Here is a 56264-nt window from a genome sequence, read left to right on the forward strand (position 1 = left end):
CGTCGGATTCTTCGGAACCGGTCTCATCGCCCGCTACATCCACACCTTCCTCACCGCAACCGGCTGGTCCTTCGACGACATCGGCGTGCATGACATCTCCGCCGACAGCGCAGCCGGTTTCCACAGCTACCTGGAAGGCACCCACGGCACCACCCGGATCACCGTGCACGACAGCGCCGAGGAGCTGATCCGCTCCAGCGACCTGCTCGTCTTCGCCACCGTCGCCGGCCGGCCGCACGTCACCGACCCGGCGTGGTTCGACCACAACCCCCTGGTCCTGCACGTGTCCCTGCGCGACCTCGCCCCCGAGATCCTGCTCACCTCGACCAACATCGTCGACGACATCGAGCACTGCCTCAAGGCGGACACCTCACCCCACCTGGCCGAACAGCTCACCGGAAGCCGCGACTTCCTCACCGGCACCCTGTACGACGTCACGACCGGCCGCGCAGAAGTGCCGCAGGACCGGCCGGTGGTGTTCTCACCCTTCGGCCTGGGAGTACTCGACCTCGCCGTCGGCAAGCACGTCTACGACGAAGCCGTCCGCACCGGACAACTCCACGTCATCGACGGCTTCTTCCACGAACTGCAGCGCTACGGATGAGCGGCTCGGTGGCGCACCACCCGGGAGGCGGAAGCGCTGGAACCCGGCGGGGTGGGCCCGCAGGGGAAGCAGCAGAGCCGCGCGTGCCGATATCCGGTTCGTGCGCTGGGGGAGAGTGGCCTACCGTGGCGTGGTGACGACCCAGGTGATCATTCTCAACGGTGGTTCCAGCTCCGGGAAGTCCGGGATCGTGCGGTGTCTGCAAGCCGTACTGCCGGATGCGTGGCTGGCGTTCGGGTGCGACTCGTTCGTCGACGCCATGCCCGCGAAGATGCAGTCGTCGGACGGGGGAATCGTGTTCGCCGCGGATGGCGGAGTGAGCGTGGGGGCGGATTTCCGGGTACTGGAGGCGGCCTGGATGGAAGGCATCGCGGCGATGGCCCGCGCAGGCGCCAGGGTCATCATCGATGACGTCTTCCTCGGCGGAGCGGCGTCCCAACAGCGCTGGCAGAAGGCTCTGGGCGAAGTGGCGGTGCTGTGGGTCGGCGTCAGGTGTGCCGGCGCGGTCGCCGCAGGCCGCGAGGTGGCACGAGGAGATCGCACACAGGGGATGGCCGCGGCGCAGGCGGACGTGGTTCACGAGGGAGTGTTCTACGACCTGGAGGTCGACACGGCGCGTACCGAGTCCCTGGCCTGTGCACGAACCATCGCCGCGCGCGTCAGCTGACTGCCCGGTCGGCTCCCGGCTGCCCAGCCCGCCGCCGCAGCCGTGCGTGCTGCTGCGGCCCCGCACGGCCCACCCCTCGAAGGGGCGTACCGCCTTTCAGCCTGCGGCAGCGCCTGGACCTGGGGCAGGCCGGCCCGTGGCTGCACGCACCCCTCGACGCCGAGCCGTCCCGCCCTGCTCCGCCTCGTGCGTGACGTAGGGTGATCGCCGTCGAGGTACCGCAGTACCGCAGTACCTCAGCACCGAACGGCGCACGGCGCCAGTGGACGGGAACCTCACGATGAAGCTCGGCGAAGCACTGGCGGAGCGCGCGGAAGCAGCTCGCCGCGTCGAACAGCTGCGCGCCCGCATCGTGGCCAACGCCCGCCACCAAGAGGGCGAAACCCCTGCTGAGGACCCAGGTGCTCTGCTCGTCGAGGTCACCGAGACCCTCGACGCCCTGGAGTCCCTGATCCGGCGCATCAACCGGACCAACGCCGCCGTCGACATGGGCGCCGACGGCACCCTCACCGACGCCCTCGCCCGCCGTGACACCCTGCGCCTGCGCCACTCCGTACTCACCTCGGCTGCCGACGCCGCCGCCGGCAGCGGGGATCGCGGCTACGGCCGCCAGCTGCGCTCCGAGCTGATGGTGCTGCCCGCGCTGCCCGTCGCCGAGCTGCGCGCCCGCGCCGATGACGCGGCCCGCGAGATCCGCGAGATCGACGTGCGCATCCAGCGCACGAACTGGGAGGCCGACCTCCTGGACTGAGACCCGCGATGGGGAGCAGGTAGTCGCTCCGGAGGCGTGCACAACCGAGGGCCGGCGGTTACCGGTCCGGCTGGTGCGTGGAGAGCAGCGCATCGGGTTCGACTCCCGAAACGACAGTGCAGCTCAGCAGCGTGACGAGTCATCGTGCATCGCGCACATTTCATCACCATGTGCAGATCCGGTCGCGACGAGGGCGGGTTCGGGGCATCCACATCGCAGGACGGCGCCCGGGCCGGGAGCGTGAGCTCCCGGCCCGGGCGCCGCGGCGTGCTCGGGCAACGGCATGCGACCCCGTGGCCCCGGACTGCTCCGCGAGCGGTTCGGTGCCGCCGCACCGAGCACCGCCTCAACGTCACCGACGGCCAGGGCAGGGTCCACCGGCTCTTCGCACTACCAGCGCGCCCTCCGGGAATCGGCGAGGGGGCGATGAATGGTAGAAATAGGGTATGTCAGGGCGTTCCGGTCGGCCCGCGGTCCCGTCGTCGTCCCACGCGTACCCGGGCGGTCCCGGGCGCTCGTTCCTCGGAGTGCGCAGTGTCGCCGGTCAGGTCCTGTTGCTGCAGCTGATCCTTGTGGTCCTGCTGGTCGTCGCCGCCGTCGGGACGCTGGTGCTGGAGGCGCGCAGCGAGAACACGCGTGAGGCCCGGGACCGGTCGATGGCCGTTGCCGAGACGTTCGCGCACGCTCCCGGGACGGCTGCGGCCATGACGGGCGCCGAACCCAGCAAGGTGCTGCAGCCGCGTGCCGAGTAGATCCGGAAGCAGACGGGCGTGGACCTCATCGTCGCGTACTCGCCGGAGGGGATCCGGTACACCCACCCCGACCCGGACCTCATCGGGGAGCGCGTCCTGGGCAGCGGTGAGGTACCGAAGCAGCCCCTGACCCAGATCGACGAAACCACCCAGGGGCTCTCCGTGCTCTCGCTGGTCCCCGTCACCACCGCCGACGGCTCGGCCGTTGGCACGGTCGGGGTCGGAATCACCGTCAAGAACGTCCGGACCGTGGTCAACCGACAGTTCCCGGCCCTGCTGGGAGGCGCGGCCGTCGTACTCGCGCTGGGCGCCGCCGGTTCGGCGCTGGTGGGCAGACGGTTGCGGCGGCAGACCCACAACCTGGACCCCGCGGAGATGGCGCGGATGTACGAGCACCATGACGCGGTCCTGCACCCGGCCCGTGAGGGGGTGCTCATCGTCGGGGAGGACGGACGGCTGCTGCTGGCCAACGACGAGACGCGGCGCCTGCTCGGGCTGCCGGCGGACGCGGAAGGGCGCAGCATCACCGAACTGGGCCTCGGCGAGGGCCTCGTCGCACTGCTGAATTCCGGCCGCAGCCCCACCGACGAGCTGCACGCGGCCGGGGAGCGGCTGCTGGCCGTCAGCGTGCGGCCGACCGCCCCGTACGGCGGCCTGGCCGGCAGCGTGGCGACGCTGCGGGACACCACCGAGCTGGAGGTGCTCGCCGTCCGGGCCGAAGCGGCGCGGAGACGGCTGAGACTGCTGTACGACGCCAGTGTGCGCATCGGCACCACCCTCGACGTGGTGCGCACCGCCGCGGAGCTGGCCGAGGCGGCCGTCCCCCGGTTCTCCGATTTCGCCAGCGTCGATCTGTTGGAGCCCGTCCTGCGCGGCGAAGAACCGGTGGGGCTGGACATGCGCCGGATCGCCCTCAGCGGCATCCGGGACGACCACCCCCTCCATCCCCTCGGGCGGCTCATCAGCCTCGCACCGAACACCCCGCAGGCATTCGGCTTCGCGAGCGGCCGGACGGTGCTCGAGGCGGAGCTGGCCGCGTTCTCGGGCTGGCAGGAGCAGGACCCGGCAGTGGCCGGAGTGATCGTCGGCTTCGGCATCCACTCCATGATCACCGTGCCCGTCCGGGCCCGGGGCGTCATCCTCGGCATGGCCTCCTTCTGGCGCTCGGAGAAGGCCGAGCCGTTCGACGAGGAGGACGTCGCCCTCGTGGAGGAGCTGGTCGCCCTCGCGGCGGTGAGCATCGACAACGCCCGCCGCTTCACCCGCGAACACACCACGGCCGTCACGTTGCAGCGCAGCCTGTTGCCCAGCGCTCTGCCCGAGCAGGACGCCCTGGAGGTCGCCCACCGCTATCTGCCCGCCAAGGCGGTGGGCGGCGACTGGTTCGATGTCATCCCCCTGCCAGGTGCCCGGGTCGCCCTGGTGGTCGGCGATGTGACCGGCCACGGTCTGCAGGCCGTGGCCACGATGGGCCGGCTCCGGACGGGCATCCACAATTTCGCCGCCCTGGACATGGCCCCCGACGAGCTGCTGGCCGGTCTGGACGACCTGGTCATCCGGACCGACGAGAACCGGCCTGCCGTCGGTGACAGCGCCCAGATCATCGGCGCCACCTGTCTGTACGCCGTCTACGACGCGGCCACCGGGCGCTGCACCGTGGCGCGGGCCGGTCACCCCGGGCCCGCCGTGATCCGCCCCGACGGCACGGTGGACTTCCCCGAGACCCCCGCCGGCCCCCCGCTGGGCCTGGGCGGCCTGCCCTTCGAAACCGCCGAGCTGCACCTGCCCGAGGGGAGCAGGCTGGTCCTGTTCACCGACGGTCTCGCACCGGTCCGGACCGGGACATCACCAAGGGTCTGGACCGGCTGCGCGGCGCACTGTCGGAGGTGGGCGCGCCGGCGAGCCCCGAGGTGATCTGCGAGGCGGTGGTCGCCGCCATGGTGCCCGCCGAACGCCGCGACGACATCGCGCTGCTGGTGGCCCGCACCCGGCTGCTCGAACCGGGCCGGGTCGCCCACTGGGAGGTGCCGAAGGATCCCGCGGAGGTCGGCCGGGTACGGGCCTCATGCGCCCGGCAGCTGGAGGACTGGGGGCGCGACGCGGTCGGGTTCACCACCGAGCTCATCCTCAGCGAGCTGATCACCAATGCCGTGCGGTACGGCTCCGAGCCCATCAGGGTGCGGCTTCTTCATGACGACCGCAGCCTGACCTGCGAGGTGTCCGACGGCAGCAGCACCTCACCGCATCTGCGACGGTCGGCCGTGACGGACGAAGGCGGCCGGGGCCTGTTCCTGATCGCCCAGATGGCGAAGCGGTGGGGGGACCCGGTACACGGCCAACGGAAAGATCATCTGGGCCGAACAGGTTCTTGTCCCGAGCTCGTCGGACGGCGCGGTCGGCGCGGAGGGCGCCGGCAGGCCCGGCCCGGAGGCCGGACCGCCGACCCTGTGGGACGACGTACCGCCCCTGTGAAGGGCCCCACGGCCGACATCGACCCGTGCCCCCAGCCGTACGAGGCGTGCGAAGGCGTCCCGTGCGAGGAAGGGGCCACGCCCACCCCCTTCCGGGCCGGCCTGGCCTCTCAAGCGAGCCGGTCGATGAGGATCATCGCCACGTCGTCCGCCAAGTGCCCGTCGGTGTGGTGGATCAATGCCCGGTGGATTTCGTCCAGGAACTCCTGCGGGGAAGTCCCGGCCGGAATCCGCTCCACGGTCTCCGGCAGCGGGAGGAAGACGTTGTCGCTGTTGCGCGCTTCTATCACGCCGTCGGTGTAGAGCAGCAGGCGGTCGCCGGGCAGGAAGGGGTAACTGTCGGGTGTTGCGGGAGGACCGGTGAAGAGGTCCTCGAGACCGAGGGGAGGCAGCGGCGAGGTGGGCATCAGGGCCTGCACCTTGCCCTGGCGCAGCACCAGCGGAGGGGGATGACCGCGGTTGACCAGTTGCACCACCTGGTCGTCCGACACCTGCGCGATGAGCGCGGTGGTGAACCCTTCCATCAGGACCTCGGGAAGGTCGGCCTGGGAGTAGGTACCCGGTACGGCGGCCTCCCGCCGCAGCGCGGCGGCGCAGTGGTCCATGACCTCCTGCAGTTCGTCCTCGTAATGCACGGCCTCCCGGAAGGCGCCCAACGCCACCGCGACCGCGCGGATGGCGGACAGCCCCTTCCCGCGGACGTCCCCCACGATCAGCCGGACGCCGTACCGCGTCTGCACGGCCTCGTACAGATCGCCGCCGATCTGTGCCCCGGTCCCCGCCGCGAGACACAGGCTGGCCGCCCGTACCGGGCCCAGTAGCTCGGGGACGGGCCGCAGGACGACCTCCTGGGCCGCCACTGCGATCCGGCGGACCTGATCGAGCTCGGTCTGCCGGCGCGTGCGCACCGCGTTGCTGAGGATGACACTGGCCACCGACACCACGATGATCCCCAGGAAGTTGCCGATGATCAGCTGGGTCTGGGTGCCCCACGACTGGTTGTAGGTCGCGGAGGTCGCGTTCACACACGCGGCGAGCACCGCTGCGGACAGCGTGCCCACCGGGCCCATCGTCAGCGCGGCGAGCGCCGGCGTCGTGGTGAGGACGGGACCGGTGACCAGATCGTGTGCGGGGGAGAGCTCGATGCCCAGCACGCCCAGCGCGATGGCGAAGGGCGCGCACTGGGCCAGGGTGAACAGGACCTCGTGGCGACCGCCCGCTCCCGGTCGGGAGGACGCTCCCGGCCAAACGGGTGAGCGAGGACGTGACCCCATGGGACCAGCCTGCCTCGCGCAACCCGCTACGGCCTCCCGGAGGCCCGTGACCAGCGCGGGCTGCGTCTTCCGACAGCCGCTGCCGCCCACCACGAGCAAGGCTGGACCGTCCCACCCCCGAGCAGCGGGGAGCACGTACGGTGACGCCCGGGTGCCCCCCCCGCGAGGCCTGGCAGGACCGGGGCGAGGACGTACGCGCCGGGGGCGGGGACGGTTCGGGCCGTACGGCGACAGCTGTGGCGGTCCGGGGATTGCGCGGCCGCTGGGCGGCGCACCGGCCGGCATCCGGCAGCGGATTGCCCGGCAGCTGCGCCGTGTTCACGACGGCGGGGCTGTAGATTTTTCCCGGAGTCGACGGGGCGGTCGAACGCCGTCCCGCGGACAAGTGAAAGGGATGTCGCATGGGTGTGAGTCTGTCCAAGGGTGGCAATGTTTCGCTGAGCAAGGAGGCTCCGGGTCTGACGGCCGTGCTGGTCGGCCTGGGCTGGGACGTCCGGACGACCACCGGGGTCGACTTCGACCTGGATGCCAGCGCGCTGCTGGTGAACGCGTCCGGCAAGGTCCCCTCCGACCAGCACTTCGTCTTCTACAACAACCTCAAGAGCCCCGAGGGTTCGGTCGAGCACACCGGCGACAACCTCACGGGTGAGGGCGAGGGGGACGACGAGGTCGTCAAGGTCGACCTCGCCGCCGTGCCCGCAGACGTCGAGAAGATCGTCTTCCCGGTCTCCATCCACGACGCCGAGGCCCGCGGTCAGAGCTTCGGCCAGGTGAGGGGTGCGTTCATCCGCGTCGTCAACCAGGCCGGCGGAGCGGAGATCGCCCGCTACGACCTCTCCGAGGACGCCTCCACCGAGACGGCGATGGTCTTCGGCGAGCTCTACCGCAGCGGCGCCGAGTGGAAGTTCCGCGCGGTCGGCCAGGGCTACGCGTCCGGGCTCGCGGGGATCGCTGCCGACTTCGGCGTCGGCGTCTGACGCATCGGAGCCCATGTGCGCCGTCCCTCGCGGGCCCTGGTCCGCGAGGGGCCAGGGTGCGCGGCCAGGCGGCTCTCGTGGCGACCGCCGGCTTCCTGGTCGCCACGGCAGGGGTTCCCGTCTAGAGCCTGCTGAGTGCCTGCATCGCATCGCGTTCGACGCGTGCGAGCTCGTGGAGGAGGGACCCGGCCTCCACGAGGTGCTTCGCTTCGCCGGTTTCGCCTGCTGTCGTGACGAGCACGGCCACCTGTGTCCAGAGGGTGGCGGCCTCGGCATACAGGCTGTGGCCGGTGCGCAGGCAGCTGCTGTCGGTCAGCTGGGCACACTCGGCGAGGAAGTCCCGGTAGAGATTGCGGAAAAGGGCGCCGCCGGTGCCGGCCTTCTCCATGAGGACGGCGGCGCGTGGCAGGTCCTCCCGCGGACTGTCGCTGCGCTGCAGCCACTTCGGCACTTGCCGGGCGGTCTTCTCGATGCCCCGGTGGCCCAGGTTCGCGATGGGAGGGTGCAGGAAGGCGTCGGCGCAGGCTTTGATCGCGGGGACGATCCGGTCCTGCGGTGACCTGATGCTGCTGGGCGCTGTGAGGGTGAAGGAGCGGTGCCTGGCGGTCATGGGGCCGCGCTCGGCCCTGGCCCTGGCCAGGGCGGCGAGGCCGGTCGTGACGGCTCCGCCCTGCGCGGCGGTGTCCACCAGGTAGGCGTCCTGTCCGTCGTAGCCGTACATGGCCACGATGTGCCCGCCGAAGTGCACCTTGCTGCTGAAGTGGTCCAGGTGGTAGCTGTCGAGCTGGAGACCGACCGGCCGACCGGCGGCGATGGGTGCCATCACGTTCTGCCATGCCTTGCGCGGAGAGGTGGTCTCCGCGACGTGCAGCTCCAGCCCGAGTGCGGCGGCCAGGTTCCTGGTGAGCTCGAACGGCTTGACCCGGCCTCCCAGGAAGGGAAAGCCCATGGCTTTGCTGTCCCAGTAGATGAAGGACAGTCCGGAGCCGAGCCCGAACAGCATCGGCTCGGACAAGTCGAGTCCCTCATGCCGCAACAGCACGCCCAGTGCCGTCGTCTCGCAGTGCTGCATACCGCGGGCCTCGATGTCCTTCACCCTGGTCAAGCTGCTCATCCAGACCCTCCCGGTCACGGTCACGCCGGCGCGGACCGTGAGCGCCGGCGTCACCGGTCGGCTTCCCCTCGCGTCCACTCGTCAGACACCGCGAGCGCCCGCGCGGGCACGGCGCATGCGGTAACCGACGTCCGGAGGACGAGTGTGACCACGCAGGCCGTGCTGAGGCAAGAACCGGCCCCGCTCACCGGTGCCCGGAGGACCGGCGACAGGACGCCGGGCGCCGTGCGGAGCGGCACGGCGGAGCCGGTTGCGACGCGGGCGAGCGCCCGTGCGGGGAGGCCGGGAACGCTTCTATACGCTGGGACGATGGCGCAAGCGGGTAGGCAAGGGTCCAGTGGGGGTGTCCCGGACGGGGACGGTGGAGCGAGCCTCCAGGAACTCGCCGTGCAGTTGCGACGCCTGAACGGGGAGGTCAACCGCCTCGTTCACGGATTCGCGCACGGTCAGGGGCTGCACCCCACGGACGTCCAGGCGCTGGCGGTCATCCTCGACAGCACCGAACCCCTCACGCCCGGCCGCCTTCGCGAGCACCTCGGGCTCACCTCGGGCGCCGTCACCGCCTGCCTGGACAGGCTGGAGCGCGCGGGGCACATCACGCGCTCCCGAGAGAGCGAGGACCGCCGCGTCGTGCACATCCGTTACGCGGAAGGGGGCAGGGCAGCGGCCCGCTCGTCCTTCAAGCCCCTCGCCGCAGCCACCGACAGCGCTCGGCAGCGGTTCAGTGCGCAGGAGCTCGCGGTCGCGCTCAGATTCCTGGCAGCTCTCAACGAGGAACTCGGCGACCTGCGGGCACCTGGGCGCTGAATTCCCGTTCGGGTGCATCCCGATCGGCCCCTCATGGAGAAGACCGGATGTGCGCACGCCCCCGCCGGGGCGCCGGCGGGGGCGCGTGGTGCACGTGATCTAATCTATTTCAATCATTGAGATTCTTCATCAGTGAGTTAGATCGGATCCCAGGAGCGTCATGTCCACAGGCTCATCACGGTTCACCCGCTGGCTGGTCCCCGTCGTCCTGGTCATCGTCTGGCTGCTGGCCGGAGGTGGCCTGGGCCCGTACGCCGGAAAGCTCGGCGAGGTCGCCACCAACGACCAGGCGGCATTCCTGCCCCGCAGCGCGGAGTCGACCCGGGTCGTCGAGGCACAGAAAGCCTTCCGGCAGGACGAGAGCCTGCCCGCGGTCATCGTGTGGACCGCGAAGAACGCGCCGGTCGAGCTCACGGTCCAGCAGCAGGAGCAGGCCACCAGGGCCCTGGCCGGCCTCAACGGCACCGACAGGGTGGCGGCGCCCTCCTCTCCCGCGGTGCTCTCCGCCGACGGCGAGGCCCTCCAGGGCGTCGTCCAGCTGAAACCCGACCTCGGCGAAGAACTGCCCGCAGCCCTGCAGGACATCACGGACGCCGCAGCTCAGGTGCCCGGTACGGTCGCCCAGGTAGCGGGCCCCGCCGCCAGCCAGGCCGATCTCACGGACGCCTTCGCCGGCATCGACGGACTGCTGCTCGCCGTGGCGCTGATCGCCGTCCTGCTGATCCTCCTCCTGGTCTACCGCAGCGTGCTGCTGCCCTTGGTGATCATCATCGGGGCCGTGTTCTCCTTGGGGCTCGCCTGCGCCATCGTCTACGCCCTCGCGGACAACGGCGTCGTACGCGTCGACGGACAGGTGCAAGGGATCCTGTCCATCCTCGTGATCGGCGCCGCCACCGACTACGCCCTGCTGCTCACCGCACGCTTCCGTGAGGAACTCTCACACCGCGACGACCGCTTCGCCGCGGTCCGCGCTGCCCTGCGCCGGTCGGCCGGCCCCATTACCGCGAGTGCCGCCACCGTCGCCCTCGGCCTGCTGGCCCTGCTCCTGAGCGACCTCACCAACAACCGCGCCCTCGGTCCCGTAGGAGCCATCGGGATCCTGTGCGCGGTCCTGAGCACCCTCACCTTCTTGCCGGCGGTCCTGGTCCTCCTCGGCCGCACCGCCTACTGGCCCGCCAGGATCCGCCCCGCGGGCCGGAAGGGCACGGGCCACGGCATCTGGGAAACCATCGCGGACCTCGTCGACCGGGCCCCCCGCAAGGTCTGGGCCGTCAGCCTCGCCGCACTCCTGGCGTGCGCGGCGTTCGCACCGACCCTCCATGCCAGGGGAGTGCCCCTCGACGAGATCTTCGTGAACGACGCCCCCTCCGTGGCCGCTCAGCAGACTCTGAGCCGGCACTTCCCCGGAGGGTCCGGAAACCCCGCGGTCGTCATCGCCGACGAGGCCCGACTCGCCCAGGTCAGGCAAGCCGCCGAGGGTACCGAGGGCGTCGCCACGGTCGTCCCGGCAACCGCCGCCGGGCCCGCCGGCGGAGCGCCGCTCGTCGCGGACGGACGCATCCGCCTCAACGCCACCCTCGAAGCCCCCGCGGACAGCAGCGCCGCCCAGCAGACGGTCGTCCGGCTGCGCCAGGCCGTCCACGCGGTGCCGGACGCCAACGCCCTCGTGGGCGGCTACACCGCCCAGCAGTACGACACCCAGCGCACCGCGGAGCACGACCGCACCCTCATCATCCCGGTCGTCCTCGTGATCATCCTGGCCATCCTCATCGCCCTGCTCCGCTCACTGGTGATGCCCCTGCTCCTGGTCGCCACCGTCGCCCTCAGCTTCGTCGCGACCCTGGGCGTTTCCGCCCTCGTGTTCCAGCAGCTCCTGGGATTCAGCGGAACCGACTCCTCCGTACCGCTGTACGGTTTCGTCTTCCTCGTCGCCCTGGGCGTCGACTACAACATCTTCCTGATGTCCCGCGTGCGCGAGGAATCACTCCTGCACGGCACCCGCCAGGGAGTGCTGCGCGGGCTGATCGCAACCGGCGGAGTGATCACCTCCGCGGGCGTCGTCCTGGCCGCCACCTTCGCGGCGCTCGGCGTCATCCCCCTGGCGTTCATGCTCCAGATCGCCTTCATCGTCGCCTTCGGCGTCCTCCTCGACACCCTCGTCGTCCGCTCACTCCTGGTCCCCGCCCTCGTCCGGGACATCGGTCCGGCCGCGTGGTGGCCCGGCAGGCTCAGCCGCACCGCTGACGAGGCTCACGCCCCGCGGTGACCCCGTACGCCCGGCCCCGCGGACCGGTATCAGGAACAGCTCGTCCACGCAGCACGGCCGCCCCGTCCTCCTCGACGGACGGGGCGGCGGACGAGGGCCTCCAGGCCATGCCGGTGGTCGTGCTCACCAGGGGAGCGGGGGAGGGGCCGCGGAGGGGGTCAGTGGCCCGGCGAGACGTCCGTGGGCATGGCCGACCCGTCCAGCGGGACGAGGACCTCTATGCGTTTGCCGCCCTGCTCGGTGGGCTTGATCGTCACGCTCCGCGCGAGCCGGTGTACCAGTGGCCAGCCGAAGCCGCCCACGTGGAGGGTTCCGGCCAGGCGGGGCCTGACGACCGGGGACTCGCCGCTGGCGTCGGTGACCTCGATCCGCAGGCAGTCCGCGGACACCGAGGCGCTGAAGTCGAGCAGTCCGCCGCCGTGTCGGATCGCATTGCTGACCAGTTCCGACGTCACGAGCAGGGCATCGGTCAACGCCGCGTGCGCGGGCGCAGACCCGAAACCGTCCGCGCCGCCGCGGGATGCCTCGATGAGCAGCCGCACACGGTCCCTGGCCTCCATGGCGGTCCGCGGGACGGGATCCACCACTTGCCCCTCCTCGTACGGCACAGTTCACCTCAATCGTCGAAGTCATCCCGCGGCCGGTCGGTGTCCGCCTGCCCCACTGGCGCCCCCACAATCGCAGAGGCAAATGTTCGCTTCGCCCCGCCCTCCGACCGGACGGGTCACCGCCCCCGCGGCGGGAGGTCGACGACCGTCGCCTCGGCCACATCGACGGCATGCGCGAAAGCCCGGTCCGCGCCGGTCATTTCGAGCAGTCGCGCCAGTCGGTGCGGGACCTCCCCCGCCAGCACCACGGGGCGGTCCAGGGCGGGCTGCAGCATGACGCTGAGGGCCGTCGAATCCACGAACGTCACCCCGGCGACATCCAGCACGAAGCGTGCGACACCGGGAACGCTCGGATCCATCGCCGTCCGGAGCTGCTCCACCGTGTCCATGTCGAACTCGCCGGCCATGACGACGATGCGCACGTTCCCCTCGGACCGCGTCTCGACGTAGTTGCGCCCGTCGGCATTGTGCGTGTCCATGTTCCCCACTCTCGATTCTTCGCTGATGTCAGACGGCCCGCGGCAGCTTCACCACGGTGACGAAGAAATCGTCGATCTGCTGGATGGCCCGGATGAACTGGTCGAGGTCCACCGGCTTCGTGACGTAGGCGTTCGCGTGCAGTTTGTAACTGCGCAGGATGTCCTCCTCGGCCGCGGAGGTGGTGAGCACGACCACGGGGATGTGGCTCAGCCCGGGATCCGACTTGATCTTCTCCAGGACCTGCCGGCCGTCGTACTTGGGAAGGTTCAGATCGAGGAGGATCAGATCGGGACGCGGCGCTGACGTGTGCTCCCCGCGGCGATAGAGGAAGTCCAGTGCCTCCAGGCCGTCCCGCACCACGTGCAGGATGTTGCCGATCTTGTTGTCCTCGAACGCCTCCCGGGTCATGAGTTCGTCGCCCGGGTCGTCCTCGACGAGCAGGATCTCCGCGGGAGCCGTCTGTGGCCGGGAAGTGGGTGTGGTCATCGGTTGCTTCCTTCGGGGGCAGCGGGGCCGGGGGCCGTGGGGAGGGGCGCGGCGGAGGGCGACGGGGAATCCGGTACGGCTCCCTCGCCCTCCCGGGGGAGCATCGGCAGGGTGAACACCAGCCGGGCGCCTTCGGTGTACGAGGAGTCGATCCGGATCTGCCCGCCCGAATGCTCGACGATCTTCTTGCAGAGCGAGAGACCGATCCCCGTGCCGCCGTAGGCCTCCCTCCCGTGGAGCCGCTGGAAGATGACGAACACCTTCTCCGCGAACTCGGCCGGAATGCCGATCCCGTTGTCCGTGACGGTGAAGACGTGGAACCCCGGAGCCGACTCGTCCTCGCTCACCGCCAGTTCGACGCGCGGCGTGCGGTCGGGAGCACGGAACTTGACCGCGTTGGCGACCAGGTTCTGCCAGAGCATCGTGAGGAGCGTCGGATCGCCCAGGACATCGGGCAGCCGGTCCGGCCGGATCACCACCGCGCCGCTCTCCTCCACGGCGGTGGACAGGTTGCGCAGCGCCCGGTCGAGCGTCCCGTCGAGGGCCACCGTCTCCCGGGCGTCCTGCACGCGGCCCACCCGGGAGAACATCAGCAGGTCGTTGATCAGAACCTGCATCCGCTTCGCGCCGTCGACCGCGAAGCCGATGTACTGGGCGCCCCGCTCGTCGAGCTGGTCCCCGTAGCGCTTCTCCAGCAGCTGGCAGAACGAAGCCACCTTGCGCAGCGGCTCCTGCAGGTCGTGCGAGGCGACGTACGCGAACTGTTCCAAGTCGCCGTTGGACCGCCGCAGTTCCGCCGCCTGCGCATCAAGATCCGCCGCCGTGCGCTGCAGCTCCTCGGCGCTGCGCCGCGAAGCCGTCAGCTCGGCGACGGTTCGCCTGCGCATGGACTCCACCGCCTCGGCGAGCGAGCGCAGGTCGGACGGACCGTGCTGGGGGATCTCCTCCTCGAAAGCCCCTTCCGCGACCCTGCGGGAGGCGGCCCGCACCGAGGACAGCGGCCGCAGTACACCGACGTTCAGCAGCACGGCGACACCGGCGCCCGCCACCAGGAAGAGCGCCACGATCACCAGGAGGACATGGTCCCGCTCGGAGCGGGCCTCACCGAAGGTCGTACGCGCCTGGCTCTGCAGCCGGTCGAGGCGCGACTGCTGCGCCTCCACCCTTCGGCGCACCTCGTCGAAACGCTCCTTGCCGGACAGGACGGAGGGTGCTGCGCCCTCCCCGCGGGCCGCGGCGACGGCGGGCGTGGCGAACTCGTCCTGCCAGACCCGCGCGGCTTCCCGCACGGCCGCGATGTCGGCCCGTACGCCGGCGTCGCCGTCGAGGACCGTCGTGAGCCTCTCGACGGCACGCTGCTCGTTCTGCCGGCCGCGCTCGTACGGCTCGAGGAGGGCCGGATCGCCGGCCAGGAGGTACCCGCGGATCCCGGTCTCCTGGTCCAGCAGGGCCGCCTCGAGCCGCAGCGCTTCCCGTTGCGCCGGGAGGATGCCGTCGACGAGCTGGTTGCCCGCCGCGGTCGTGTTCGACAGGAGGGCGGCTCCCACCGCGGCCGTGCCGATGACCATCAGCGCGAGGAGGGTGAGGGCCGTCGTGAACCACGTGCGCAGGCTCGGCCCCCTGTGGGCTCGGGGGCGGAATTCGGCTTGTTCCGGGACGCTCACGAGGGACTGTTCCATTCGAGGTGAAGTACGGCGACGTCGTCGGCCAGGCCTCCCCAGTCCGCGGCCAGCTCATGCGCCGCGCCGATCAGGGTGTCGACGAAGGTCTCGGCGGGCAGCTCCGAGTGCTGGCGGGCGAGGTCGAGGAGCCCCGTCTCGTCGAGGCGTTCCGGGCCCGGACCGACGCGGCCCTCGATCAGGCCGTCGGTGAACAGCATCACGGCATCGGCCGGATCCATCTCGACCTCGTGGACGGGCCAGCCCGAACCCCAGCCCGGCATGATGCCGAGAGCAGGGCCGCCGGGCACCTCCAGCAGGCGGACGCCGCCCGGGGAGCGGACCAGGAAGCCCGGGTGTCCGGCCCGCTGTGCGGCGATGGTCCGACCGCCGGGGGCGCGGGTGACCGCGATCAGCGTCGCGAAGATCTCCGGCCCGGACCGCTCGGCGAGCAGGATCTCCTCCAGGAGGTCGAGCAGGTCCTTGCCCCGCGCACCGGCCATCACGAAGGCGCGCCACGCCACCCGCAGGCACACCCCGAGAGCGGCCTCGGCGGGGCCGTGCCCGGAGACGTCGCCCACGACCGCGTGCGTGGCCCCGTCCGGGGTCTGTACGACGTCGTAGAAATCCCCGCCGAGCAGGGCCTGGGCCCGGCCCGGCCGGTACCGGGCGCACACCGTGACGGTGTCGTCCAGCAGCAGCGGGGTCGGCAGCAGCCCGCGCTCGAGGCGGGCGTTCTCCTCGGCCCGCAGCCGACCCGCCTGCAGTGCGACGGCCGCCAGCTCCGTCTGCTTGCGCTGTATCGCGTAGCGGATGGCACGCATGAAGACGTCGGCCTCCAGGCGGCCCTTGACGAGGTAGTCCTGGGCTCCGGCCGCGACGGCCGCCAGCCCGGCCTGCTCCTCCGACAGCCCGGTGAGGACGACCACGGCTGCCTCGGCGGACGCGGCCAGTACCCGGTTGAGGGCGTCCAGGCCTTGGGCATCGGGGAGGTGCAGGTCGAGCAGGACGCACTGGGGCGGCTCGGACTTCAGGACGTCCAGGGCCTGCGCGAGGGAGCGAGCCCAGCCGAGGCGGACGTCGATCCCGCTGTCCGCCACCAGCTCCTCGACGAGCAGGGCGTCGCCCTCGTCGTCCTCGATCAGCAGCACGTGGGGTGGCCGCCCGCTCCACAGGGCACGGGAACGGTCCTCGTCGACGGACGAGGTCAGGCCGAGCGAGCTCTCCACGCGTCGCGTTTCCCTTCTCGCCACGAAGTGCGCACCCTCGACTCTCGACGGACGCCTGGTTGCGTCGGCCTGAGCTTAGAGCGATTATTTGCCGTTAGGCAATGTTTCATCTGGTCAATTACCCTCGCGCGACAGCAGCCGCAGCGGCGGGCCCCTCGGAGGCCGATTCCCGCCCGCGCCGACGGCGCCCCGGGCCGTTCCTGCCCGGTTGCCTCAGGCGCTGCCGAACACGGGCCCGGCGCCGCGACCGGTATCCCGCTGCGCGCCGCCTTCTGCCCCGCCGGCCGCCCGGTCGTCCGGTACGGCCGTGTCCTCGCCGGCCGGAAGGCCCGCGGGGAGTCCCGTCGCGAGGACGTCCTCCGCCTCCCGCCGGAACCCGATCAGGCCGCGTACCAGCGCCTGAACCTCCCCGGCCTCCATCCGGCCGAGGACCTCGGACATCTCGCGCGCGCGGATCGCCCGGTGTTCGTCGAGCAGAGCCCGACCGCTCGCCGTCAGGCGCAGCTCGACCTCCCGCCGGCTGGTGGAGCTCGGGGTGCGCGTCAGCAGACCGATGGCCTCCAGCCGGTCGCACAGGCGCGTCACCGACGGCGGCCGTGAACCGAGGACGGAGCCCAGCGTGCGCAGATTGATCCCCTCGGCCCCCTCCACGACGCGCAGCGCCCGCAACTGTGAAGGCGAGGCCGCGGGCGTCGGGACGTCCTGGCCCCGCGCCAGCAGGACCTCGAGCAACTCGGCGGCGGCGCCCACTGCCGCAGCAGCGCCGACTGGAGCGGCCGGGCCATCCGCCGTGCCGGACCGACCGCCGGGAGGGGACATGACGTCCACTCTGCCACCGGTCGACGCGCACTGTCCCCCCGGTGCGCGCACGATCGGGGCGAGCCCGCCCCTGTACCCCGCCCGCCCTAGGCTCCGCCCGGTTCCCGGCCGTCCCGGCCGTGCCAGTCCAGGCAGACGACCAGGGCGTCGTCCGAGGCATCCAGGTCGCCCCGGTGCGCGGCCAGCTCCTTCAGCACCGCCTGCGGCACCTGGGAGGGCGGGAGCAGGCGGGTGCTCATGAGGGCCCGGATCAGCGCGCGCAGGCCGTACGGCTCACCGGCGGGGGAGACGGCGTCGTACACCCCGTCGCTCAGGAAGAACAGCCGGTCACCGGGAAGTACCCGCAACCGCTGGGAGGCGTAGACGGTGTCCTCGAACATGCCGAGCGGCAGCTGGGCCTCCAGCTCGACCGCCTCCACCACGCCGTCGCGCAGCCGCCAGATCCGCGGCGATCCTGCGTCGATGACCTCCACCTCCCCGGTGTCCAGGCAGAAGCGGAGCAGCAGCATCGCCAGGTACTGGTCGCCCCGGTGCTGGCCGTACACCGCCTGGTCGGCCAGGGCGGCCTGGTCCGCGAGCGTGAGTCCGGCCCGGCGCGCGTTGCGCAGGGCGCTCACCGTGAGATGGGTGAGCAGCGCCGCGTCGATCCCCTCGCCCATGCCGTTGTTGACGGTCAGGACGAGGTCCTCGGAGGACTCCGACCAGTCGAAGCAGTCGCCGAAGATCGCGTAGGCGGGCTCCAGCTGACCCCCGAGGTCGTACTCGGGGCGCGAGCAGGAGCGTCCCGGCAGGAGCTGCCACTGGATCTCCGCGGCGAGGGTGAGACGGGCGGCACGCCGCGCCCGGAGGAAGAGATCCGTGTCGCGGTCGGCGACGACGAGCTCGTGGGCCAGCGCGTCGGCCACCTCCTGGAGATCACCGAGGATCCCGGGACCGTAGACGTCCGCGGGGAACGCCGCGCTCAGGACCGCGTGACGGTCACCGCGCACGCTCACCGGCAGATGGACCGTCACCTCGTTCCCGAGGGTGACCACGTGTGCCTCCTGTGCCCCGAAGGCGCGGCCGGGGGCGCTGCCGTGCACCGGGACGGATTCGGCGGCATCGGCCGCGCGTGCGGTGACGGGCTGGAGTCGTGCCAGGGCGTAGTCCGCCATCAACAAGGTGACGGACGTCGCGCCGTAGTGCCGGGACAGGACGTCCCGTACCTTGTCGACCAGCTCATGCGGTGCGGCGCGGCGCAGAATGCGCTCCACTCCCTCGGATGGCGCCATGGGCTTCGGTCCTGCCTTTCTCGGAGCTGCCAAGATGGGGGTCGAGCGGCCGGCCCGTCGGAGAAGGGCCGAGTGCGTGAGGTAGGGAGTGTCACATGAGTCGCAGTCCGAATCGCTCCCCTCTCCATGCGGCGTCCGGGGCAGCCGAGATGAGTGACCTGATCGAGCTGCTCGAGGTGGTCTGGGAGCGCGGCCGCGACACGGTCAGCGCGCCGCCGGTCTCCTCCGCCCAGGCCCGGGTCCTTTTCCTCATCGAGGGCAACGACAGGATCAACCTGAGCACGCTGGGCCAGCTGCTCGGCGCCGCTGCGCCGTCCGTCACCCGGCTGTGCGACCGATTGGAGGCCGTCGGCCTTCTCGAACGGCAGGCCCGCCCCGAGGACCGGCGTGAGCTGCTGGTGACGCTGACCCCCGCGGGCCGGACGTACCTGGTGCAGCTGCGGCAGCGCAGGGAGCAGGCGTTGACCGAGGCGATGGCCGCGATGCCGGCGGCCTCCCGAGCCGCCCTGGCGGTGGGCCTGGCCGACTTCAGGGCCGCCGTCACCCGCCCCCTGAAGCTGCCTCCCGCCGACGGCCTGGTGCCCCGGACCGCCTGAGCGAGGTGCCGCACGCTCGTGGCGTCCCCGGCGTGCGGCCGGCTGCGGACACCCGGCGGCCGGCTACGGGCGCACCGCGGCGTGGGGCCTGCGCCTCAGGCCGGAGGATTCCACGAAGCGGTGGCCGGGTGCTGCACGGCGAGCCCGGGTCCGCCCGGCCGGGAATGCGCCGGCCGTCCTCGCAGAGCGCGCAGTCCACCACCGCCGACGAGGAGGGGCGCTGCGGCGACGAAGGCCACCCCGCAGGGGGCATGGCCCGGCGCGGCCTGTCGCGGTCGTCACCGCACGCTCCACGCGCTGATCGTGGCGAGCGGGATCCGGAAGGACTCGCCCAGGGCGGTGGGAAGGCTGCTGGCGCCGGAGATGAGCTGGCACCCGTGGAGGTGCAGGAAGGCCGGCGGGTACGCGGGGATCTCCGCGGCTTCGCGGGCGAAGTCCTCGGCGAATCGTTCGTCCGGCAAGCCCGCGTCGCCGAGCCGCTCGGAGACGTCCGTGGCCCACTGCCGGTGCGGCGCGAGGCGACCGGTGATCACCACGCCCTGGGCCACGACCGTGATGCGAGGACCTTCGCCCTCCATCTCCGTCCGGTTGATCAGATCGATGAGCAAGTCGTCACGTGAGGTCATGCCGAAACTCTAATGATCATGGAGATGGGAGGGGGTGGCTCCCCCCGTCGGCGCGCTATGCCCCTATTGCCCAGATATTCTGGGGTGTGTGATCGAGTCTGGACGGCCGCGGCCCCGTCGGCGCTACGGCCGGGGGTGGTTCGTGCGGCTGTCGCCGGTCATCCTGACCGTCGTGATCGCCAGCCTGGCCTACGCCACTCCACCGGAGATGGCCTTCAGCCGCCTCCTGCCCGCGGCGCCGGCGCTGGCCGCCGCCATGTGGCCCGTCCTCCCGACCGTCCTGCTCGGGACCGTCTGCCTCCTCCTGATGATCGGCCTCAGCCTCGTCTTCCCCGACCTCGGAACGTGGTGGACGGCCGCGGGGATCATCGCGGTCACCGTGGCCGCCGCGTACGGAAGCCACGTGCGGCTCCAGCGGGAGCGCACCCTCTTCCAGGTACGGCTCGTCGCCGACGCGGCGCAACAGGTGGTGCTGAGCCCCATGCCGCGCCGCTTCGGGAACATCGAGATCGAGTCGCTGTACCTCGCGGCGGCGGCGGAGGCCCGTATCGGCGGGGACTTCTACGAGGTGGTGGACACGCCGTACGGGGTCAGACTGCTCATCGGTGACGTACGGGGCAAGGGCCTGCCGGCCGTGGGGGCGGCCGCGGCGATCGTCAACGCCTTCCGCGAGGCGGCGTACGACGAGACCGACATGGTCGAGGTCGCACGCAGGCTGGACGCCAGCAGCACCCGCTACAACGCCGCCTTTCCCCCCGACGGGCCCATGGAGCGCTTCGCCACCGCCCTTCTCGTCCAGATCCCGCACGAGGGCAGACGTATCGACATCCTCAACTGCGGACACCCCCCACCGCTGCTCCTGAACCGCCGGAAGCTCCGCGTCCTCGAGTCCGCCACCCCCTCGCCACTCCTGAGCCTCGCGGAGCTGATCGGCGATCACTACAACGTCGACACCTTCGACTTCACCCCCGGCGACCTGCTGCTCCTCTACACCGACGGGATCGCCGAGGCCCGCGCCCAGGACGGCGAGTTCTTCCCCCTGGCAGCCTGGATGCGCCGACAGCCCCCGACGCCGCCCCGCGAACTGCTCACGGCCCTTCACCACGACCTCCTCCGCTACAGCAGAGGACGCCTCGACGACGACATCGCCGCCCTCGCGGTACGCCTGTGTGACCCCTGAGGGACGGCGCCGGTTCTCTCCGTCCGCAGCACGCACTCTGTGCAGCCCGCCGGCAGATTCCGCGCGGGGATGTCGAGAACCCGCGCCCGGCTCCGTCCCAGGTGCGGACACGGCCACCACGGGCCGCACCTCACCAAGGAGAGGACGATGGCCCAGTACCTGCCGCTCAAGCACTACCGGGGCGCGCCGGCACCGGTCGACGACGTGCCGATGGACCAGTGGGAGCCGGAGGAGGTTTCCGCCCACGTGCAGTACATGCGGGACTTCGCCGCTCGGCTCGAGGGCACCGGCGAGTTCGTCGACAGTCAGGCGCTCTCCCCTGAGGGCACGTTCGTCCGCTACGACGGCGAGGGGCGGCCGCCGGTCACCGACGGGCCGTTCGCTGAGACCAAGGACCTGATCGCCGGCTGGATGGTGATCGACGTCGAGACCTACGAGCGCGCACTCGAGGTGGCCGGCGAGCTGTCCGCGGCTCCGGGCGCGGGTGGGAAGCCGATCCACGAGTGGCTCGAAGTGCGCCCGTTCTACGCCGAGCACTGCGCGACCACCGAGTGAACGAGCCGCTGCTCCGCGAGCTGGTGCCCGCGGTGATCGGTGTTCTCGTCCGTCGCGGAGCCGACTTCGCGGCGGCCGAGGACGCCGTGCAGGACGCCCTGGTCGAGGCCGAGCCGATGCCCGGCCCGGGCGAGGCGGTGGACGACACGCTTCAGCTGTACTTCCTCTGCGCGCACCCGTCCCTGACACCTGCCTCGGCCGTCGAGCTCACCCTGCGGGCGGTCGGCGGCCTGACCACGCGGCAGATCGCGCAGGCCTACCTCGTGCCGGAGGCGACCATGGCCCAGCGGATCAGCAGGGCCAAGCAGGCCGTCTCCGGCGTCCGGTTCGACCAGCCCGGTGACGTCGCCACGGTGCTGCGCGTGCTCTACCTGGTCTACAACGAGGGGTACTCCGGCGACGTCGACCTCGCCGCCGAGGCGATCCGGCTCACTCGCCGGCTGGCGGCCAGGACCCGCCATGAGGAAGCCGCTGGCCTGCTGGCGCTCATGCTGCTCCACCACGCCCGGGGCCCGGCACGGACCGGGCCCGACGGCAGGCTCGTGCCGCTTGCGGAGCAGGACCGCAGCCCGTGGAACACCCGACTGATCACCGAGGGCATCGAGACGCTCCAGGCCGTCCTCGCCCGCGACCGCCTGGGCGAATTCCAGGCCCAGGCCGCCATCGCCGCACTCCACGCCGACGCCCGGACGGCCGAGGAGACCGACTGGGTGCAGATCGTCGAGTGGTACGACGAACTGGTGGGCCTCACCGACAGCCCGGTGGCCCGCCTCAACCGGGCCGTCGCGGTAGGCGAGGCCGACGGCCCGCGGGCCGGCCCGACCGCCCTCGCGGAACTCGACCCCTCCCTGCCGCGGCACGCCGCCGTCGCGGCCTACCTGCACGAACGCGATGGCGATCCCGTGACCGCGGCCCGGCTCTACGCCCGAGCCGCCCGGTCGGCGCCCAACCTTCCCGAAACGCGACCACCTCACGCGACAGGCCGCCCGGCTCAACACGCAGCTGCGCAGTGAAGCAGGTGGTGACCGGGCGGCGCGGGCCCGCTCGGCTGAGCGGCGTGGGCACCTGCTCTGAGGGGGAGGGTAGGGGCAGGTGCCCACTGGTGTGGCGGTCGAGGGCCGCTCGTAGTCCCGGCCGCCTGTTTCCACCGTAGGACGTGGTGCGCAGTGCCTCCACCCGTCGGCTGCCCGGCCTCGGTTTCCCGGCCCGTTCGGCCGGGCCGGAGCCGGTGACCGCGGGGTGGCGCCCCGGTCTGCAAGCCCTCGTCAGCGCCCGCCTCTGCACCGCACGCCGGCGGATCAGCGTCACGGCTCGGCGGGACCGGTGTCGAGAACCAGGAGCCATGCGTCGCCGCGGGTCTCGACGGTGAAGCCGGCGCCGCGCAGCGCGGCGCCGAGGGCGAGCCCGAAGGCACGCCGGAGGCCGGGCAGGTCGCGGGCCGGGGACCGGTTGCGGCGGGGCCCGCGGCGTCGGGGTGGAGCGATCTCCTGCGGCATCCATCCGATCATCACGCCGCGGGCGTGCTCGATGAGGTGCACGCCTTCCGCGCCGGTGGCGATCTCCTCGAAACCGAGCTCGGCCAGCGCACGCCGCAGCCGAACCAGCAGGACCTCGGCATCTCGGTCATCGACGGTCGGGCTGCAAGCGGGCCCGGTCACCTCGGCGTCCCGTGGGAGGGGATCTGGTTGACGGGGAAGAGGGGGAGCGTGCCGCTGATGTCCAGGAGGCGCTGGAGCTGGTCGTTGGGGGAGTCGAGGTGGAGGGCGACGCCGGCATCCTGGGCGGCTCGCCGGGCGACGAGGAGGGCGTTGAGACCTGCGGAATCACAGAAGGTGAGCCGGCTGCAGTCGAGGACGACCGGCTTGGGGGCCGAGGCGTGCCGCAGGGCCTCGGCCAGCGCATGGCTCAGGTGGGGGCTCGTGGCGAGGTCGATCTCCCCGACGGGCCGCACGGCCACGGCATGGTCCAGCACCTCCACTGCCACGCCGGGCTCACCGGCGGTCCCTGACGGATTCACGGTCATGACGGAGCACTCTCTCGAAAAGCAGGCCGCGCGGGCGGCGGCACGGGGTAGCGGTCAGTTCCGGGTATTGCGCCGGTGGCGGCTGTCCTGGCGCAGCCGGTCGGTCTGGCGTGTCATGCCGTCGATTATGCAATCCGACAGCACGCGATTACCTCACTGGCAACCGGACGAAAATCTACCGTGACCGCAGTAGACATTTGCCCCTGCCGTGGTTATGGTTTCTCGCGTAGCCGAGATCCAGCAGGGCCGGCAGGGGCGAACTGCCGGCAAGCAGGACCTGCACCACCGCATTGCAGGTAGGTGCAGTGGCAGCAGTACGAGCGGTTCGCGGGACCCAGTGGCACGCAGTGTTCCGCTGAGGAGGTAGTTGATCACCGAGGAGAACGGAGGAGCCGAGCGCCATTCAGGATCGCCCGGGCGGACAGCGCGTAGCCCGGGTACCGCAGGACACCGACAGTGAGGTGGTCTCCGGTCACGCATCCGCGATCCCCGCACCCCCGGCAGCGTATCGGCCGGGCCTGCGGATGGTGTAGTAGTTCCTTCGGGGCCCTGGCGCGAGATGGCGCCAGGGCCCCTCCATGTGTTCCATGAGAGAGGTGCAAATGACCACAGATGACTCGTACGACCGTCTCGATGACGACGACTACCCCGCCTACACCATGGGCCGGGCCGCCGACATGCTCGGGACCACCCAGGGCTTCCTCCGCGCCATCGGCGAAGCCCGCCTGATAACCCCGCTCCGCTCCGCAGGCGGGCACCGCCGCTACTCCCGCTACCAGCTGCGCATCGCCGCCCGTGCCCGCGAGCTCGTCGACCAGGGCACCCCGATCGAGGCTGCCTGCCGCATCGTCATCCTCGAAGACCAGCTGGAAGAAGCCCAGCGCATCAACGCCGAATACCGCCGCCGGGTGGAGGAGCCCGCGGGGCCCACCGCAGTGTGAAGCGCGGCAGGCGCCTGTGCCGGCACAGGACGCCGGGCTCGATGGTGCGCGGGATGTGCAAGGGCAGGCCGGCCGGTGCGGACCAGTGTGGGGAGCGCGTTCCTGACGGCGTGTGCAGCCGTGCGGTTCTCGTCCGGAGAAGGCGCATCGTGCCTGTTCACCCCGTACGTCGGCCGGTTCCGGGGATGCGGCACGATGAACAGGTGAACGAACAGCAGGAAAGCACCGAAGAGCAGTCCGTCGCCGGTCTCGCCCGGCGACTCGTCGCCGCGGATACCGGTGGCTGGACCCCGGACGGGGTGAAGGCGTTGGTGGCCGGGCTCGGTTGGGACTGGAGCGGCACGCCCGACCGTCCCGTCGTGATCACCGGCCGGCCGGCGGGCGATGCCCGTCTGCGCCCGGTCGGTACGTACGAGGAGCGCTACGTCGACGGCGAGTCCTACGTGGAACTCGCCGTCCCGGTGGCGAGTGCCGCGCCGGACGCCGCGGCGCAGGCCGCGTCCTTCCGCGCCGCCGCGCAGGAACTGACCACGGAGCTGGGTCAACCGTCCGTCATCGGTTCGCACGGCGACATGGGCCCCTTCTACACCGGCGGGCCGCTCTGGGGAGCCCCGTTCATGCGCTGGCGCGGCAGCCCGGACACCCTGGAACTGCGCGCCGGCGAGGCGGGGCCGGAGCTGGTCCTGCAGCCCACCGACCCGGCGGAGGCATGGTTCTGGCGGCAGGGTGTCGGCGAGGAGCACTCGATCCGCGGGTTCTTCGGCAGCAATCGCGACCCGGCCAACGCCGGCCTCGGCTTCCCCGGCGGCTGGACCGCCCGGAGCTGGGAGACCCTGGTCCGGTCCCTCGGCGACTTCCTGGGAGCGCTGCCGGCCGAGACCACCGCCCTGGGCATCAAGGTCGGCATGCCGTTCTACGGGCGTACCGGCGGCAGCGCACCCCTCCTCTTCGACGTGGCCTGCGACGGCGAGCGCCTGGCGATCGCATGCTTCGCCCCGGACACCGTCGATCTCGCCGCTCTCGGGTGGGGCACCGCCGCCCAGCACCCGAACACGGCCTCGATCTGGAGCGGGGACGATCCGGTGTGGCGGGTGGATGCCGGCGGACCGGGCGAGCCGAAGGGCCGTGCCCTCGCGGAGATGCTCGTGGCCACGGCCAAGGCGGTGGGAGTGAGCGATCCGGCCGACCTCGTCGTGGGAGGAGAGGCCGAATACGTCGACGGCTACTACGTCACGTACTACGGACTGGGTCTCCTGACCGGCTGACCCTCCGGGGCGTGCGGTGTCCCCACACGCACTTCGTTCGCGGGACTCCGACTGCCGGCAGTGCCGCCGCACCCGCTACGCACGCCGGGAACCGGGACGCCGGCCGTACCGTCGTACAGGATGCCGGCGCATCCAGGGTGGCCGGGGACGTCTTGAGCCCGGACGGGTGTCACGCCATGGCCCCGCAGACGGTGCTGCCGATGTGGCGGCGGAGGGGAGGCGGCGTGCCTGATTGGCTCCTCGCCGTGCTCATACCGGGCGGCCTGTGCGCCCTGGGTCTTGGTGGATTCCTGCTGTGGGTCCGCTTCGGCACGGACGACCCGGTGGAGCACCACAGTTCCATGCCGCACACCTGGGAGCCACCCGAGGGCTGAGCTGTCGGCGGAGCGCGAGGTAGGGGAACGCGCCGGCCATCGCGCCCCGGCGCCCGACGGCCTCGCTGCACCGTCGGCCGTATCGCGGGCGGACAGGGTGGGTTCTGCGCGGGCCTAGGGTTCTCGGGGACTACACCGGCTGGGACGGCGAGCGGTGTGGGGAGACCGACGACCACCGGCCTGGCCTTCGAGGAAGTGACGGATCTCGGCGGCCAAGGATGCCAACTGCTCGCCGGCCTCAGGTGCGTGGTCACCGAACACCTCCAGCCGCCTGCGGCCTTCGCCATGGGCGCAGCGTCCAGGTCAAACCGACGTACCCACCGGGCCGGAAGACCGCGGACACGGCAAGGGCGGGCTGATTCCGGCGAGATGCCGACCGGGGCAGGGGCGAGTCGCCGCCGCCGAATCAACGGCACCGAACTGCCATGGCCTGGTCGGTGCCCCCCACGGCCGGGTTCCGGCGGTGGTCAGCACTCGGACGCGGGGGGTGCGGCGGCAGGTGGGTGAGTTGTCAGTGGGGAGTGAGGGAGGCCGCGACCGTTTTGACGCGGGTTGCCGTCCGGGCTGCGGCTACCTTGGCGGGGCGGCGGACGGTTTCGACCGGGTGCACGTGGTCGAGTGCGTGTCGGGAGCGGTAGGCGAGTGAGGGTTTGCCGTGGGTGTCGGCGGCCGCGATCAGGAGCCCTCCCAGGGCAGAGAGGTCGGTCAGGAAGTGAGCGCGCTGCCGTGCGCGCTCCTTCGGGTCCTCCACGGTCCAGAAGGCGTGTGCGGTGAGGGAGGTTGGTACCAGCGTGGCAGCGAGTGTGAGCGCGGCCAGGCGCGGTGCACGGCCCGTCGCGAGCATCAGTCCCGCTGCGGTCTGGATCGTGCCGGTGACGCGGATCAGTTGCTTCGGGTCCCCGGCGAGGGCCGGGATGCGTTTTCCGAGTGCCCGGATGACAGGCTGGGCCGTTTCCGCGACGACTTCGGGGCGGCGCAGGGTACGCAGTCCTCCGGTGACGAACGGAGCGGCGAGCAGGGGGCGAGCGAGCTTTCGTAGGACGGCCATGTTCCGCTGTTGCCCACACCGGGCCTGTCCATCCCAGCGGAGCCCCGACGTACCGCGGTGTCCGCTCCTGCGGGCTTCGGATCACCCGGGGGCGGAGGTCCGCAGGAGCGTGTTCGTCAGATCCGCCTCCTGGCGTCGTAGGCGAGCGACGGGTCGACGGGTCGGCCCGGGGTGATCGGAGCAGGACCTGCTGCCACGAAGGGGCCGGCTCACCTCTGTCGAAGGAGCGGAATCAAGTTCCCAACTGGGCCGATAAGAAACGGGTAAGAAGCCGCGCATGGTCTGGAATCGCAGGGGCATTCGGATCTTCGGAGGTTGATAACTATGGTTCCCCTGCTTCTCGTTCTTCTTCTCGCTCTCGTTCTGTTCGGTGCCGGCTTCGCGGTGAAGATCCTTTGGTGGATCGCCATCGCGGTGCTGGTGATCTGGCTGGTCGGGTTCATCGCCCGGCCGAAGGGCAGCAGCGGTCGTTGGTACCGCTGGTAGCCAGGCCGCTGGTCTGCTGTGATGTGGTGGGGCCCGCCCTCGGTCGAGGGGGCGGGCCCCACACATGTCTCTGTCCCTTTGTCATGGCGCGTGTTCACGGGGTACGTGCCGGCGTGGTTCGTCGCATGACCTCGGGAAGGAAATTCCGTTGCCGGTGTGTAGGACGGATTCGCCGGGGCAGGCGAGCTTTCGGAAAGGCTGCTCATCCCCGGCTTTGCCGGGTCCGAGCGGCCGCTGAGTTTCCAGCTTCATGGAGGGTTTTTCGTATGTCTGAGAACGTGTGGGGTTACCGTGCGACGTCCGGCCGTCTGACCGGTGCCGATCTGACGGGCTACAAGGTCGAGGCGACGGACGGCTCCATCGGCAAGGTCGACAAGCACTCCGACGAGGTCGGTTCCGCGTACATCGTGGTCGACACCGGCCCGTGGATCTTCGGCAAGGAAGTCCTCCTTCCCGCGGGCACGGTCAGCCGGATCGACCCGGACGACCAGAAGATCTATGTCGACCGGACGAAGGAGCAGATCAAGAACGCTCCGGAGTTCGACAAGGAGAAGCACCTCGGTGACGCGGACTACCACCGAGAGGTCGGCGGCTACTACGACGGCCCGCACCGCCTCTGACCGTCACCAGTAAGGCCCCGGGCGGGGGCGGCAACCCCACGGTTGCCGCCCCCGCCCTCTGTCGTGCGCCGGCCGCCGGCAACGCGAGCGATTCCGTCGTCGGCCGATCGTGAGTGTCGACCCTCGAACCGCGTACGTGCGGTCTCACCCGCACGCGGCCGGGACCCGACAAGGGGCCGTGGACCGGTGAGGCAGTTGCTGGATCCACGTCCTTGGTCCCCGGACCAAGAACCCTACGCGGCGGCGGCGCCGAGGGGTTCGGCCCCGGTGTTGCACGATCACTCTGAGGGGGCCGCGTGGTGTTAACTCCATCGAGATCCTGTGAAGTTCTGAAGTCCGTTTCCGCGGGGACGGCGGTGGCTCTGCCCGCCTGCCATGGGCAAGGAACCGACGCGGGCCGACGGAGCAGCAGCGGTCCGTGGATCATCTGAGGGGGCGCCTGACCGGACGGACTGGGAGGGTGCCACGCTCGCCACCGCCACCGGCACCGGACAGCGCGCCGGTGGGGACATGCTGGCGCAGTCCAGTCCCAGAGTGCCGTAGGGTGGAGCCATCGACGCGGGGTGGAGCAGCTCGGTAGCTCGCTGGGCTCATAACCCAGAGGTCGCAGGTTCAAATCCTGTCCCCGCTACTGTTCAGAAGGGCCCGGATCCTCAAGAGGATCCGGGCCCTTCTGCTGTCCCCCCTCCCCGCCCCCGGTTCGCTTTCGGGGTCCTGGACCTGGATGCGGAAGCCTCGGCGCGGGATGGGAACGAGGCGGAACCTGCAAGGCGGCGCCTGAGGCGCAGGCGGCCAACAAGGGGCAAGCTCAGTGGTGGCGGCGGAAAAGCTGCAGCACGGTGACGACCGCCACGCCAAGGGTGAGGTGCATGAGGGCCAGAGCTGCGACGGTGCCGCCGTCGGAGCCGGACGACAGCGGGCCGGCAACCGACAGCAGTGCCAGCCCACCCCCCACGTACTGCGCGATCCGAAGGAAGGCCGGCTTCCACAGGGCCAGCAGCAGCGCAGCGCCCGTCCCGATGACCAGGGGGACCACGGAGGCGCCGATGACGCCCCCGACCGTGATCAGGTGCTCCTCGCTGCCGTCGACCACGGTGAGCGAGGCGCCGGCCAGCTCGGCGACGGCAAGCACGATCAGATTGACCACGGCCGCGCCGACCGTGCCGGTGACGAGCACCTTCCACCAGGTGGGGCCGGAACGGCGGACCGAGGGCGCGGCGGGTGCAACGGGGCCCGAGTTCGGAACGGCACTGCTCGACATGAGACTTCCCCCAACGTGTGAACTGCTGCGCTGCCGTATGGCCAGCGGCATACGAAGAAGCCTCCGACCCGAACCTCACTTGAGGTCAAGCCCTGTCCCGCCCGAGCTTGACCTGGTGCGGGGACGCGGACGGCCGTCTACCTCATGACACATCGACGGCTGCTGAGGTCAGGTGACAACAGCGCGGTTGCGGCGGGAAGGGACACCGAACGTCGCGGCCGGCTCGTGCGGTTCACGAGAGCTCCCCTCCGCGTCCGGCCCCGTAGTCCTGCGGATGACGGGGAGGGGCGGGTGGGCGGCCCAGCATGTGCTGGGCGCGGCCCGCCCGACAACCTGCCGTCGCCGTCGAGCGGCGACACCTGGGTCAGGGCGCTGCCCGGCGCAAGGACAGGGCGAAGGCGCAGGTGGTGACGGTGAGGACGGCGATCGGCGGAGGGGGCAGCAAGAGGGCTGCTATCGCCAGGCCTGCGAGTGAGGTGGCGAAGAGCGTCCACACGAAGGCGGTGCGCCGCTCGACCAGGGTGGGGGAGTGCCGGGCGGCGAACAGGGCAAGGAGCGCGCAGGAGATGACGAACAGGGCCATGACGGAACTCATGCCGTTGACGAGGTCGAGGGTGCTGCGTTCCAGGCCCAGCAGCGTCATGCTCGCTGCTCGCATGGCTGCGGAGGAGGCCTCTTGCTCCGGGGTCGGCTCGCCCCAGGCTGCTGCGGCGGCAAGGGCGAGGTGGCCCGTACCCAGCAGCACAAAGCCACCGGCCCCGACCCTGAAGGGTCGCAGCGGCTCGGGCCTGTGCTTGAGAACGGAGGGGGCGGTGGCGCTCATCGTGACTCCTTGAGGCTGGTCCGACCACCCTCTACATCCGTAGAGGGGGGAGGCGAGTCAGACTCTACACCTGTAGAGGCCTGAGGTGGGGGGAGACCCGCCCCCAGGCGCCGACCGGTGAAGGGGAGATGGGCGAGGTCGCTCCGGTCCAGCCGTAGGAACGGGTGGCCCTGTCCACCGGCGAGGCATCCGCCGCGGCCCGAAGCGATGACTCGCACCGCTGCCAGGGTCGTCCCGTACGCGGAGCCCGCTGGGGTGGGCAGGCCTTACGCCGTGGGGCCGGACCGGGAGCGGAGAGCCAGTCGCCGGACCGTACGCCGGTGACGCGCAGGAGCGAGAGGCCGACAAGGCCTGGATCCGGGAGCGGCCCTGTGGGAGCGAGATCGCTGCGCGACCGATGTGCGGCGGGAAACGGCCTGGGGACCGGCACGGACGTCCGCCTGACGCCGCACGTCGGATCAGAAGCGGAACATGCCCAGGTCGCGCACCGTGTCGGCCAGAGCGCGGATGAGGTCGTTTTCGGCTTCGGTCCGCCAGACCAGAGCGAAGTGCATGGTTGCCATGTCGGGGAGGGCGAGCCATCGAATGTTCGACATGCCCCAGTACCTGGTGACATGGCCGGGGAAGGTGTGGATGATGTCGCCCATGCCGACGTGGCTGATCAGTTGATCGGAAGTGTCCGATGCCGCGGACGGTATGCGCTCGATCGGCCGGCCTCGTGGGGTGTGGAAGGGCAGGTAGCTGTCCTCCCAGTAGTCCGGCAGGCCGTGGGCGGTGCCGTGCGGGAAGTCGGCGAGCAGCTCCAGTGGCACCGCGTCACGTTTCGCGAGCCAGTGGTCGGCGGCCACGGCGAGGATCCGCGAGTCCGTGCACAGGGTCGGTCCGACGGTGAAGTCCGGCTCTTCCACCGGCAGCCAGGCGACCAGGACGTCCATGGCACCGCTGCGGAGCTGACCGAACACATCGGTGAAGGTCGCCTGACGGATCTGGAGTCCGCATTGGGGGTGCCGCGCGCGGAACGCCTTCCAGTAGGGGTGCAGATCGCCGACGTTGAAGGGCATCAGGTTGACGCGGAGCTGTGCGGTGATGCCGCGGGCTGCCAGCTGCGCCCGTTCCAGCGAATCGTGCAGGCCCGCGTAGACCGGTTGCAGATCGTCGCGGAACTGGCGTCCGACCTCCGTCAGGTGCACCGTGCGGCTGGTGCGGGCGAACAGCTGGGCGCCGATGCGCCGCTCCTGCTTCTTGATGGCCTGGCTGACGCGCGCCTGGGAGACGTGCAGCCGCTGTGCGGTCCGGCCGAAATGCAGCTCCTCGGCCAGCACCAGGAAGATCTCGATGTCGCGTAGCTCCACCGGCCCAGGCCCTTCGTCGATAACCCAGCGGTTATCGAACCGCGCGCAAATGTTCCTTGATCATACGTGCGAACGGCAAGATCGTTTGGGGCATGAAGTCACGCGTGCAGAAGCCCCCGTGCATCCGGTCGGACGGGACGAGGTGTCGCCCCGGCGCCTTCGTCCCGGTGTCGGCGCTACTCGCTTTCCGTCACGTCGGTGCCGGGGCCGGTGAGTTCGCCGGAACGTCCTGGGGCTCCTGGAACTGCCCGTGAGCGATGCCATCGATCTGACCGTGATGTACGCGATGCACGATGCCCTGCGCCGGGAACTGGCCCATCTGGACCGGGTCACCACCTCCGTGGACCGTGACCCACGGCAGGTGCTGGCCACCGCGGCCGGATGGGAGTTGTTCAAGAAGGCTGTCCACGCCCACCACGCGGCCGAGGACGACGCGCTGTGGCCTTCGTTGCGGCGGAATCTGGCGGGCCGGCCGAAGGATCTGGCGCTGCTGGAGGTGATGGAGGCCGAGCACGCCGCCATCGACCCGGTGATCCGGGCCATCGACGAGGCGCTGACCGACCCCGGCGGTGACCTGCTGCGGTTGGGCCAGCTCGCCGACGCGCTGGTCTGCGGCCTGGCCCGGCACCTCAAGCACGAGGAGGAAGCGGCCGTCCCTCTGATCCAGCGGATGCTCACAGCCGAGCAGTGGGACCACTTCGGGCGGGTCCATGCCCAGCACCTCGACCAGGACGCACCGCTGCTGATGCCGTGGCTGCTGGACGGCGCCGACGCATCGACGGCACAGAGGCTCCTCGCGCGGCTGTCCGAACCCGCCTACTCCGCCTGCACCGCCCGGTGGATCCCCGCGTACGCCGTACTCGACCGCTGGTCCACGGGCGGCAGTACGGGCTGACGCAGTTTCACGCGCCGCCCTGTCCGTGGCGCGTCGGCCGACGGGAGCACACCTTCGCGGCGTCCCCGACGAACGAGCCACTCATCACGAAAGCCATCACCTTGTCCGCACCTGAATCTGTACATGTCATACAGCTCCAGAGCGTGTCGGTCGCCGATGCCGCCGCGTGGCGGCCCGAGGCCGACCTGCTGCAGATGGCCGATGCCGGCCACCCCGGATACCGGCTTGTCCACTGGACCGGCACGGTTCCCGACGAGTTCGCAGACGCTTCGCCGTGGCCAAGAACGCCATGAACGACCTGCCCGTCGGCGCCCGCCAACTGCCCTGGGTCCGCTGATCGCGCTGATCGCAGCCGCCCGACCCAGAAGCTGCCCCAAGGGGCCCGGGGCGAGACCCGGAAACCCCGGGACCCTGCCGTACCATCGCCGGCCGAAGCCGGCATCCACAGGAATGAGAGACACGACATGCGTGTGCTGTTGATGGCGTACGGATCGCGCGGCGACATCGCGCCACTGGCGGGGCTGGCGGCCCAGCTGCGGCAGGACGGCGCGGAGGTACGCGTATGCGCGCCGCCGGACCAGGAGTTCGCAGAACTCCTGGCCGGTGTCGGCGCGGAACTCGTGCCCTTCGGGAGGGACGTGCGCGCACTGCGGACGGGAGCGCCGCCGTCGGACGCGGCCGCGTTCGCGGCCGAGCTGGTCGCCGCGCACTTCGACACGGTCGGCAAGGCGGCCGAGGACTGTGACGTGCTGGTGGCGAGCGGCCTCATGCCGGCGGGAGCCCGCTCGGTGGCCGAGAAACTGGGCATCCGCTACGTGTACGCGGGCTTCCACCCCTTCGAGATGCCCTCCGCGCACTACCGACCGTCGTCGCGGCCCGGCCCGCCTGTTCCGCCCGACATGACCGACAACCAGGCCCTGTGGGACCTGGACGCCCAGAAGGTCAACGCCCTTTACCTCCGGCCCCTCAACGCCCACCGCGCGGCCATCGGTCTTGCCCCGGTGGACAACGTTCGCGACCACGTCTTCACCGACCGGCCGTGGCTGGCGGTGGACCCGGTCCTGGGCCCGTGGCAGCAACTGACGAACCTCGACCTCGTACAGACCGGTGCATGGATCCTGCCCGACGAACGCCCCCTGCCCGCCGACCTGGAGGGCTTCCTGGACGCCGGCACCCCACCGGTGTACATCGGGTTCGGCAGCATGCCCATGAGCACAGCCGCCGACATCGCCGGGACGGCGGTGGCGGCGGCCCGCGCGCAGGGCCGCCGCGTGCTCGTCTCCCGCGGCTGGGCAGACCTGGGCCTGGTGGACGACTCGGACGACTGCTTCGCCGTCGGGGACGTCAACCACCAGTCACTGTTCCGCCGGGTCGCGGCCGTAGTCCACCACGGCGGCGCGGGAACCACGACCACCGCTGCCCGGGCCGGTGCACCCCAGGTGGTGGTACCCCAGTTCGTGGACCAGCCGCACTGGGCGGTCCGCGTGGCCGACCTGGGCATCGGTGCGGCACACGACGGCCCGACCCCGACCTTCGAGTCCCTGTCAGCCGCGCTCAGGACCGCCCTGGCCCCTGAGACGGAAGCACGAGCCAAGGCCCTCGCCGACACCATACGCACCGACGGGGCCGCAGTGGCCTCGAAGCTGCTCCTCGAATCGGGGGACGCCGAGCCGGTGAGCCGCGAACAGATCTCCATGATCGCCCATACCGACCACCCCATAAAGTCTCCGCTCCACGACGACTCGGTCAGCCGACTGCTCGAACGCGGTCTCCCGAGGGGCGACGAGCGGGTGCTCGACCTCGGATGCGGCACCGCGGAATGGCTTCTGCGCGCCCTGGCGACGCGCCCCCACCTGCACGCCGAGGGCGTCGACGTCTCGGAACCCGCCCTGAAGCAGGCCCGCCAGGCAGCGAGCGGACTCGGCGTCGGCGAACGCCTGGCCCTCCACCGACAGGAGGCCGCGGACTTCGTCTCTGCTCAGCCGTTCGACCTGGTGATCAGCGTCGGCGCCACGCACGCCTTCGGCGGCCTTCTCCCCACCCTCGCGGCGGCCCGCAAGCACCTGGCTCCCGGCGGCCGCGTTCTGATCGGTGAGTCGTTCTGGGACCGCGCCCCCTCACCAGCGGCCGTCGAGATGTTCGGTGACCTCGCCGACCTGGCGACCACGGTGGACCGGGTCGTCGCCGACGGCTGGACCCCCGTCCACGGCCATGTCAGCACCCGCAGTGAGCTGGACGCCTACGAGTGGGCTTGCTGGGGCTCGCTCGCCTCGTGGGCCCTGGACCACCGGGACGATCCGGCCGCCGCACAGGTACTGGAGACCGCCACCGCCCAGCGTTCGCAGTGGCTGCACGCATACCGGGACAGCTTCGGATTCCTGTGCCTGGTCCTGCGACGGACATCGGACTGATCGCGCAGCGCTGTCGGCAGGGCAGCAGTGCAGGCGATCTCTCCCCCCAGAATGTGTGAGGAGTGCGACCACGTGGGCCCGTTCCCCGGCCCTGGGTCGCCTCGCCACACCGCAACCCATGGCCGACCCCGTACCGCGGGCGGCCGGAAAGTGAGTACACCCGTGCAACCGACCTTCGTACTGGTCCACGGAGCCTTCGCGAACTCCTTCTCCTTCGCCCCTCTCCAGGCCGAACTGGGCCTGCTCGGGCACCGTTCGGTCGCCGTCGACCTCCCCGGTCACGGCTTCCAGGCGACCTTCACCCGCGCCTACCAGGCGCCTCAGGACCCAGAGGGGCTCGCCACCGCGCCCGGCTCGATCAAGGGCGTGACGCTCGCCGACAACGTCGCGCACCTGATCGGGATCCTGGAACGGGCCAAGCGGAACGGTCCCGTGATCCTCGTCTCCCACAGCCGCGGCGGGGTGACGGCCACGGCCGCGGCCAACGCGCGCCCGGACCTGATCGACCGCATCGTCTACGTCTCGGCCTGGTGCCCGGTCCGGCTCGACATCGGTGCCTACTACGCCGAGCCGGAGATGGCCGGGGTCGATCCCGCTGCCTTCGCTTCGGCTCTGGCCGGGAACCCTGCCGAACTCGGCCTGCTCCGCGTCAACTTCCGCACCGCGAACCCGGATTCGCTCGCGGCGTTCAAGGCGGCCTTCTTCGCCGACGGCACCGACGAGGAGTTCCTCACGTTCCTGAACACCTTCCAGCCCGACGAGAACCTGGACGCCGGTGGCTCCGCCGACCGGGCGCAGGCCGCGACCTGGGGCCGCATCCCCAAGACCTACATCCGGCTGGCCGACGATGCGAGTCTGCCCCTCGCCCTGCAGGACCGGCTGATCCGGGAGGGCAACGAGCTGACGCCCGACAACCCGTACGACGTGCGCACACTGGAGGGCAGCCACCTGAAGTGGCTGGTCGCCCCCGCACCTGCGGCCCGCGCTCTGGCTGAACTCGCCACGCTTCAGGTCCCCTACGCTCAGGCGTGATCGGGTCGGCGTAGGGGCCCGGCGGTGGTGCGACGACGAACGAGCGCCGACGTGGGCGCATCCCCCCCCCCGCACCGCGGGCGGACGCCGCTGCCGGGTGACAGACTCCGCCGAAGCCGTCACCCGGGCTCCGGCTGCGGCGCGGTCTTCACCGAGGTGCCGGTCGATCCCTGCTGCCGTCAGGGCCGCCTCCCTGCCCTCCGGAGACCTCACCCCGCCGGCCTGCCGCAGAGACGCTCGCTCGATTCGGTCAGCACCGCCGGAGTCGGCCGGCGGCGCATGGAACGGGCCGCGCCGGACACACGAGTGCCAACTGGCCTGAACACACGAACAGTCGGGCCGCCCCCGTCCCTACACATACGCAGCGAGGAAGTGAGGCATCATGCCGCTGACATTCCGCAAGAGCTTCAGGATCCTGCCCGGCGTCCGGCTCAACATCAACCGCAAGTCGTGGTCGATCACCACTGGCGGCGGCAAGTACGGCCCCCGCCGTACGCACAGCAGCACCGGGCGCCGCACCACTTCGGTGGACCTGCCCGGCCCCTTCGGCTGGCGCAAGACGAGCCGCCGCTGACCCGCGAGATGCGCGCCACGTGCACGAGCCCCCGGCCGGACAGGACGGGGGCTCGTGGGGCGTGGCGCCTGGCCGGGTGACCTGGGAAAGCGGGTGCTTCGAGCGGTCCGGAGGTTCACGTCTGCCGTGACCGTGCAGGTCTCCCGCTGAAGGCAACTGTCCACCCAACGGTTCAGCCCCCTCCCGTCCCCTCCCACGGCGTGCGGGCCACCACATCGCCGAGGGATCTCCCGACGAGGCGGACTCCGACGGCGTGGCGCCGATCGTGGCGTCCGGGCCCCTGCCGGGCCCGGACCGGGGACCGTGTGCGTAGGAGCTGAGCGACGGCGGCCACCTGGTCTGCTCCTGCGCTGTGGTCAGTCGGCGCGCGGAGCGCGCTGGGGTGCGGGGTCGGTGTCCAGGAGTGCCCACAGGCGCCGACCGTCCTCTCCCGTATCGGCACCGCATCCGACGACGGAGCGTACGGCCGCGAGTTCACCAAGGACGGCTTCGACGCCAGAGCCGTCGGCGGCGTGATGGCTGAGGACCATCACCAGAATCCGCTGATCCTGGTCGGCGAGATGAATGCTGACACGACGGCCTCCGTCGGCGACCGCCGTGCTGACCAGCCGGTGCACGACCTTCTCGAGGTCCGCGGCATCCAGGCGCGGGTATCCCCAGCCACGCACGACCGACAGTGCCTTGGCGGTGGTTTTCCTCGCCGCCCACGGATCGGAGCGGTGGGTCAGCGCGGCAGTGCGCCGGTTGCGGACCGCCATCCGCATCCGCCCCTGCCCGACCATGCCTTTGGGCTTCGTCGCGGGCTGCGGTCGCGGAGCCTCCACCGGCTTCTTCTGCGGCGGTGGCGACTTCGGTGGATGGGACGGAGGCAGTTGCGGGCCCCGCGCCTCGACGGCATCGTTCATCCAGCCCACGCTACGCCTGCGCGTGCACGTGTGGTACGGGACCAGCAGAATGACCTCCCGTCAAACTCCGCCGGGTTGACGGGCGTTCGGATTGTCTTGCAAACGGGTTTCAGCAGTTGGGCCATGGTGATCGCGGGGCGAGCGGAGCCGCGTCCATAGCCCGCTCGGTGTGCGCCCTGATCCACCGTGGGCGGCGGATCGTCGGGCGGCGGGGCAGGCGGAGATCTCGCTCCCGTCTCGGGTCACGGGGCCGGGTCGTACGGGTCCACCGGCAGGGGGGCGAACGGTGTCTGGGTGTGGCCCTTGGGCGAACAGGCGGCGAACGGCCCCTGCTGGGGGTCCATCAGGATGCGCAAGTGCGGATCGGCGTGCTGGATCCACCACGTTGTCATGCCGAGGCCCGAGTCATGACGCAGATGTTCCCAGGCCAGCCAGAGCGCGGACAGCCGTGCCCCCGCCTCGACATGCTCCCACCAGCGCGGGCACCACGTGGCGGTCGTGCCGTCCAAGGGGCGGCGGATGGTGTGGGCCAGGTAGCCGGTGACGAAGTCGAAGACGTCGGCGAAGTAGAACTCGGCCTGACCGTCGTGGACCTCCGAGGCCGGCATCGGGAAGACCGAACGCGGTTCGCGCGGTGGCTTGGGCGGCGAGTACGCCCTCAGTAGCGAGTCCAGAGCCGTGTCACGCTTCCGAAGCTCCTTCAGGATCCAGTGCTGTAGCTGCTCCTGCAGCTCGGCGACCTCGGCGTATGCGTCCGCCTCCAGGGAGTCGACGAGCCGCTGCCTCCAGGCGTCCAACTGCCCGGCGTGGTGTTCTTCTTCGTGCGCCGACCGTGCGCCGGCCAAGAAGAAGGTCAGGGTCATGTGGTGATGCCGCTTCCACTCCTCGCCCGCGGCCTCCGCGGTGACCTTCGCCGCTACTCGCTGCGCGTGTTCGGCCGCTGAGCTGTCCGTGGAGCCGGTGTTCTCGTTCGCTGCTTCGTTCATGGGCTGACAATAGCTTATTATCGTCTAAGTGACGTTAAGGGAAAATTGGCCCGTCGTATGGCCCAGTGCCCGCCCGGCCTTCGACCGCGGGGGCTACAGGCAGAGGAACGGTGTGGAACGTGGAGTCAACTCGCCATATGGGGGAGTGTTCCGCCGAGGTGTTCTCGCCGACCTCGGCGGCAGGGGCCGCCGACCGAGTCATCGTCGATGGCGAGGGGACACCGACGCTCGCCCCGGGCTTGCCCGCACAGCTCGTGCCCGGCACCGACCCTGCGCTGCACTCCTTCGACCGGGCCGCAGGTGTGCTGCCGGCCGACCTGGCCGGGCTGGGTCCGGTGGCGAGTGGCCGGCGGCAGCACTCGTCGGCCTTGACCAGGGGGGCGGCCCGGTGGACGTGCTGGCGTTCCTGGATCGCGTCGACCCGGCGCTGCTGACCCCGTCCACGGCGCCGATCGAGGCGCTCCGCGCGTTCGCCGCCTTCCTGCGGGCCACCGAGGACGCCGCCGGACCGCTCTGCTTCGGCGACGCCTTGGTGTACGGGCGGATCCCCGTGACGGCCGCCGACCGCTGGATCGTGGCCGGCGGCGGGGACCACGCCCTGGCCACGGCCGAGGCCCTTCCCGGCGGGAACCCGGCTGCCCGGGTCACCGTGGTCGCGGGTGCCGTCGAAACGGCAGCGGTCAGCACGGCACGGTACGTCGATCTGTGGACCCGCCATAGCGCGGCCGACGGTGGTGACGGACGGCTGGAGTTCCGTACCGGTGCCGAGCCCGGCCCGCTCAACCGTCCGGTCCCACTGCGCACGGAACCGTTCCAGGTGCACATGGCATGGCCGAGGTCGTCGGACAAGGGGCGGGCGACGACCGATGAGTTCCGCCACGATCCACAGTCATAGATCATGAGAGCTGCACCGCAGCCACAGGGTGGCCGAAGCGTGCACCGGCCGCACCCTCGAGAACAGACACGAGACACAGAGGAACCTGAGATGCGTACCCTGATCAGCAGTGCCTTCATTTCGCTCGACGGCGTGGTGGAGGGCCCGGGAGGCGAGCCCGGTTACCGGAACTCCGGCTGGACCTTCAAGGACGTCGAGTTCCTCCCCGAGGCCTTCGAGATCAAGGGCCGGGAGCAGAAGGAAGCCTCCGCGATCCTGCTGGGCCGGACCAGTTACGAGGAGTTCAGCCAGGTGTGGCCCGACATGGAGGACTTCGCGGACTACAAGGTGATGCCGAAGTACGTCGTCTCCACCACCCTCGGCGAGGAAGACCTGGTGTCGAACTGGGGCGAGACGACGATCCTGCGCTCGCTCGACGAGGTCGCCGCGCTGAAGGAGACCGAGGGCGGCCCGATCATCGTCCACGGCAGCGCCTCCCTGAACCAGGCCCTTTCGGACGCCGGCCTGATCGACCGTTACCACCTGATCGTCTTCCCGCTGCTGCTCGGCGCGGGCAAGCGACTCTTCAGCGCCACCGACAAGGACACCCAGAAGCTGAAGCTCGTCGAGCACGAGGCCTACGCCAACGGCCTGCAGAAGAACGTCTTCGACGTCGTCCGCTAAAGCTTCCGCGCTCGCCCCGCCGTGACACGGAGCCGGGCCCGGTAGATGGTCACGGTCCACGCCCCTGCTCGAAGCGGCTGATGCACCGCTCGACCGTGCTGCGCTGTTGTATGCCGCACGGTCGACGGTGGTGGCCTGCCGTCACGGCGCCTCGACGCAGTCGGTGGCCCCGCTGATCCGCGGGGACAGGGATCACCACGCGGCTACCGCGCTCACGACCGGGAAGTCCACCGACACGACCCACATCAGAGCTCCGTCAGCGTCGGCCGTCAGCGCGGCGCACGCACGCTCCAGGTGCCGCCCACGGCCCACATCGGCGGGCCGGTCGCCAGACGCCCGCGGTGAGGGCCGGCCGCCGGCCGCGGACGTTCCCTTCGCCGAGACGAAGGACCTCGTCGCCGGCTGGATGACCACCGACATGGACGGCTACGAGAGCGCGCCGTCGAGCTGTCGGCCGCCCCGGGGCCGGCGGCAGGCACATCCGCGCGTGGCTGGAGGTCCGCGCGTTCCTGGCCGCGCCACCGCAGCGGCCCGAGTCCGGTCGGCGGGTTCCCCCGGATCGCGGCACGGCCCTGTGCCCCGATCCAGGGCACGGGGGCGGTCGCATGGGATCAACGGGGCGCGCGGAGCGCGGCGTCCAAGGCGGACATGAGCTGTGCCACTCGATTCCTGCCGGTCGGGGCGGAGGGGTACCGGCACAGGACGGAGATCAGCGCGGGTGTGGCGCGTTGCCGGGCCTGCTCGATCTGCAGCTCCGCGACGGCGGGGTCGTCGCCCGCGGTCAACTCCGCGACGCGGGCGGCAGTCGCGGCGGCGCGCAGGATGTGGCCCACCTGGGTGGCCCGCGCAATCGGGTGCAGGTACGCGGCGGCCGCGGCGTCGCCGGCGGACCGCGCCGCGAGGAGCGCGGTTTCGGTCCCCGCCTCCTTCGCGGCCCGGTGGGCCTCCAGCGACGCGACGCGTTGCAGGTTGCTCCTCCTCGCACCGTTGACGAACTCCCAGGCGGCCTCCACGGCGGCGCGTGGACGGGAATCACCGGGAACGGCCGCCTCGAACACCGGGAGGACCTCCTGAGCGCTCTCCACCGCGTAGCGCGTCACGACGCGCAACTCGTCCATGGTCAGGTCGAAATCACCGGATGAGGTCGTCATGGCCCCGATCCTTTCACCCGCTGCGCAGGCCGACCACGAAACTCCGGCCGGCCCGTCGGCCCGTCACTGACGGGGACGGGTACAGATACGGGTACGGGTTCACCGGGCCCGGGCCACCCGCCGCTCGTCCCACACCGGCTCCGAGGTCTCCCGGACCACGCCGTCCGCGCCGAAGACCAGGTACCGGTCGAAGCTCCTCGCGAACCAGCGGTCGTGGGTGACCGCGAGCACCGTGCCCTCGTAGGAGTCCAGGCCCTCCTGGAGCGCCTCAGCCGACTCCAGGTCCAGGTTGTCGGTCGGCTCGTCCAGGAGGAGGGCGGTCGTGCCGGCCAGCTCCAGCAGCAGGATCTGGAAGCGCGCCTGCTGCCCGCCGGACAGCTTCTCGAAGGGCTGGTCGCCCTGGCGTTCCAGCTCGTACCGGCGCAGTACCGACATGGCGCCGCCCCGGTCCTTGGCGTGCTCCGCCCACAGGATGTCGACGAGGGTGCGCCCGAGGAGCTCGGGGTGGGCGTGGGTCTGCGCGAAGTGGCCCGGCACGACGCGGGCGCCGAGCTTCCACCGCCCGGAGTGCGCCACTGACGGGTCTCCCGCGAGGAGCCTCAGGAAATGGGACTTCCCGGAGCCGTTGGAACCGAGGACCGCGACCCTCTCGCCGTAGAAGACCTCCAGCGAGAACGGTTTCATCAGCCCGGTCAACTCGACGTCCTCACAGGTCACCGCCCGTACGCCGGTACGTCCGCCGCGCAGCCGCATGGTGATCTCCTGCTCGCGCGGCGGTTCCGGCGGGGGCCCGGCCTCCTCGAACTTCCGCAGCCTCGTCCGGGCCGCTTGGTAGCGGGAGGCCATCACGTCGCTGCGCGACGCGTACTGCTGCATGTCCGACACGAGCTTCTTCAGCTGGGCGTGCTTCTCGTCCCAGCGGCGCTTCAACTCCTCGAAGCGGGCGAAGCGCTCCCGGCGCCCCTCGTGGAAGGTGGCGAAGCCGCCACCGTGCACCCACACGTCCGCGCCCGCGGGGCTCGGTTCGAGGGCGACGATCTTCTGCGCGACGCGGGCGAGCAGTTCCCGGTCGTGCGAGACGAACAGGACGGTCTTGCGGGTCTCCTTGAGCTGCTCCTCCAGCCAGCGCTTGCCGGGCAAGTCGAGGTAGTTGTCCGGCTCGTCCAGCAGCAGGACCTCATCGGGACCGCGGAGCAGCGCTTCCAGGACGAGCCGCTTCTGCTCCCCGCCGGACAGGGTCCGCACCTGCCGGAAGCGTGCCTTCTCGTACGGCACGCCCAGCGCGGCCACGGTGCACATGTCCCAGACGGTCTCCGCCTCGTACCCGCGGGCCTCCACCCAGTCGCTCAGTGCCTGCGCGTAGGCCATCTGGGCGTTCTCGTCGTCGACCGTCATGATCAGGTGTTCGGCCGCGTCCACTCCGGCCGCCGCCTCCCTGATCCGCGGCTGCGCGACGGAGACCAGCAGGTCGTGCACCGTCCGCTCGTCCCGTACGGAGCCGACGAACTGCTGCATCACGCCGAGCCCGCCGCTGACGGCGACCGTGCCGCCGTGCGGCCGGAGTTCGCCGGAGATCAGCCTCAACAGGGTGGTCTTGCCCGCGCCGTTGGCACCGACCAGGGCGACCACGGCACCCTCGCCCACCCGGAACGATACGTCGCCGAGCAGCACCCGCCCGTCCGGCAGGTAGTACTGGAGGTGGCCCGCCTCTACATGTCCCATGCGGCAGCATTCTTCGCTCCGCGTGAACGAGGGGCAACGCATTTCAGGCCTCGGAGGCCCTCCGGCGCCGCGATCCGGCCCCAGGGCGTCAGCGCAGGGCCGCCTTCTCCGCCTCCGTCCGCAGGGCGCCCATCACGCGCCCGACGGTCTCCTGCACCTCGCCCACCGGAGCCGCGTAGCCGATGAGCCCCTGTCACGGGCCATTCGGCGGAGGTCGGCCTGCCTGCCTACCGCCTTCCCGCGACCCCGGCTCCGCGGAACTCCCTCCGCGACACGGCAGACCTGTACGGCGCAGTCCGACGTGCCGGTGATGGCCCGGGTGTCTTGACTGGGGGCGTGGACAGTGACCAGCAGCCTTCTGCCGTGGCGTACCGAAATCTGATCATGGCGACGGTGGGGTTCGGGCTCACGTTCTGGGCGTGGGACCTGATCGCTCCGCTGGCAGCCGGGTACAAGGACCGGCTGGGCCTCAGCTCCTTCCAGCAGTCCCTGCTGGTCGCGATCCCGGTCCTGGTCGGCTCCCTGGGACGCATCCCGGCGGGTGCCCTCACCGACCGCTACGGCGCCCGGCTGATGTTTCCGCTGGTGTCCGCCCTCACCATCGTCCCGGTGCTCCTGCTGATCCCGGTCAAGGACGACTACGCGTTGCTCCTGGTGGTCGCCCTCCTGCTCGGCCTGGGCGGGACCACGTTCGCGATCGGTGTCCCCCTGGTCAATTCCTGGTTCCCGCCCGGGCGGCGCGGCTTCGCACTCGGCGTGTTCGGCATGGGCACCGGAGGCGTGGCCCTTTCGGGCTACTTCACCCCGCGCATCGCCGCGCACGGCGAGGACCTGCCCTTTGTCGTGGTGGCCGTCGCGCTTGCGGTGTATGGCGGCCGGACTCGGTGCCGCCGGCGGCAGCGTCTTCGCCCTGGTCTCCCAGGTCACTCCGCAATCCCAGGTGGGCAGTGTCACAGGCATCGTCGGGGCCGTCGGCGGCCTCGGTGGATTCGTGCCCCCGCTGCTGATGGGCGCCATCTACAGCGCCAAGGGCTCGTACTCGATCGGCTTCATGCTGCTCTCCGACCTCGCCCTCGCCGGATGCGTGTACGCGTACGGCCGCATGCGTACCCTGCGCGTGAGCCGGTGAGCCGGTGATCCGGCCACGGCGGCGGCAGGCTCCCCCGCTCAGCGCTGCGGACCCGGCTCGGCTGCCGGTCTGACCTCCGCCACCGGACGGCCGAGCGCCCGTCAGGCGAGGACGGTCGAGCGCAGCTTCCGGGCCCGGAGCACCAGCTCCAGGGCGAAGCGCTGATCGTGGTCGTCCAGCGCGTCACCCCACAACTCCCTCAGCTGGCGCATCCGGTAGCGGACCGTCTGGGGGTGGACGCCGATCCGCGCCGCCACCTCCGCGGCGCCACCCCGGGTCTGGAGCCAGGCCAGCAGTGTGTCCGCGAGCCGCTCTGCGTGGCCCGGCCTGCAGGCCGCCAGCGGTGCGAGGCAGCTGGTGGCCAGGTCGTCGATCAGTTCGGCGGGGGGCAGCAGGAGCAGCGCCGTGGTGTGTTCGGTGCAGTCGAGCAGACCACGGGAGGGCAGGGCCCCGGCCGTGATGAGCCCGACCGCCGTTTGCGCCCAGTGCAACGACCGTGCCGCCTGGGCCAGCGGTACGGTCGGCCCCAGCGCGCCGCTCCAGCCCGGGAGCGCCTGGCGCAGCGCGTCGGCCCGGCCGGCCGGGGCGGGGGAGGGGACGACCAGCCGGGGTTGCTCGCTCTCCCAGTCGAGCAGGATGCCGGTGCTGAACTCCGGTGGCAGGAGCGCCTTCTCGTTGCGTTTGAGGACTGCGACGGCGACCGTTTCGGGGAGCCGCCAGCCGATGTTGGCGGCGTACTGGGCCGTCGCCCTGGGGTCGGCGGGCTGGTCCGTGAGCAGCAGCTCGACCAGACGGCGCTGGCGGCGGAGCCGTTCGCCGGCGGCCAGGGACTCGTTGCCGAGGTGGTCCCGGGCCGCGTCGATCACCAGCGCTTCGATGTAGTCGAAGCCGGCCTCGGCCAGCTCGTACATGGCGGCGGGCGGGATCCCCACTCCGTCCGCGATCTCGGTGAGCCGGCGCCAGGACACCCGGGCCCCGAAGCGGTAGACCGCCCGCATGAAGTCGAGAGCCCGGCCGGGCAGGGTCTCGCGCCGGTCGAGGGAGGCGGCGACCTCGCGGAAACGTATGCCGCCGTCTCCCGAGATCTGCGGGCCGCCGGCCGCCCGGACGCTCTCGACGAAGGGGCCGAGGGCCTGCCTGATCCGGGTGAGGACCCCCGAGACTCCGTCGTCGTCGTAGATCTCCACGATCTGCGGGAACTGGGCGTGGATCTGCTGCATCACCTCGACCGAGAGCGTGGGGATCTCGGCGGAGGCGAGGCGGATGAACCGCTCGGTGTCGGCGGCGCTGACGGTGCTCCACACGGAGGCCGACCGCAGTGCGACGGTCGGAGCGGGATCGGTTCGTACGCTCATGCGGGCAGCCTCCCTGGGTGCGCCGAGATCAGCCGGTGAAGGACACGAGCGGCGCATCGGGCTGGGCGGGAGCGGCGGTCGCCACGGCGACCAGGCCGAGCGCGGCGGCGACGGCGAGGACCGCCCCGGTGGCGGCGCTGAGGGCGACGGCGAGAACGGGGTGTCGGGTACGCATGGCTGCGGATCGTCCCTTCGTGGGCCCCGCGCGAGCGGGGCGGAACAGCAGGCGACACCATTCGCACCGGCCCGGTCCCGTGCCCGCACAGTTTTGCCCTGGCGTTGACAATCCGTCAAGGGGGGACCTACGGTTCCGCGCTCAGGGGATGTACACGGGGCCTGCCTCACTCTCGGCAGCCGTTGGGGACCTTTCGTCGCACCACCGCCTTCACCACCGCACGGTCTGTGCCGACCCCAATCCCTTACGGAGCGTAATCATGTCCGTGTCCACAGGTCAGATCCTTGACCAGCCCGCCGGCGAATTTCCCGAACCCGCCCCGGCGCCCCGCCGCCTGTCCCGCGCCGGTCTGGTGCTGACCGCAGTCGCGGCCTTCCTTCTGGTGCTGGCGCCGCTTCTGCACTGGTACGCGCTGCCGAACCTGCGCAAGACACCGATCGACACCAACACCACCACCGTCTTCACCGGCAGTGGCACGGTCTTCGACACCAAGGCCGTCGCCGTCAGCCCGGTCCAGGACCTCACGCTCACCCGGCGGGTGCTGGGCAACGTCGCGCAGAGCAGCCCGACCCGCGCAGTGATGGACATTTCCACCCAGATCGACACCGCTGCCACGCTCGAACTCCGTGACCCGCGGAAGTCCGTCCAGTGGACGGTGGAACGCTGGGTGACCGACCGGCGCACCAACCTGCCGCTGCACTCGCACGGGGAGACCCCGACCTTCTCCGGCGAGGCGTACCTGAAGTTCCCGTTCGGCCTGGTCAAGCGCCCGTACGCCTACTGGGACTCGACGCTGGGCGACACCGTCACCCTCGACTTCCAGGGCACCGCGACCGTGAACGGCCGGTCCGGCTACCGCTACGGCGCCGTGCTGGGCGCGACCAAGGTCGGGACCCAGCAGGTCCCCGGAAAGCTGCTCGGACTGGCTGACCGCAGCCAGGTCGTCGCCGACCGGTACTACGCGAACGCCGGGTTCAGCGTGGTCGTGGACCCGGTCACCGGCACCGTGATGGACGCCCGTACGCAGCCGCAGGTGACCCTGCGGACCTCTGCGGACGGCCCTGACCTGCTGGTCCTTCTGCGGGCGGATCTCACCATGACGGAGGGGACCAAGGACGGCCAGGTGCGGACCGCGCAGGCCGCCGCCCGCAAGCTCGAGCTGGTGGGAACCACCGCCCCCGTCGCCGCGGGCGCCGCGGGCCTCGTCTGCCTGCTGGCTGCGGGCGTGCTGCTGCGCCGCCGCGCCTCGCGCTGACACCCGTCACTCGCCCCGGTGACAGAGGAACCATGTATTCCGCGCGAACTCGACCGGAATTTAGCAATTACGTGAGTAGTACCGGGCGGTAGCAAGAGCACAGACTGGCGGCGCGCGCCACCAGCGCGCCGCCAGCCGCATCCCCCGGTCCCTCCCGTGCGACTGCCCCACCGGTCACCCCCGGTCCCCTGAGCCATGCCCTCACTGCCCTGACCCTCACTGCCTTGAGCACCGCCCCTCCCAGGAGCTCCCATGGCACATCAGACGTCCCCACACCCACCCCCTGCCCTGACGGCCGCCAGGCCGTTGCCGGAGGTCCCGCACCGGATCACCGTCCTGGCCTGGCGCGACCTGGCCAACCCCGCCGCCGGCGGCTCGGAACTGCTCGTCGACCGGCTGGCCTCCGGGCTGGCCGACCGCGGCCACGAGGTCACCCTGCTCTGCGCAGGCCCGGAACCGTCCGTCGACCGCGCCTACCGCGTGGTCTCCTCCGGCGGCACGTACGACCACTTCCTGCGAACCCCCCGCGCGTTCGGTCGCAGCGTCGGCGAGACCGACCTGCTGGTCGAAGTCTGCAACGGCGTCCCCTACCTGGCGCCGCTGTGGCACAAGGGACCGGTGATGTGCCTGGTCAACCACGTGCACACCGCACTGTGGGACCAGCGCCTGCCCGGCCCCGTCGCCCGGGTCGGCAGGATGCTGGAGCACCGTGCGCTGACCCGTACCCACTCCCGCAGCCTGATGGTCGCGGTATCCCCTTCCACGGCCGAGGCGATGGCGCGCATGGGCGTACCGCCCGACCGCATCCACATCGTTCCCAACGGGGTCGAGGCCCCCGCGCCCCTGCTCCCCGAATCCGACGAACCGCTGTTCACCGCCGTCGGCAGGCTGGTGGAGTACAAGCGCATCGACCTGCTGCTGCGCTTGTGGGAGCGGGTCCGCCCGATCACCGGCGGCAAGCTGGTCATCGTCGGCGACGGCCCGGAGCGCACCCGCCTGGAGGCGCAGGCCGGACCCGACGTGGTCTTCGCCGGGCGGGTCGACGAAGCCGAGAAGCACCGGCTGCTCTGCCGGAGCTGGCTGCTGCTGCACCCCTCCTCGCTGGAGGGCTGGGGCCTGGTGGTCACCGAGGCCGCCGTCCGCGGCACACCCACGGTGGGATTCGAGATCCCCGGCCTGCGGGACTCCGTCGTCCACGGCCGCACCGGCCTGCTCGCCCAGGGGGAGAGCGGGTTCGCCGCGGCCTGGTGCGCCCTCGCACTGTCCGCCGAACGCCGCGCCGCGACGGGGGCGGCGGCCCGCCGCCACGCGGAGCAGTTCTCTTGGGAGCACAGCGTCGACCGCTTCCAGGCCGCCGCCGCCGAGGCGGTCGCCCTGCACCGCTCCGGGCGGGCCGGGTTCAGACGCACCACGGCCGAGCCCCCGGCCCCGACCACGGCGGAGCGCTCGTGAAAGACCCCTCCCTGCGCCGCTCCCTCGCGCTGTTCCGCGCTTTCCGCAGCGAGCAGAGCGACCCGGAGAGGTTCTACACACTGCTGGCCGAGGACGCCGCCGACCAGGTCGAGCGGTACACACCCCTGGCCGGGGCGGTGGTGGCCGACGTCGGCGGCGCCGCCGGCCACTTCACCGAGGCGTTCCGGGCCCGCGGCGCGCACGCCTTCCTCTTCGAACCGGACCTCGCCGAGCTTCACTCGCGCGGCGGACGCACACCCGACCACGCGGTCGTCGCGGACGGGTACTGGCTACCGCTCTCCGACGGCGCCGCCGACGTCTGCTTCTCCTCCAACGTGCTGGAGCACGTGCCCGACCCGGAGACCTTCATCAGCGAAATGGTGCGGGTCACCCGCCCCGGCGGCCTGGTGTACGTCTCCTACACCAACTGGCTCTCCCCCTGGGGCGGCCACGAGACCTCGCCCTGGCACCTGCTCGGCGCCGACCGGGCCCGGCGCCGCTACCAGCGGCGCACCGGGCACAGTGCCAAGCACACCCTCGGCGAAAACCTCCACCGGGTGCACATCGGCCCGGTGCTGCGTCACGTGCGCGGGCGGGGCGACGTCGAGGTCCTTTCCGCACGATCGCGTTACTGGCCGTTCCTGGCCGAGACCCTCGTCCGTATTCCAGGCCTGCGCGAGATCGCGTCCTGGAACCTTCTCCTGGTGATGCGGAGAACTTCCGAATGAGCGCCCCCACGCTGCAGCTCCCCGACGCGCCGCCCTCGAGGCCGCGCCCCGAGCCGCGTGCCGGCCGCCGCTGGCTCGCCGCCTTCTGGCTGCTGGTCCTGTCCGCCTTCCTGGCCGCCGCGCCCGGGAGGATCGCCTTCGACACCAAACTCGCCGTCGCGCTCGACCCGGTGGGCTTCCTCGGCACACTCGGAACGCTCTGGCAGAGCGGGGGCAGCTTCGGCGCCCTGTCCAACCAGTACGTCGGCTACGCCTTCCCGATGCTTCCGTTCTACCTGATCACCGACCTGCTCCAGCTGCCGGTCTGGCTGGCGGAACGGCTGTGGCTGTCGCTCGTGGTGACCGCCGCCTTCTGGGGCGCGCTGCGGCTCGCCGAACGCCTCGGGTACGGCACCCGGCCGAGCCGGCTGCTCGGCGCGGCCTGCTACGCGCTGTGGCCGGTGTTCACCATCGTGGTCGGCTCCACCTCCGCCGCCGCGCTCCCCGGCGCGGTCCTGCCCTGGGTCCTGCTGCCGCTCACCCGCTTCGTCTCGGCGCGCGCCGCCGCACTCCGCTCCGCACTGGTGATCCCGCTGATGGGCGGCGTCAACGCGACCTCGGTCGCGGCCTCACTGCTCCCGGTCGGGCTCTACCTGCTCAGCCGGCCCGGCGGCAGCCGCAAATGGCGCCTGATCGCCTGGTGGGTGCCGGGCGTGCTCCTCGCCACGGCCTGGTGGGCCGTGCCGCTGCTCCTGCTCAACTCCTACGGCGCCGACTTCCTGCGCTACATCGAGCAGGCATCCACCACCACCGCCACCATGTCCGCCACCGAGCTGCTGCGCGGTGCCGGGAACTGGGTGGCCTACCTGCACTTCGGCTCGGCCTGGCTGCCCGCCGGCTGGGACGTGGCGGCGAACGTCCTGGTGATCGCCTGCTCGGCGCTCGCCGCAGCGCTCGGCCTGGCCGGGCTCGCCCGCCGTGACCTGCCCGAGCGGCGCTGGCTGCTGCTGGTCGTCGGCACCGTGGCGCTGATCACCCTAGCCGGGTACGGCGGCTCCCTCGGGGCGCCCTTCCACGGCGCGGTGCAGCAGCTGCTCGACGGGGCGCTGGCGCCGTTGCGCAACATCTACAAGTTCCAGACCGGCCTCGCGCTGGCGCTGGCCCTGGGCCTGGCGCACCTGTGCGGGCGGCCACTGCCCCGCACGACCGCCCGCCCCCGGCTGGTCCCGGTGCTGGTCGCGCTCGCGGTACTGCCCGGCCTCGCGCTGCCCTACCTGAACGGAAACATCGTCCAGCCGGGCTCCTTCAAGGCGCTGCCCTCCCAGTGGAAGCAGACCGCGGCGTACCTGACCGCCGAGGCGCCCGACAGCCGGGCCCTGGTGGTTCCCGCCGACGCGCACGGCCTCTACACCTGGGGCTCGACCATCGACGAGCCACTCGACGTGCTGGCGGACTCCCCTTGGGCCCAGTACAACTTCGTGCCCTTCGGCCAGGCCGGTGAGCGCCGCTACCTGGAGGCGATCCAGGAGGCGCTGGCGACCGGCACCAAGGTGCCGGGGCTCGGCGCCTTCCTCGAGCGGTCCGGCGTGCACCACCTGGTGGTCCGCAACGACCTCGATCCCGCGCAGGTCGGCTACATCCCGCCCCGGACGGTACGCGCCACCCTGCTGGCCTCGGGCTACGAGCGGGTGACCGGCTTCGGCTCCCCGATCACCTCCGGGCAGCTCCCGCCCGACACCCCGGTCCAGGTCCAGGGCCTGTACCAGCAGTACGCCGCAGTGGAGATCTTCGCCCCCACCGGCGATGACGCCGCACCCGGCCGGGCCACCACCCGCCCGGTCGCCGACACCACGGTGGTCAGCGGCGGCCCCGAGTCCCTGCTGCAGCTCTCCGCGAGCGGTACGGTGACCGACCGCCCGGTGATCCTCTCCGGCGACCCCCTGCCGGCCGGCACCGGCGCCGCACTGCGGGCCACCGCCGACGGGCAGCGCCGGAGCGACACGCTCTTCGGCCTGGTCGACGGCAACAACTCGTACACCTACACGGCCACCGGGACCAACCCGAAGGACGCCGGCCAGGACCCGGGCGGCGCACCGCGGCAGATCCTGCCCTCGGGCCCGGCCGGTTCCGCCGCCGAGCAGACCACCTCGGTGATCGAGGGCGCCAAGTCGGTCACCGCCTCCTCCTACGGCTCCTGGCTGTTCGCCCTGCCGCAGTACGACCCGGTCGGGGCCTTCGACGGGAACACCGGCACGGCCTGGACCGAGGGCAGCAGCGCGGACCCGGTGGGCCAGTGGCTGCGGATCGACTTCGACGGGTCGGTGGACCTGCCCGCTCTCCTCAAGGTCACCCCGCTCGCCGGGGGTTCGCTGCGGCCCACCATCACCAAGGTGCGGATCACCACGGACCGGGGCTCGGAGGTGAGCGTGCTGCAGCCGCAGGCCGTAGCGCAGAACGTCACCGCTCCGGCGGGGCCCGCGGCCTGGGTGAAGATCACCATCGAGGGCGCCCTCGACGCCTCCACCGGCGTGGGCGGGGCCGGGTTCTCGGAGATCTCGATCCCCGGGGTCAAGGCCACCCGCGTGCTGTCGCTCCCGGCTGCCACGGCCGACTCCTACTCGCTGCACCGCACCCTCGACCTCGGCGGCTCCCAGTCGGGCACCACCGAGACCGGACTCAACCGTCAACTCACCACTGCTGCGGGCGATTTCAAGGTGACCGGCAGCGCAGTCGCCCTCCCCGGTCCTGCCCTGGACGCCCTGCTGGACCAGGTCGCCCCCGGCCGGGCCACCGGAAGGATCGGTATCGAGGCCGACTCCACCACCTCCGGCAGCCCCCGCAACCTGCTCGACGGCGACCTCACCACCGCCTGGATCGCGGGCGGCAAGTCCGCCGTCCGGCTCGCCTGGCAGGGCAGCCGCAGCATCGACCACCTGGTGCTCGGTGCCGCCGGCGGTCTCTCCTCCCGGCCGACCCAGGTGCAGCTCAGCACCCCGACCGACGCCGTCAGCGCGGCGGTGGACGCCAACGGCCTGGTCCGGTTCGCCCCGCTGACGACCGACCAGCTGACGATCACGGTCACCGCGACCGCCCCTGTCGTCGTCCACAACCCGCTCGCCGGGCAGAACCTCCAGCTGCCGGCGGGCCTGAGCGAGGTGCACATCCCGGCCCTGGCTGACCTGATGGTCCGCCAAGACACCCAGGGTGCCCAGGACACCCAGGACACCGCCTTCACTCTGCCGTGCGGCAAGGGCCCGGTCCTCACCGTGGACGGAACCTCCCACCAGACCTCCGTGTCCGGCACGGTCACGGCCCTGCAGCAGCGGCATCCCGTCACCGTGACCCTGTGCCCGGCCACCGGGTCCACCCTGGCGCTCGGCCAGGGCAAGCACCGGGTGTCCGCCTCCGACGACGGCGCACTGGCCGTCACCGACCTCACCCTCTCCGCCCGCGACGCCGGCCCGGCTGCCGATCCCGGTTCGCGCCGGACGGTGGAGGTCATGTCCTGGTCCGGGGACGAGCGCAGGGTGCGGGTCGGCGGGGGCGAAGCCTCCTACCTGCAGGTGCACGAGAACGCCAACTCCGGCTGGCGCGCAACCCTCGACGGCAAGCCGCTGCAGTCCGTCCGACTCGACGGCTGGCAGCAGGGCTACGTGGTCCCGGCGGGCACGGGCGGAACGGTACTGCTCTCCTACGCCCCCGCCACCACGTACGACCTCGGGCTCGTTTTCGGCGGCCTCGCCCTCCTGGTGCTCGCCGGGCTGGTCGTGGTGCCGGCGCTGCGGCGCCGGGGCAGCCGGCCGCACGACCAGCCCGGCCCGCAGGACTGGGACGCATCGGACGCGCCCCGGTGGCTGCTCGGCGTGGTCTTCCCGCTGCTGGTCCTCGGTGTCGTCGGCGGTCCGCTCGCGCTGCTGGCGGTGCCGCTGATCCTGGTCGCGTTCCGGTGGCCGAGCCTGCTGCCGTACGTCGCCGGGGCGGCGATGGCCGGCGCCGGCCTGCTGGCGGTCCTCACGCCCCCGAGCGGGGCGTTCAGCCCGGCCGCCGAGGTGCTCGCGCTGCTGGCACTTGCCGCCACGCTGGTCACGGCGGACCGCCAGGCCACCGTGTCCCGGCACCGGGCCGAGGCTCCGTGACCCGCCCGTCCCTCGCCGCCCCTGCCGCCCGGACCCCGTCCGGGCGGCAGGGGCGCGTTCCCTTCCCGGCCATGGACGAGTACTCACGCCACCTGCTCCAGGAGCACCTGGACGCGGACACCGTCCACCTGGAGGCCCACCTCCCCGGCACCGTCGACGTCGAACGGCTCCGGACCGCCTTCACCCGTGTGCTGGCCGCCCACCCGAACCTGCAGGTTCGGCAGGCCGACTCCCGCTGGTGGCACCGCCGTTACCACTGGGAGCCGGCGCCGATCGGCCCCACCGCCGTGGCGGCCACCGCCGACCTCGGCCCCACCCGCCACCGTGCCCTCACCGAACCGCCTCCGCTGGCGGCCGGCCCCCCACTCCGCCTGGAGACCGCACCTGCACCCGGCGGCGGCACCGCCCTGCTGCTGACGGCAGCGCACACCCTCGCGGACGCCGGCACCTGCCTGCGACTGCTCTGCGACGTCGCCGACCACTATTCCGGCGCCCCGGCCGGGCGCCACTCCGGCGGTCGGCCCGGGCGCCACTCGGGGGACCGCGCCGGGCAGCGCTCCGACGGTTCGGCCGATGCCTCGGCCGATGCCCCGGCCGCGGTCACCGCCCGGAGCGGACGCCCGGTCCGCATCGCGCCCGCCGCACGTCCCACTCCCGGCACAGGTGTCCACCTCAGCGTGCTCCCACTCGCCCGGACCGGCGCCCATGGGCCCCAGCCGACCGTCAACGACCTGCTCTTGACGGCGGTCCAGCTGACCTTGGCCGAATGGAACCACCGGCACGGCCACCCCACCGGCCCGATCCACCTGTCGATGCCCATCGACGACCGCCCGAACGGCCCACTCGCCCCCGGCGCCCCCATGGGCAACCACAACCACCTGGCCACCATCCGCGCCGGTGCACCCGCCCCCGACGCCGGTGCCGCCACGCTGCTGGGCCGGATCAGCGCGCAGACCCGCGCCGCCAAGGCCGCCCCCGTCACCGGTGGCGGCCTCGTCGCGGGCCTGGTCAGCACCCCCTGGCTACCCGTCGGCGCCAAGGCCCCGCTGACCCGGGCCCTGCGTCGCATCGCCGCCCCCTGGACGTCCACCGTCCTGGTCAGCAACCTCGGCAGGGTGACCCACCCCCTCGACTTCGGCTCCGCCGGCCCGGCCGACGCGCTGTGGTTCTCGGCACCCGTCCGGATGCCCCGCGGACTCTCCGTCAGCGCCCTCACCCTCGGCGGCCGCCTCCACCTTGCCGTCCGCCACTGCCACCAGCTGCTCGCCGAACCTGCCGCCGCCGAGATCGCCCGGCGCTGCGCCGAGATCCTGGACGCACTGGCGAGGGACGGAGGACGCCGTTGATTCTCGGAGTCGCGGTCGCCCTGCTCGCCAACGTCCTTTACAGCGCGGGCTTCGTCCTCGAGAAGCGCGCGCTGGCCGTCCTCCCCGCGCTGGACCCCCGCCGCCCGCTGCACCTGCTGCGGACGCTGGCCTCCAGCCCCGGCTGGCTGGTGGGCTTCACCGTGCTGGGCCTGGGCTTCGGTGCCCAGCTGAAGGTCTACCAACTGCTGCCGATCGCCGCTGCCCAGGGGGTGTTCCTCTCCGGGACGGTACTCCTGATCGCCCTCTCCGCCGCCGTACTGGGCGAACGCCCAGGCCGCCGGGAAGTCCTCGCCACCGGCGTCATCCTGCTCGCCCTGCTCGCCGTCATCGGCTCACTCGGCGACGGCGACGGCAACCGGGTGGGTGCGGCGGCACCCGTCCTGCCCCTGCTCGCCGTCTGTCTGCCCTGCCTCGCCTTCGGACTCCTGCTGTTCCTCGCCTCACTGCGGCGAGCCGGCCGCCGGCACCGCCGCCGCAGCTCCGGCGTGCCGTACGGCGTCGCCCTCGGGCTGCTGTACGGGGTGAGCTCACTCGCCATCAAGGGCACCTCGGCCACACTCGCCGACCGGTCGCTGACGGCGGCCCTGCCCGAGCTTCTGCGCGGACCCCACCCCTGGCTGCTCGTCGCCACCGGAGTGGCCGGTCTCGCCCTGTCCCAGACGGCGCTCCAACGCTGCCGCGCCTCCGTGATCGTCCCGGTCACCACCACCGTGTCCAGCATCTTCACCGTCATCGCGGGCACCGTGGTCTTCGACGAAGACCTGCCCACCGAACCGCTCCGGCTGGCGCTCCGCCTCGGCGGCACCGCACTCGCCATCCTGGTCCTGCTCACCCTCCCGCGCCACGACCGACCGCCACCGGCACCGACCCGCCAAGGAGAACCCCACCATGCCGCAACCCACTGAGCCCGACCCTCAGCTCCTTGCCCTCCTCGCCTGCCCCGTGGACAAGGGCCCGCTCATCCACGTCCCTGAAGAGGACCTCCTCTACAACCCGCGCCTCCGGCGTGGCTACCCGATCCGCGACAACCTCCCTTACCTGCGCCCGCTCGACGCCCTCACCCTCGACGACATTCCGCACCAGGAGCTGCTCTCCAGAATCGAGGAGCGCATGTCTTCGGCGTCGTGAGGGCGATCCTGCGGCGTGGAGCTTCGCGGGCGGGCCTACGCCCCGTCCAGAGGGCGGTTCTGCGCTGAAACCGGCGGTGACTCCCACGACGACGCCGGCCCCCACACCCTCCTGGGTGCGGGGACCGGCGTCGTCGTGCGGGAGCGGGATCAGGCGGGGCGGCCGCCGAAGGGGGCGCCGGTGCCGTAGTAGGTGCCCAGCTCCGCCCGGTACCCGGCGTCGCCGAGGTGCTCGTCCCGGTGGAACTCGGGCGCGGCCTTGATCTGTTCCTTCGTGCGGTCCACGAAGACCTTCTTGTCCTCCGGGTCGATCCGGACGACCGTGCTGGCCGGCAGGAGGACCTCCTTGCCGAAGATCCACACACCGGTGTCGACCACCACGTAGGCGTCACCGACCTCGTCGGAGTGCTTGTCGACCTTACCGATGCTGCCGTCGGTCGCCTCGACCTTGTAACCGGTCAGATCAGTACCGGCCAGGTGGCCCGAGGTCGGCTGGTAACTCCACACATGTTCAGTCACGCGAAAAACAACTCCTCCGGTCAACGGAGGACGGCGGGAGAACGCATTCTCCACCGATCCTCCTTGTTCCGTACGTCGTGCTCGGCGGTTGTGCTGCGTTCCGCCTGGACTCCGCCTGCCCCGCCCTGACGACTTCACACACCCCGGTCGAAAGCCGGGACCGGGGCGGCCGTCGATCATTGGAGGTGAGCAGGTCCCCTGCTGCATCACGGCGACCGTCCCGGCTGCTCTCCGGATGCCCCCTGTATCCGCCTCTATTACTTCCGTGTTCGCGAGGGCCTGCTGACACGGCATGGCGGTGGGGGGGGGGGGCCCGGGGGGGGGGGGCGCCCCCCCCCCCCCCCGGGGGGGGGGGGGGGCCCGACGCCGCGGTAGCTGAGGGCTCTAGGGGGGGGGCGGCGTGGCGCGCCGGCGGCGGGCCGGC

The 56264-nt window shown here is 71.5% G+C and carries 51 protein-coding genes, 1 tRNA gene and 5 pseudogenes (1 of these 57 cut by a window edge); 33 read left to right on the plus strand and 24 right to left on the minus strand.

Annotated elements, in window-relative coordinates; all coding sequences use genetic code 11:
* The 4 genes and pseudogenes from sbnB to ACFWUZ_RS22550 all read left to right on the plus strand — a co-directional run.
* On the plus strand, positions 1–604 hold the 3' portion of the coding sequence (sbnB, locus tag ACFWUZ_RS22535) for a 2,3-diaminopropionate biosynthesis protein SbnB (RefSeq protein ID WP_384375603.1). It extends 497 nt beyond the left edge of the window; the window shows 604 of its 1101 coding nt (coding positions 498–1101); its start codon lies off the left edge, out of view; it ends in the stop codon at positions 602–604.
* 133 nt (positions 605–737) lie between these two features.
* Positions 738–1271 (plus strand): chloramphenicol phosphotransferase CPT, encoded by a 534-nt coding sequence (gene cpt, locus ACFWUZ_RS22540; protein ID WP_384375606.1) that lies wholly within the window; start codon positions 738–740, stop codon positions 1269–1271.
* Positions 1272–1551: 280 nt separating this feature from the next.
* Positions 1552–2022: a DIP1984 family protein gene (locus ACFWUZ_RS22545; RefSeq protein ID WP_384375609.1), complete on the plus strand. Its 471-nt coding sequence runs from the start codon at positions 1552–1554 to the stop codon at positions 2020–2022.
* 446 nt (positions 2023–2468) lie between these two features.
* Positions 2469–5246: pseudogene (locus ACFWUZ_RS22550) on the plus strand (SpoIIE family protein phosphatase).
* Between the two features lie 109 nt (positions 5247–5355).
* Here the strand turns inward: ACFWUZ_RS22550 and ACFWUZ_RS22555 are convergent.
* Positions 5356–6519: a PP2C family protein-serine/threonine phosphatase gene (locus ACFWUZ_RS22555; RefSeq protein WP_384375612.1), complete on the minus strand. Its 1164-nt coding sequence runs from the start codon at positions 6517–6519 to the stop codon at positions 5356–5358.
* 401 nt (positions 6520–6920) lie between these two features.
* On the opposite strand from ACFWUZ_RS22555, the gene ACFWUZ_RS22560 reads away from it, so the two are divergent.
* Complete coding sequence (locus tag ACFWUZ_RS22560; RefSeq protein WP_384375615.1) at positions 6921–7496, plus strand: TerD family protein; 576 nt, start codon at positions 6921–6923, stop codon at positions 7494–7496.
* A 121-nt stretch (positions 7497–7617) separates the two neighbouring features.
* Here the strand turns inward: ACFWUZ_RS22560 and ACFWUZ_RS22565 are convergent, their stop codons facing one another.
* On the minus strand, positions 7618–8601 hold the full coding sequence (locus tag ACFWUZ_RS22565; protein WP_384375761.1) for a BtrH N-terminal domain-containing protein: 984 nt from the start codon (positions 8599–8601) through the stop codon (positions 7618–7620).
* A gap of 318 nt (positions 8602–8919) precedes the next feature.
* On the opposite strand from ACFWUZ_RS22565, the gene ACFWUZ_RS22570 reads away from it, so the two are divergent.
* Both ACFWUZ_RS22570 and ACFWUZ_RS22575 read left to right on the plus strand, forming a co-directional pair.
* A complete protein-coding gene (locus ACFWUZ_RS22570) occupies positions 8920–9417 on the plus strand; it encodes a MarR family winged helix-turn-helix transcriptional regulator (RefSeq protein ID WP_384375618.1) in 498 nt (165 codons plus the stop codon).
* A gap of 160 nt (positions 9418–9577) precedes the next feature.
* Positions 9578–11683, plus strand: a complete 2106-nt coding sequence (locus tag ACFWUZ_RS22575; RefSeq protein ID WP_384375622.1) for an MMPL family transporter — start codon at positions 9578–9580, stop codon at positions 11681–11683.
* Between the two features lie 158 nt (positions 11684–11841).
* On the opposite strand, the gene ACFWUZ_RS22580 is transcribed toward ACFWUZ_RS22575, so the two are convergent.
* The 7 genes from ACFWUZ_RS22580 to ACFWUZ_RS22610 form a co-directional block, all read right to left on the minus strand.
* Positions 11842–12270 (minus strand): ATP-binding protein, encoded by a 429-nt coding sequence (locus ACFWUZ_RS22580; RefSeq protein WP_384375625.1) that lies wholly within the window; start codon positions 12268–12270, stop codon positions 11842–11844.
* A 137-nt stretch (positions 12271–12407) separates the two neighbouring features.
* Positions 12408–12770 carry an STAS domain-containing protein gene (locus ACFWUZ_RS22585; RefSeq protein ID WP_384375628.1) on the minus strand — a complete coding sequence of 121 codons (363 nt, stop codon included), beginning with the start codon at positions 12768–12770 and terminating at the stop codon, positions 12408–12410.
* Positions 12771–12798: 28 nt separating this feature from the next.
* Positions 12799–13257: a response regulator gene (locus ACFWUZ_RS22590; protein WP_384375631.1), complete on the minus strand. Its 459-nt coding sequence runs from the start codon at positions 13255–13257 to the stop codon at positions 12799–12801.
* Entirely contained in the window at positions 13254–14936 is a 1683-nt protein-coding gene (locus ACFWUZ_RS22595) for a CHASE3 domain-containing protein (RefSeq protein ID WP_384375634.1), read from the minus strand. Before ACFWUZ_RS22595 ends, ACFWUZ_RS22590 begins: the two co-directional genes overlap by 4 nt.
* Entirely contained in the window at positions 14918–16144 is a 1227-nt protein-coding gene (locus ACFWUZ_RS22600; protein ID WP_384375637.1) for a PP2C family protein-serine/threonine phosphatase, read from the minus strand. Before ACFWUZ_RS22600 ends, ACFWUZ_RS22595 begins: the two co-directional genes overlap by 19 nt.
* Before the next feature lie 213 nt (positions 16145–16357).
* A complete protein-coding gene (locus tag ACFWUZ_RS22605; protein ID WP_384375640.1) occupies positions 16358–16894 on the minus strand; it encodes a MarR family winged helix-turn-helix transcriptional regulator in 537 nt (178 codons plus the stop codon).
* A 155-nt stretch (positions 16895–17049) separates the two neighbouring features.
* Positions 17050–18234, minus strand: coding sequence for a PP2C family protein-serine/threonine phosphatase (locus tag ACFWUZ_RS22610; RefSeq protein ID WP_384375643.1), 1185 nt, complete (start codon positions 18232–18234; stop codon positions 17050–17052).
* A gap of 149 nt (positions 18235–18383) precedes the next feature.
* Between ACFWUZ_RS22610 and ACFWUZ_RS22615 the strand changes: the two genes are divergently transcribed.
* Positions 18384–18830: a MarR family transcriptional regulator gene (locus ACFWUZ_RS22615; protein ID WP_384375646.1), complete on the plus strand. Its 447-nt coding sequence runs from the start codon at positions 18384–18386 to the stop codon at positions 18828–18830.
* Positions 18831–19108: 278 nt separating this feature from the next.
* Here ACFWUZ_RS22615 and ACFWUZ_RS22620 read toward each other — a convergent pair whose 3' ends face one another.
* Positions 19109–19456, minus strand: coding sequence for a hypothetical protein (locus tag ACFWUZ_RS22620; RefSeq protein WP_384375649.1), 348 nt, complete (start codon positions 19454–19456; stop codon positions 19109–19111).
* An 88-nt stretch (positions 19457–19544) separates the two neighbouring features.
* On the opposite strand from ACFWUZ_RS22620, the gene ACFWUZ_RS22625 reads away from it, so the two are divergent.
* From ACFWUZ_RS22625 to ACFWUZ_RS22635, 3 genes and pseudogenes are all read left to right on the plus strand, one after another.
* Entirely contained in the window at positions 19545–20636 is a 1092-nt protein-coding gene (locus tag ACFWUZ_RS22625; protein WP_384375652.1) for a PP2C family protein-serine/threonine phosphatase, read from the plus strand.
* A 147-nt stretch (positions 20637–20783) separates the two neighbouring features.
* Positions 20784–21191, plus strand: coding sequence for a YciI family protein (locus ACFWUZ_RS22630; protein ID WP_384375655.1), 408 nt, complete (start codon positions 20784–20786; stop codon positions 21189–21191).
* A pseudogene (locus tag ACFWUZ_RS22635) lies at positions 21188–22199 on the plus strand (RNA polymerase sigma factor); the annotation flags it as partial. The gene ACFWUZ_RS22630 and the pseudogene ACFWUZ_RS22635, both read left to right, overlap by 4 nt.
* A gap of 296 nt (positions 22200–22495) precedes the next feature.
* Here the strand turns inward: ACFWUZ_RS22635 and ACFWUZ_RS22640 are convergent.
* Together ACFWUZ_RS22640 and ACFWUZ_RS22645 are read right to left on the minus strand one after the other, a co-directional pair.
* On the minus strand, positions 22496–22849 hold the full coding sequence (locus tag ACFWUZ_RS22640; RefSeq protein WP_384375658.1) for a hypothetical protein: 354 nt from the start codon (positions 22847–22849) through the stop codon (positions 22496–22498).
* The gene (locus tag ACFWUZ_RS22645) at positions 22846–23214 is read right to left on the minus strand and encodes an STAS domain-containing protein (protein ID WP_384375661.1); all 369 of its coding nucleotides are present in this window, start codon (positions 23212–23214) and stop codon (positions 22846–22848) included. Before ACFWUZ_RS22645 ends, ACFWUZ_RS22640 begins: the two co-directional genes overlap by 4 nt.
* A gap of 602 nt (positions 23215–23816) precedes the next feature.
* Between ACFWUZ_RS22645 and ACFWUZ_RS22650 the strand changes: the two genes are divergently transcribed.
* From ACFWUZ_RS22650 to ACFWUZ_RS22660, 3 genes are all read left to right on the plus strand, one after another.
* Positions 23817–24155 (plus strand): MerR family transcriptional regulator, encoded by a 339-nt coding sequence (locus ACFWUZ_RS22650; RefSeq protein ID WP_384375664.1) that lies wholly within the window; start codon positions 23817–23819, stop codon positions 24153–24155.
* A gap of 203 nt (positions 24156–24358) precedes the next feature.
* Positions 24359–25420: a hypothetical protein gene (locus ACFWUZ_RS22655; protein ID WP_384375667.1), complete on the plus strand. Its 1062-nt coding sequence runs from the start codon at positions 24359–24361 to the stop codon at positions 25418–25420.
* A 224-nt stretch (positions 25421–25644) separates the two neighbouring features.
* Positions 25645–25794, plus strand: coding sequence for a hypothetical protein (locus tag ACFWUZ_RS22660; RefSeq protein ID WP_384375670.1), 150 nt, complete (start codon positions 25645–25647; stop codon positions 25792–25794).
* 250 nt (positions 25795–26044) lie between these two features.
* On the opposite strand, the gene ACFWUZ_RS22665 is transcribed toward ACFWUZ_RS22660, so the two are convergent.
* A complete protein-coding gene (locus ACFWUZ_RS22665) occupies positions 26045–26137 on the minus strand; it encodes a hypothetical protein (protein ID WP_384375673.1) in 93 nt (30 codons plus the stop codon).
* A 168-nt stretch (positions 26138–26305) separates the two neighbouring features.
* Positions 26306–26842, minus strand: a complete 537-nt coding sequence (locus ACFWUZ_RS22670) for a DoxX family membrane protein (RefSeq protein WP_384375676.1) — start codon at positions 26840–26842, stop codon at positions 26306–26308.
* Positions 26843–27166: 324 nt separating this feature from the next.
* On the opposite strand from ACFWUZ_RS22670, the gene ACFWUZ_RS22675 reads away from it, so the two are divergent.
* The 3 genes from ACFWUZ_RS22675 to ACFWUZ_RS22685 all read left to right on the plus strand — a co-directional run bounded on the left by ACFWUZ_RS22675 (position 27167) and on the right by ACFWUZ_RS22685 (position 28579).
* The gene (locus ACFWUZ_RS22675) at positions 27167–27328 is read left to right on the plus strand and encodes a hydrophobic protein (RefSeq protein WP_384375679.1); all 162 of its coding nucleotides are present in this window, start codon (positions 27167–27169) and stop codon (positions 27326–27328) included.
* 266 nt (positions 27329–27594) lie between these two features.
* A complete protein-coding gene (locus tag ACFWUZ_RS22680; protein WP_384375682.1) occupies positions 27595–27948 on the plus strand; it encodes a PRC-barrel domain-containing protein in 354 nt (117 codons plus the stop codon).
* A 557-nt stretch (positions 27949–28505) separates the two neighbouring features.
* Positions 28506–28579 (plus strand) — tRNA-Met (locus ACFWUZ_RS22685).
* 177 nt (positions 28580–28756) lie between these two features.
* Here ACFWUZ_RS22685 and ACFWUZ_RS22690 read toward each other — a convergent pair.
* The 3 genes from ACFWUZ_RS22690 to ACFWUZ_RS22700 form a co-directional block, all read right to left on the minus strand.
* Positions 28757–29209 (minus strand): DUF6069 family protein, encoded by a 453-nt coding sequence (locus ACFWUZ_RS22690; RefSeq protein WP_384375685.1) that lies wholly within the window; start codon positions 29207–29209, stop codon positions 28757–28759.
* 364 nt (positions 29210–29573) lie between these two features.
* A complete protein-coding gene (locus ACFWUZ_RS22695; protein ID WP_384375688.1) occupies positions 29574–30032 on the minus strand; it encodes a hypothetical protein in 459 nt (152 codons plus the stop codon).
* Between the two features lie 458 nt (positions 30033–30490).
* Positions 30491–31384 carry a LysR substrate-binding domain-containing protein gene (locus ACFWUZ_RS22700; RefSeq protein WP_384375691.1) on the minus strand — a complete coding sequence of 298 codons (894 nt, stop codon included), beginning with the start codon at positions 31382–31384 and terminating at the stop codon, positions 30491–30493.
* A gap of 250 nt (positions 31385–31634) precedes the next feature.
* On the opposite strand from ACFWUZ_RS22700, the gene ACFWUZ_RS22705 reads away from it, so the two are divergent.
* The 5 genes and pseudogenes from ACFWUZ_RS22705 to ACFWUZ_RS22725 all read left to right on the plus strand — a co-directional run bounded on the left by ACFWUZ_RS22705 (position 31635) and on the right by ACFWUZ_RS22725 (position 36296).
* Entirely contained in the window at positions 31635–32279 is a 645-nt protein-coding gene (locus ACFWUZ_RS22705) for a hemerythrin domain-containing protein (RefSeq protein WP_384375694.1), read from the plus strand.
* A gap of 1208 nt (positions 32280–33487) precedes the next feature.
* A pseudogene (locus ACFWUZ_RS22710) lies at positions 33488–33799 on the plus strand (glycosyltransferase); the annotation flags it as partial.
* A gap of 153 nt (positions 33800–33952) precedes the next feature.
* Complete coding sequence (locus ACFWUZ_RS22715) at positions 33953–34690, plus strand: SAM-dependent methyltransferase (RefSeq protein WP_384375764.1); 738 nt, start codon at positions 33953–33955, stop codon at positions 34688–34690.
* Between the two features lie 150 nt (positions 34691–34840).
* Positions 34841–35722: an alpha/beta fold hydrolase gene (locus tag ACFWUZ_RS22720; RefSeq protein ID WP_384375697.1), complete on the plus strand. Its 882-nt coding sequence runs from the start codon at positions 34841–34843 to the stop codon at positions 35720–35722.
* Between the two features lie 382 nt (positions 35723–36104).
* Entirely contained in the window at positions 36105–36296 is a 192-nt protein-coding gene (locus ACFWUZ_RS22725; protein ID WP_384375700.1) for a DUF4236 domain-containing protein, read from the plus strand.
* 356 nt (positions 36297–36652) lie between these two features.
* Here the strand turns inward: ACFWUZ_RS22725 and ACFWUZ_RS22730 are convergent, their stop codons facing one another.
* Both ACFWUZ_RS22730 and ACFWUZ_RS22735 read right to left on the minus strand, forming a co-directional pair.
* On the minus strand, positions 36653–37201 hold the full coding sequence (locus ACFWUZ_RS22730; RefSeq protein WP_384375703.1) for a hypothetical protein: 549 nt from the start codon (positions 37199–37201) through the stop codon (positions 36653–36655).
* A 242-nt stretch (positions 37202–37443) separates the two neighbouring features.
* The gene (locus tag ACFWUZ_RS22735) at positions 37444–38187 is read right to left on the minus strand and encodes a DUF4913 domain-containing protein (protein WP_384375706.1); all 744 of its coding nucleotides are present in this window, start codon (positions 38185–38187) and stop codon (positions 37444–37446) included.
* A gap of 388 nt (positions 38188–38575) precedes the next feature.
* On the opposite strand from ACFWUZ_RS22735, the gene ACFWUZ_RS22740 reads away from it, so the two are divergent.
* The 3 genes and pseudogenes from ACFWUZ_RS22740 to ACFWUZ_RS22750 form a co-directional block, all read left to right on the plus strand.
* On the plus strand, positions 38576–39082 hold the full coding sequence (locus ACFWUZ_RS22740) for a hypothetical protein (protein WP_384375709.1): 507 nt from the start codon (positions 38576–38578) through the stop codon (positions 39080–39082).
* A gap of 90 nt (positions 39083–39172) precedes the next feature.
* On the plus strand, positions 39173–39745 hold the full coding sequence (locus ACFWUZ_RS22745; RefSeq protein ID WP_384375712.1) for a dihydrofolate reductase family protein: 573 nt from the start codon (positions 39173–39175) through the stop codon (positions 39743–39745).
* Positions 39746–40085: 340 nt separating this feature from the next.
* Positions 40086–40269, plus strand: a pseudogene (locus ACFWUZ_RS22750) (hypothetical protein); the annotation flags it as partial.
* Between the two features lie 87 nt (positions 40270–40356).
* Here ACFWUZ_RS22750 and ACFWUZ_RS22755 read toward each other — a convergent pair.
* Together ACFWUZ_RS22755 and ACFWUZ_RS22760 are read right to left on the minus strand one after the other, a co-directional pair.
* Positions 40357–40896 carry a putative immunity protein gene (locus tag ACFWUZ_RS22755; RefSeq protein WP_384375715.1) on the minus strand — a complete coding sequence of 180 codons (540 nt, stop codon included), beginning with the start codon at positions 40894–40896 and terminating at the stop codon, positions 40357–40359.
* A gap of 99 nt (positions 40897–40995) precedes the next feature.
* On the minus strand, positions 40996–42618 hold the full coding sequence (locus tag ACFWUZ_RS22760; protein ID WP_384375718.1) for an ABC-F family ATP-binding cassette domain-containing protein: 1623 nt from the start codon (positions 42616–42618) through the stop codon (positions 40996–40998).
* Between the two features lie 384 nt (positions 42619–43002).
* On the opposite strand from ACFWUZ_RS22760, the pseudogene ACFWUZ_RS22765 reads away from it, so the two are divergent.
* Positions 43003–43747, plus strand: a pseudogene (locus ACFWUZ_RS22765) (MFS transporter).
* A 101-nt stretch (positions 43748–43848) separates the two neighbouring features.
* Here ACFWUZ_RS22765 and ACFWUZ_RS22770 read toward each other — a convergent pair.
* Complete coding sequence (locus tag ACFWUZ_RS22770; protein ID WP_384375720.1) at positions 43849–45102, minus strand: helix-turn-helix domain-containing protein; 1254 nt, start codon at positions 45100–45102, stop codon at positions 43849–43851.
* Positions 45103–45130: 28 nt separating this feature from the next.
* On the minus strand, positions 45131–45277 hold the full coding sequence (locus tag ACFWUZ_RS22775; RefSeq protein ID WP_384375723.1) for a hypothetical protein: 147 nt from the start codon (positions 45275–45277) through the stop codon (positions 45131–45133).
* Between the two features lie 259 nt (positions 45278–45536).
* Here ACFWUZ_RS22775 and ACFWUZ_RS22780 point away from each other — a divergent pair, with 259 nt between their 5' ends.
* The 7 genes from ACFWUZ_RS22780 (at position 45537) to ACFWUZ_RS22810 (ending at position 55322) form a co-directional block, all read left to right on the plus strand.
* Complete coding sequence (locus ACFWUZ_RS22780; protein WP_384375726.1) at positions 45537–46532, plus strand: DUF3068 domain-containing protein; 996 nt, start codon at positions 45537–45539, stop codon at positions 46530–46532.
* Between the two features lie 252 nt (positions 46533–46784).
* Positions 46785–47984 (plus strand): glycosyltransferase family 4 protein, encoded by a 1200-nt coding sequence (locus ACFWUZ_RS22785; protein WP_384375729.1) that lies wholly within the window; start codon positions 46785–46787, stop codon positions 47982–47984.
* Positions 47981–48712 carry a class I SAM-dependent methyltransferase gene (locus tag ACFWUZ_RS22790; protein WP_384375732.1) on the plus strand — a complete coding sequence of 244 codons (732 nt, stop codon included), beginning with the start codon at positions 47981–47983 and terminating at the stop codon, positions 48710–48712. The genes ACFWUZ_RS22785 and ACFWUZ_RS22790 overlap by 4 nt, the downstream gene beginning before the upstream one ends.
* Positions 48709–52827 carry an alpha-(1->3)-arabinofuranosyltransferase family protein gene (locus ACFWUZ_RS22795; protein ID WP_384375735.1) on the plus strand — a complete coding sequence of 1373 codons (4119 nt, stop codon included), beginning with the start codon at positions 48709–48711 and terminating at the stop codon, positions 52825–52827. Before ACFWUZ_RS22790 ends, ACFWUZ_RS22795 begins: the two co-directional genes overlap by 4 nt.
* Positions 52828–52898: 71 nt before the next feature.
* Complete coding sequence (locus ACFWUZ_RS22800) at positions 52899–54173, plus strand: condensation protein (protein ID WP_384375738.1); 1275 nt, start codon at positions 52899–52901, stop codon at positions 54171–54173.
* Positions 54170–55099: a hypothetical protein gene (locus tag ACFWUZ_RS22805; RefSeq protein WP_384375741.1), complete on the plus strand. Its 930-nt coding sequence runs from the start codon at positions 54170–54172 to the stop codon at positions 55097–55099. The genes ACFWUZ_RS22800 and ACFWUZ_RS22805 overlap by 4 nt, the downstream gene beginning before the upstream one ends.
* A complete protein-coding gene (locus ACFWUZ_RS22810; protein ID WP_384375744.1) occupies positions 55083–55322 on the plus strand; it encodes a Trm112 family protein in 240 nt (79 codons plus the stop codon). The genes ACFWUZ_RS22805 and ACFWUZ_RS22810 overlap by 17 nt, the downstream gene beginning before the upstream one ends.
* A gap of 149 nt (positions 55323–55471) precedes the next feature.
* Here ACFWUZ_RS22810 and ACFWUZ_RS22815 read toward each other — a convergent pair whose 3' ends face one another.
* Positions 55472–55840 carry a PRC-barrel domain-containing protein gene (locus ACFWUZ_RS22815; RefSeq protein WP_384375747.1) on the minus strand — a complete coding sequence of 123 codons (369 nt, stop codon included), beginning with the start codon at positions 55838–55840 and terminating at the stop codon, positions 55472–55474.
* Between the last annotated feature and the right edge of the window lie 424 nt (positions 55841–56264).

Origin of the sequence: Streptomyces sp. NPDC058646, assembly GCF_042716875.1 — a bacterium.
Taxonomy (GTDB): Bacteria; Actinomycetota; Actinomycetes; order Streptomycetales; family Streptomycetaceae; genus Streptomyces.

Bases quoted from the DNA above. Each gene is read 5' to 3' on its own strand.
- ACFWUZ_RS22545 (WP_384375609.1), top strand. From the start codon at position 1,552: ATGAAGCTCGGCGAAGCACTGGCGGAGCGCGCGGAAGCAGCTCGCCGC.
- ACFWUZ_RS22555 (WP_384375612.1), bottom strand. From the start codon at position 6,519: ATGGGGTCACGTCCTCGCTCACCCGTTTGGCCGGGAGCGTCCTCCCGA.
- ACFWUZ_RS22560 (WP_384375615.1), top strand. From the start codon at position 6,921: ATGGGTGTGAGTCTGTCCAAGGGTGGCAATGTTTCGCTGAGCAAGGAG.
- ACFWUZ_RS22570 (WP_384375618.1), top strand. From the start codon at position 8,920: ATGGCGCAAGCGGGTAGGCAAGGGTCCAGTGGGGGTGTCCCGGACGGG.
- ACFWUZ_RS22575 (WP_384375622.1), top strand. From the start codon at position 9,578: ATGTCCACAGGCTCATCACGGTTCACCCGCTGGCTGGTCCCCGTCGTC.
- ACFWUZ_RS22585 (WP_384375628.1), bottom strand. From the start codon at position 12,770: ATGGACACGCACAATGCCGACGGGCGCAACTACGTCGAGACGCGGTCC.
- ACFWUZ_RS22590 (WP_384375631.1), bottom strand. From the start codon at position 13,257: ATGACCACACCCACTTCCCGGCCACAGACGGCTCCCGCGGAGATCCTG.
- ACFWUZ_RS22595 (WP_384375634.1), bottom strand. From the start codon at position 14,936: ATGGAACAGTCCCTCGTGAGCGTCCCGGAACAAGCCGAATTCCGCCCC.
- ACFWUZ_RS22610 (WP_384375643.1), bottom strand. From the start codon at position 18,234: ATGGCGCCATCCGAGGGAGTGGAGCGCATTCTGCGCCGCGCCGCACCG.
- ACFWUZ_RS22615 (WP_384375646.1), top strand. From the start codon at position 18,384: ATGAGTGACCTGATCGAGCTGCTCGAGGTGGTCTGGGAGCGCGGCCGC.
- ACFWUZ_RS22620 (WP_384375649.1), bottom strand. From the start codon at position 19,456: ATGACCTCACGTGACGACTTGCTCATCGATCTGATCAACCGGACGGAG.
- ACFWUZ_RS22630 (WP_384375655.1), top strand. From the start codon at position 20,784: ATGGCCCAGTACCTGCCGCTCAAGCACTACCGGGGCGCGCCGGCACCG.
- ACFWUZ_RS22645 (WP_384375661.1), bottom strand. From the start codon at position 23,214: ATGACCGTGAATCCGTCAGGGACCGCCGGTGAGCCCGGCGTGGCAGTG.
- ACFWUZ_RS22650 (WP_384375664.1), top strand. From the start codon at position 23,817: ATGACCACAGATGACTCGTACGACCGTCTCGATGACGACGACTACCCC.
- ACFWUZ_RS22670 (WP_384375676.1), bottom strand. From the start codon at position 26,842: ATGGCCGTCCTACGAAAGCTCGCTCGCCCCCTGCTCGCCGCTCCGTTC.
- ACFWUZ_RS22675 (WP_384375679.1), top strand. From the start codon at position 27,167: ATGGTTCCCCTGCTTCTCGTTCTTCTTCTCGCTCTCGTTCTGTTCGGT.
- ACFWUZ_RS22680 (WP_384375682.1), top strand. From the start codon at position 27,595: ATGTCTGAGAACGTGTGGGGTTACCGTGCGACGTCCGGCCGTCTGACC.
- ACFWUZ_RS22690 (WP_384375685.1), bottom strand. From the start codon at position 29,209: ATGTCGAGCAGTGCCGTTCCGAACTCGGGCCCCGTTGCACCCGCCGCG.
- ACFWUZ_RS22695 (WP_384375688.1), bottom strand. From the start codon at position 30,032: ATGAGCGCCACCGCCCCCTCCGTTCTCAAGCACAGGCCCGAGCCGCTG.
- ACFWUZ_RS22725 (WP_384375700.1), top strand. From the start codon at position 36,105: ATGCCGCTGACATTCCGCAAGAGCTTCAGGATCCTGCCCGGCGTCCGG.
- ACFWUZ_RS22730 (WP_384375703.1), bottom strand. From the start codon at position 37,201: ATGAACGATGCCGTCGAGGCGCGGGGCCCGCAACTGCCTCCGTCCCAT.
- ACFWUZ_RS22735 (WP_384375706.1), bottom strand. From the start codon at position 38,187: ATGAACGAAGCAGCGAACGAGAACACCGGCTCCACGGACAGCTCAGCG.
- ACFWUZ_RS22745 (WP_384375712.1), top strand. From the start codon at position 39,173: ATGCGTACCCTGATCAGCAGTGCCTTCATTTCGCTCGACGGCGTGGTG.
- ACFWUZ_RS22755 (WP_384375715.1), bottom strand. From the start codon at position 40,896: ATGACGACCTCATCCGGTGATTTCGACCTGACCATGGACGAGTTGCGC.
- ACFWUZ_RS22760 (WP_384375718.1), bottom strand. From the start codon at position 42,618: ATGGGACATGTAGAGGCGGGCCACCTCCAGTACTACCTGCCGGACGGG.
- ACFWUZ_RS22770 (WP_384375720.1), bottom strand. From the start codon at position 45,102: ATGAGCGTACGAACCGATCCCGCTCCGACCGTCGCACTGCGGTCGGCC.
- ACFWUZ_RS22775 (WP_384375723.1), bottom strand. From the start codon at position 45,277: ATGCGTACCCGACACCCCGTTCTCGCCGTCGCCCTCAGCGCCGCCACC.
- ACFWUZ_RS22780 (WP_384375726.1), top strand. From the start codon at position 45,537: ATGTCCGTGTCCACAGGTCAGATCCTTGACCAGCCCGCCGGCGAATTT.
- ACFWUZ_RS22785 (WP_384375729.1), top strand. From the start codon at position 46,785: ATGGCACATCAGACGTCCCCACACCCACCCCCTGCCCTGACGGCCGCC.
- ACFWUZ_RS22795 (WP_384375735.1), top strand. From the start codon at position 48,709: ATGAGCGCCCCCACGCTGCAGCTCCCCGACGCGCCGCCCTCGAGGCCG.
- ACFWUZ_RS22800 (WP_384375738.1), top strand. From the start codon at position 52,899: ATGGACGAGTACTCACGCCACCTGCTCCAGGAGCACCTGGACGCGGAC.
- ACFWUZ_RS22810 (WP_384375744.1), top strand. From the start codon at position 55,083: ATGCCGCAACCCACTGAGCCCGACCCTCAGCTCCTTGCCCTCCTCGCC.